The sequence below is a fragment of the Actinoplanes sp. NPDC051388 genome (assembly GCF_055586225.1).
Map to the genome: position 1 here is coordinate 396,557 of NZ_JBVJIP010000008.1, position 54,210 is coordinate 450,766.

At 71.8% G+C, this 54,210-nt stretch carries 55 protein-coding genes and 1 pseudogene (1 of these 56 running past the window's edge); 29 read left to right on the plus strand and 27 right to left on the minus strand.

The genetic code is table 11. From position 1 onward, the window contains the following. Window positions 1-64: 64 nt before the first annotated feature. From ACZ6TI_RS22510 to ACZ6TI_RS22530, 5 genes are read left to right on the plus strand one after another with little or no spacing between them, the layout of a single operon-like run. Window positions 65-1,069 (plus strand): ABC transporter substrate-binding protein, encoded by a 1,005-nt coding sequence (locus tag ACZ6TI_RS22510; RefSeq protein WP_465347056.1) that lies wholly within the window; start codon window positions 65-67, stop codon window positions 1,067-1,069. Beyond that, window positions 1,050-2,084: a FecCD family ABC transporter permease gene (locus ACZ6TI_RS22515; RefSeq protein WP_465347057.1), complete on the plus strand. Its 1,035-nt coding sequence runs from the start codon at window positions 1,050-1,052 to the stop codon at window positions 2,082-2,084. The genes ACZ6TI_RS22510 and ACZ6TI_RS22515 overlap by 20 nt, the downstream gene beginning before the upstream one ends. Before the next feature lie 4 nt (window positions 2,085-2,088). After that, window positions 2,089-3,132 carry a FecCD family ABC transporter permease gene (locus ACZ6TI_RS22520; protein WP_465347058.1) on the plus strand — a complete coding sequence of 348 codons (1,044 nt, stop codon included), beginning with the start codon at window positions 2,089-2,091 and terminating at the stop codon, window positions 3,130-3,132. Then, window positions 3,129-3,902: an ABC transporter ATP-binding protein gene (locus ACZ6TI_RS22525; RefSeq protein ID WP_465347059.1), complete on the plus strand. Its 774-nt coding sequence runs from the start codon at window positions 3,129-3,131 to the stop codon at window positions 3,900-3,902. The genes ACZ6TI_RS22520 and ACZ6TI_RS22525 overlap by 4 nt, the downstream gene beginning before the upstream one ends. Before the next feature lie 53 nt (window positions 3,903-3,955). Then, on the plus strand, window positions 3,956-6,094 hold the full coding sequence (locus ACZ6TI_RS22530; protein ID WP_465347060.1) for a glycoside hydrolase family 15 protein: 2,139 nt from the start codon (window positions 3,956-3,958) through the stop codon (window positions 6,092-6,094). On the opposite strand, the gene ACZ6TI_RS22535 is transcribed toward ACZ6TI_RS22530, so the two are convergent. Further along, window positions 6,085-7,836 carry a BTAD domain-containing putative transcriptional regulator gene (locus ACZ6TI_RS22535; protein ID WP_465347061.1) on the minus strand — a complete coding sequence of 584 codons (1,752 nt, stop codon included), beginning with the start codon at window positions 7,834-7,836 and terminating at the stop codon, window positions 6,085-6,087. The two genes, ACZ6TI_RS22530 and ACZ6TI_RS22535, sit on opposite strands and share 10 nt — an antisense overlap. A 20-nt stretch (window positions 7,837-7,856) precedes the next feature. Then, window positions 7,857-8,108, minus strand: coding sequence for a DUF4242 domain-containing protein (locus ACZ6TI_RS22540; RefSeq protein WP_465347062.1), 252 nt, complete (start codon window positions 8,106-8,108; stop codon window positions 7,857-7,859). A 208-nt stretch (window positions 8,109-8,316) separates the two neighbouring features. Between ACZ6TI_RS22540 and ACZ6TI_RS22545 the strand changes: the two genes are divergently transcribed. Further along, the gene (locus ACZ6TI_RS22545) at window positions 8,317-9,105 is read left to right on the plus strand and encodes a hypothetical protein (RefSeq protein ID WP_465347063.1); all 789 of its coding nucleotides are present in this window, start codon (window positions 8,317-8,319) and stop codon (window positions 9,103-9,105) included. On the opposite strand, the gene ACZ6TI_RS22550 is transcribed toward ACZ6TI_RS22545, so the two are convergent. Both ACZ6TI_RS22550 and ACZ6TI_RS22555 read right to left on the minus strand, forming a co-directional pair. Continuing rightward, on the minus strand, window positions 9,098-10,804 hold the full coding sequence (locus ACZ6TI_RS22550) for a peptidase M16 family protein (protein WP_465347064.1): 1,707 nt from the start codon (window positions 10,802-10,804) through the stop codon (window positions 9,098-9,100). The two genes, ACZ6TI_RS22545 and ACZ6TI_RS22550, sit on opposite strands and share 8 nt — an antisense overlap. After that, entirely contained in the window at window positions 10,801-11,739 is a 939-nt protein-coding gene (locus ACZ6TI_RS22555) for a hypothetical protein (RefSeq protein WP_465347065.1), read from the minus strand. Before ACZ6TI_RS22555 ends, ACZ6TI_RS22550 begins: the two co-directional genes overlap by 4 nt. 162 nt (window positions 11,740-11,901) lie before the next feature. On the opposite strand from ACZ6TI_RS22555, the gene ACZ6TI_RS22560 reads away from it, so the two are divergent. Genes ACZ6TI_RS22560 through ACZ6TI_RS22570 form a run of 3 tightly spaced genes read left to right on the plus strand, consistent with a single transcriptional unit; the run spans window position 11,902 to window position 14,407 of the window. Next, on the plus strand, window positions 11,902-12,870 hold the full coding sequence (locus ACZ6TI_RS22560) for an ABC transporter substrate-binding protein (protein WP_465347066.1): 969 nt from the start codon (window positions 11,902-11,904) through the stop codon (window positions 12,868-12,870). Next, complete coding sequence (locus ACZ6TI_RS22565) at window positions 12,867-13,652, plus strand: class I SAM-dependent methyltransferase (RefSeq protein ID WP_465347067.1); 786 nt, start codon at window positions 12,867-12,869, stop codon at window positions 13,650-13,652. Before ACZ6TI_RS22560 ends, ACZ6TI_RS22565 begins: the two co-directional genes overlap by 4 nt. Then, complete coding sequence (locus tag ACZ6TI_RS22570) at window positions 13,649-14,407, plus strand: ABC transporter permease (RefSeq protein WP_465347068.1); 759 nt, start codon at window positions 13,649-13,651, stop codon at window positions 14,405-14,407. The genes ACZ6TI_RS22565 and ACZ6TI_RS22570 overlap by 4 nt, the downstream gene beginning before the upstream one ends. Window positions 14,408-14,475: 68 nt before the next feature. Here the strand turns inward: ACZ6TI_RS22570 and ACZ6TI_RS22575 are convergent, their stop codons facing one another. Further along, a complete protein-coding gene (locus ACZ6TI_RS22575) occupies window positions 14,476-15,267 on the minus strand; it encodes a tyrosine-protein phosphatase (RefSeq protein WP_465347069.1) in 792 nt (263 codons plus the stop codon). A 117-nt stretch (window positions 15,268-15,384) separates the two neighbouring features. Further along, window positions 15,385-15,960, minus strand: coding sequence for an NADPH-dependent F420 reductase (locus ACZ6TI_RS22580; protein ID WP_465347070.1), 576 nt, complete (start codon window positions 15,958-15,960; stop codon window positions 15,385-15,387). A gap of 92 nt (window positions 15,961-16,052) precedes the next feature. Between ACZ6TI_RS22580 and ACZ6TI_RS22585 the strand changes: the two genes are divergently transcribed. Together ACZ6TI_RS22585 and ACZ6TI_RS22590 are read left to right on the plus strand one after the other, a co-directional pair. Next, the gene (locus ACZ6TI_RS22585; RefSeq protein ID WP_465347071.1) at window positions 16,053-16,592 is read left to right on the plus strand and encodes a MarR family winged helix-turn-helix transcriptional regulator; all 540 of its coding nucleotides are present in this window, start codon (window positions 16,053-16,055) and stop codon (window positions 16,590-16,592) included. Between the two features lie 88 nt (window positions 16,593-16,680). Continuing rightward, complete coding sequence (locus tag ACZ6TI_RS22590) at window positions 16,681-18,912, plus strand: glycoside hydrolase family 9 protein (RefSeq protein ID WP_465347072.1); 2,232 nt, start codon at window positions 16,681-16,683, stop codon at window positions 18,910-18,912. Here ACZ6TI_RS22590 and ACZ6TI_RS22595 read toward each other — a convergent pair. The 4 genes from ACZ6TI_RS22595 to ACZ6TI_RS22610 all read right to left on the minus strand — a co-directional run bounded on the left by ACZ6TI_RS22595 (window position 18,897) and on the right by ACZ6TI_RS22610 (window position 23,718). Then, window positions 18,897-19,406: a hypothetical protein gene (locus tag ACZ6TI_RS22595; RefSeq protein ID WP_465347073.1), complete on the minus strand. Its 510-nt coding sequence runs from the start codon at window positions 19,404-19,406 to the stop codon at window positions 18,897-18,899. The two genes, ACZ6TI_RS22590 and ACZ6TI_RS22595, sit on opposite strands and share 16 nt — an antisense overlap. An 18-nt stretch (window positions 19,407-19,424) precedes the next feature. After that, on the minus strand, window positions 19,425-20,156 hold the full coding sequence (locus tag ACZ6TI_RS22600) for a hypothetical protein (RefSeq protein WP_465347074.1): 732 nt from the start codon (window positions 20,154-20,156) through the stop codon (window positions 19,425-19,427). A 65-nt stretch (window positions 20,157-20,221) separates the two neighbouring features. Then, a complete protein-coding gene (locus ACZ6TI_RS22605) occupies window positions 20,222-21,550 on the minus strand; it encodes a hypothetical protein (RefSeq protein WP_465347075.1) in 1,329 nt (442 codons plus the stop codon). After that, a complete protein-coding gene (locus tag ACZ6TI_RS22610) occupies window positions 21,547-23,718 on the minus strand; it encodes an NAD(P)/FAD-dependent oxidoreductase (protein WP_465347076.1) in 2,172 nt (723 codons plus the stop codon). The genes ACZ6TI_RS22605 and ACZ6TI_RS22610 overlap by 4 nt, the downstream gene beginning before the upstream one ends. 147 nt (window positions 23,719-23,865) lie before the next feature. Between ACZ6TI_RS22610 and ACZ6TI_RS22615 the strand changes: the two genes are divergently transcribed. Next, on the plus strand, window positions 23,866-24,447 hold the full coding sequence (locus tag ACZ6TI_RS22615; protein WP_465347077.1) for a carboxymuconolactone decarboxylase family protein: 582 nt from the start codon (window positions 23,866-23,868) through the stop codon (window positions 24,445-24,447). After that, window positions 24,444-24,755 carry a thioredoxin gene (gene trxA / locus ACZ6TI_RS22620; RefSeq protein WP_465347078.1) on the plus strand — a complete coding sequence of 104 codons (312 nt, stop codon included), beginning with the start codon at window positions 24,444-24,446 and terminating at the stop codon, window positions 24,753-24,755. The genes ACZ6TI_RS22615 and trxA overlap by 4 nt, the downstream gene beginning before the upstream one ends. Here the strand turns inward: trxA and ACZ6TI_RS22625 are convergent. Together ACZ6TI_RS22625 and ACZ6TI_RS22630 are read right to left on the minus strand one after the other, a co-directional pair. Continuing rightward, window positions 24,706-25,737, minus strand: coding sequence for a LacI family DNA-binding transcriptional regulator (locus tag ACZ6TI_RS22625; protein ID WP_465347079.1), 1,032 nt, complete (start codon window positions 25,735-25,737; stop codon window positions 24,706-24,708). The genes trxA and ACZ6TI_RS22625 overlap by 50 nt on opposite strands. 40 nt (window positions 25,738-25,777) lie before the next feature. Next, the gene (locus ACZ6TI_RS22630) at window positions 25,778-27,676 is read right to left on the minus strand and encodes an MFS transporter (protein ID WP_465347080.1); all 1,899 of its coding nucleotides are present in this window, start codon (window positions 27,674-27,676) and stop codon (window positions 25,778-25,780) included. 231 nt (window positions 27,677-27,907) lie between these two features. On the opposite strand from ACZ6TI_RS22630, the gene ACZ6TI_RS22635 reads away from it, so the two are divergent. Further along, the gene (locus tag ACZ6TI_RS22635; protein WP_465347081.1) at window positions 27,908-28,339 is read left to right on the plus strand and encodes a universal stress protein; all 432 of its coding nucleotides are present in this window, start codon (window positions 27,908-27,910) and stop codon (window positions 28,337-28,339) included. A gap of 16 nt (window positions 28,340-28,355) precedes the next feature. Here the strand turns inward: ACZ6TI_RS22635 and ACZ6TI_RS22640 are convergent, their stop codons facing one another. From ACZ6TI_RS22640 to ACZ6TI_RS22655, 4 genes are all read right to left on the minus strand, one after another. Then, window positions 28,356-29,198 (minus strand): glutamate ABC transporter substrate-binding protein, encoded by an 843-nt coding sequence (locus ACZ6TI_RS22640; protein ID WP_465347082.1) that lies wholly within the window; start codon window positions 29,196-29,198, stop codon window positions 28,356-28,358. 10 nt (window positions 29,199-29,208) lie between these two features. Next, window positions 29,209-29,871, minus strand: a complete 663-nt coding sequence (locus ACZ6TI_RS22645; RefSeq protein WP_465347083.1) for a response regulator — start codon at window positions 29,869-29,871, stop codon at window positions 29,209-29,211. Beyond that, the gene (locus ACZ6TI_RS22650; protein ID WP_465347084.1) at window positions 29,868-31,949 is read right to left on the minus strand and encodes an ATP-binding protein; all 2,082 of its coding nucleotides are present in this window, start codon (window positions 31,947-31,949) and stop codon (window positions 29,868-29,870) included. The genes ACZ6TI_RS22645 and ACZ6TI_RS22650 overlap by 4 nt, the downstream gene beginning before the upstream one ends. Before the next feature lie 82 nt (window positions 31,950-32,031). Next, window positions 32,032-32,559 carry a hypothetical protein gene (locus ACZ6TI_RS22655; protein ID WP_465347085.1) on the minus strand — a complete coding sequence of 176 codons (528 nt, stop codon included), beginning with the start codon at window positions 32,557-32,559 and terminating at the stop codon, window positions 32,032-32,034. Window positions 32,560-32,761: 202 nt separating this feature from the next. On the opposite strand from ACZ6TI_RS22655, the gene ACZ6TI_RS22660 reads away from it, so the two are divergent. The 4 genes from ACZ6TI_RS22660 (at window position 32,762) to ACZ6TI_RS22675 (ending at window position 37,101) form a co-directional block, all read left to right on the plus strand. Further along, window positions 32,762-33,610: a hypothetical protein gene (locus tag ACZ6TI_RS22660; RefSeq protein ID WP_465347086.1), complete on the plus strand. Its 849-nt coding sequence runs from the start codon at window positions 32,762-32,764 to the stop codon at window positions 33,608-33,610. After that, on the plus strand, window positions 33,607-33,897 hold the full coding sequence (locus tag ACZ6TI_RS22665) for a hypothetical protein (protein ID WP_465347087.1): 291 nt from the start codon (window positions 33,607-33,609) through the stop codon (window positions 33,895-33,897). The genes ACZ6TI_RS22660 and ACZ6TI_RS22665 overlap by 4 nt, the downstream gene beginning before the upstream one ends. Before the next feature lie 84 nt (window positions 33,898-33,981). Further along, window positions 33,982-35,541, plus strand: a complete 1,560-nt coding sequence (locus tag ACZ6TI_RS22670; RefSeq protein ID WP_465347088.1) for a Na+/H+ antiporter — start codon at window positions 33,982-33,984, stop codon at window positions 35,539-35,541. Window positions 35,542-35,646: 105 nt separating this feature from the next. Continuing rightward, window positions 35,647-37,101 (plus strand): alpha/beta fold hydrolase, encoded by a 1,455-nt coding sequence (locus ACZ6TI_RS22675; RefSeq protein ID WP_465347089.1) that lies wholly within the window; start codon window positions 35,647-35,649, stop codon window positions 37,099-37,101. A 28-nt stretch (window positions 37,102-37,129) separates the two neighbouring features. Here ACZ6TI_RS22675 and ACZ6TI_RS22680 read toward each other — a convergent pair whose 3' ends face one another. Further along, window positions 37,130-38,668, minus strand: coding sequence for a M1 family metallopeptidase (locus tag ACZ6TI_RS22680; RefSeq protein WP_465347090.1), 1,539 nt, complete (start codon window positions 38,666-38,668; stop codon window positions 37,130-37,132). A gap of 119 nt (window positions 38,669-38,787) precedes the next feature. On the opposite strand from ACZ6TI_RS22680, the gene ACZ6TI_RS22685 reads away from it, so the two are divergent. Continuing rightward, window positions 38,788-40,095, plus strand: coding sequence for an AI-2E family transporter (locus ACZ6TI_RS22685; protein WP_465347091.1), 1,308 nt, complete (start codon window positions 38,788-38,790; stop codon window positions 40,093-40,095). Here the strand turns inward: ACZ6TI_RS22685 and ACZ6TI_RS22690 are convergent. After that, the gene (locus tag ACZ6TI_RS22690; protein ID WP_465347092.1) at window positions 40,092-41,357 is read right to left on the minus strand and encodes a prolyl oligopeptidase family serine peptidase; all 1,266 of its coding nucleotides are present in this window, start codon (window positions 41,355-41,357) and stop codon (window positions 40,092-40,094) included. The genes ACZ6TI_RS22685 and ACZ6TI_RS22690 overlap by 4 nt on opposite strands. Before the next feature lie 208 nt (window positions 41,358-41,565). On the opposite strand from ACZ6TI_RS22690, the gene ACZ6TI_RS22695 reads away from it, so the two are divergent. Then, window positions 41,566-41,979 carry a DUF6188 family protein gene (locus ACZ6TI_RS22695; RefSeq protein ID WP_465347093.1) on the plus strand — a complete coding sequence of 138 codons (414 nt, stop codon included), beginning with the start codon at window positions 41,566-41,568 and terminating at the stop codon, window positions 41,977-41,979. Here ACZ6TI_RS22695 and ACZ6TI_RS22700 read toward each other — a convergent pair. Beyond that, window positions 41,976-42,593 carry a pentapeptide repeat-containing protein gene (locus tag ACZ6TI_RS22700; protein WP_465347094.1) on the minus strand — a complete coding sequence of 206 codons (618 nt, stop codon included), beginning with the start codon at window positions 42,591-42,593 and terminating at the stop codon, window positions 41,976-41,978. The two genes, ACZ6TI_RS22695 and ACZ6TI_RS22700, sit on opposite strands and share 4 nt — an antisense overlap. 95 nt (window positions 42,594-42,688) lie before the next feature. After that, a complete protein-coding gene (locus tag ACZ6TI_RS22705; RefSeq protein WP_465347095.1) occupies window positions 42,689-43,270 on the minus strand; it encodes a DinB family protein in 582 nt (193 codons plus the stop codon). Window positions 43,271-43,336: 66 nt separating this feature from the next. Between ACZ6TI_RS22705 and ACZ6TI_RS22710 the strand changes: the two genes are divergently transcribed. After that, on the plus strand, window positions 43,337-44,197 hold the full coding sequence (locus tag ACZ6TI_RS22710) for a YwqG family protein (RefSeq protein WP_465347096.1): 861 nt from the start codon (window positions 43,337-43,339) through the stop codon (window positions 44,195-44,197). Between the two features lie 39 nt (window positions 44,198-44,236). Next, a pseudogene (locus ACZ6TI_RS22715) lies at window positions 44,237-44,583 on the plus strand (DoxX family protein). Here the strand turns inward: ACZ6TI_RS22715 and ACZ6TI_RS22720 are convergent. After that, complete coding sequence (locus ACZ6TI_RS22720; RefSeq protein WP_465347097.1) at window positions 44,557-45,129, minus strand: TetR/AcrR family transcriptional regulator; 573 nt, start codon at window positions 45,127-45,129, stop codon at window positions 44,557-44,559. The pseudogene ACZ6TI_RS22715 and the gene ACZ6TI_RS22720 overlap by 27 nt on opposite strands. Before the next feature lie 93 nt (window positions 45,130-45,222). On the opposite strand from ACZ6TI_RS22720, the gene ACZ6TI_RS22725 reads away from it, so the two are divergent. Next, window positions 45,223-46,077, plus strand: a complete 855-nt coding sequence (locus ACZ6TI_RS22725) for an LLM class flavin-dependent oxidoreductase (protein ID WP_465347098.1) — start codon at window positions 45,223-45,225, stop codon at window positions 46,075-46,077. Window positions 46,078-46,080: 3 nt separating this feature from the next. Here ACZ6TI_RS22725 and ACZ6TI_RS22730 read toward each other — a convergent pair whose 3' ends face one another. Continuing rightward, window positions 46,081-46,806: an SDR family oxidoreductase gene (locus ACZ6TI_RS22730; protein WP_465347099.1), complete on the minus strand. Its 726-nt coding sequence runs from the start codon at window positions 46,804-46,806 to the stop codon at window positions 46,081-46,083. A 95-nt stretch (window positions 46,807-46,901) separates the two neighbouring features. Here ACZ6TI_RS22730 and ACZ6TI_RS22735 point away from each other — a divergent pair, with 95 nt between their 5' ends. From ACZ6TI_RS22735 to ACZ6TI_RS22745, 3 genes are read left to right on the plus strand one after another with little or no spacing between them, the layout of a single operon-like run. Then, window positions 46,902-47,741, plus strand: coding sequence for a LysR family transcriptional regulator (locus ACZ6TI_RS22735; RefSeq protein WP_465347100.1), 840 nt, complete (start codon window positions 46,902-46,904; stop codon window positions 47,739-47,741). Next, window positions 47,742-48,785: an alpha/beta fold hydrolase gene (locus ACZ6TI_RS22740; RefSeq protein WP_465347101.1), complete on the plus strand. Its 1,044-nt coding sequence runs from the start codon at window positions 47,742-47,744 to the stop codon at window positions 48,783-48,785. It abuts the gene before it with no gap. Window positions 48,786-48,834: 49 nt separating this feature from the next. Then, window positions 48,835-49,524, plus strand: coding sequence for a methyltransferase family protein (locus ACZ6TI_RS22745; RefSeq protein ID WP_465347102.1), 690 nt, complete (start codon window positions 48,835-48,837; stop codon window positions 49,522-49,524). On the opposite strand, the gene ACZ6TI_RS22750 is transcribed toward ACZ6TI_RS22745, so the two are convergent. After that, entirely contained in the window at window positions 49,502-49,948 is a 447-nt protein-coding gene (locus ACZ6TI_RS22750; protein ID WP_465347103.1) for a protease inhibitor I42 family protein, read from the minus strand. The genes ACZ6TI_RS22745 and ACZ6TI_RS22750 overlap by 23 nt on opposite strands. Window positions 49,949-50,026: 78 nt before the next feature. On the opposite strand from ACZ6TI_RS22750, the gene lysS reads away from it, so the two are divergent. Further along, entirely contained in the window at window positions 50,027-51,727 is a 1,701-nt protein-coding gene (gene lysS / locus ACZ6TI_RS22755; protein WP_465347104.1) for a lysine--tRNA ligase, read from the plus strand. Here the strand turns inward: lysS and ACZ6TI_RS22760 are convergent. Beyond that, on the minus strand, window positions 51,693-52,100 hold the full coding sequence (locus tag ACZ6TI_RS22760; RefSeq protein WP_465347105.1) for an Imm1 family immunity protein: 408 nt from the start codon (window positions 52,098-52,100) through the stop codon (window positions 51,693-51,695). The two genes, lysS and ACZ6TI_RS22760, sit on opposite strands and share 35 nt — an antisense overlap. Window positions 52,101-52,134: 34 nt before the next feature. Between ACZ6TI_RS22760 and ACZ6TI_RS22765 the strand changes: the two genes are divergently transcribed. Continuing rightward, window positions 52,135-52,656 (plus strand): GNAT family N-acetyltransferase, encoded by a 522-nt coding sequence (locus ACZ6TI_RS22765; RefSeq protein ID WP_465347106.1) that lies wholly within the window; start codon window positions 52,135-52,137, stop codon window positions 52,654-52,656. Window positions 52,657-52,722: 66 nt separating this feature from the next. Here ACZ6TI_RS22765 and ACZ6TI_RS22770 read toward each other — a convergent pair whose 3' ends face one another. The 3 genes from ACZ6TI_RS22770 to ACZ6TI_RS22780 all read right to left on the minus strand — a co-directional run bounded on the left by ACZ6TI_RS22770 (window position 52,723) and on the right by ACZ6TI_RS22780 (window position 54,090). Next, window positions 52,723-52,935: a hypothetical protein gene (locus ACZ6TI_RS22770; protein ID WP_465347107.1), complete on the minus strand. Its 213-nt coding sequence runs from the start codon at window positions 52,933-52,935 to the stop codon at window positions 52,723-52,725. Between the two features lie 79 nt (window positions 52,936-53,014). Further along, entirely contained in the window at window positions 53,015-53,665 is a 651-nt protein-coding gene (locus ACZ6TI_RS22775) for a nucleoside/nucleotide kinase family protein (RefSeq protein ID WP_465347108.1), read from the minus strand. Beyond that, the gene (locus ACZ6TI_RS22780) at window positions 53,662-54,090 is read right to left on the minus strand and encodes a P-loop NTPase family protein (RefSeq protein ID WP_465347109.1); all 429 of its coding nucleotides are present in this window, start codon (window positions 54,088-54,090) and stop codon (window positions 53,662-53,664) included. The genes ACZ6TI_RS22775 and ACZ6TI_RS22780 overlap by 4 nt, the downstream gene beginning before the upstream one ends. 79 nt (window positions 54,091-54,169) lie before the next feature. On the opposite strand from ACZ6TI_RS22780, the gene ACZ6TI_RS22785 reads away from it, so the two are divergent. Next, window positions 54,170-54,210 carry the 5' portion of an LLM class flavin-dependent oxidoreductase gene (locus ACZ6TI_RS22785; RefSeq protein WP_465347110.1) on the plus strand. It continues 991 nt past the right edge of the window, so the window shows 41 of its 1,032 coding nt (coding positions 1-41); the start codon lies at window positions 54,170-54,172; its stop codon lies beyond the right edge, outside the window.

The window sequence follows — 54,210 nt, forward strand, 5'->3', positions numbered from 1 at the left end:
TTGTTTATGTAAGCCTAACCTTACTTGCGGCGGAGGGTCGCTGACCTGGAAGAGGAGTGTCCCGATGCGTGCCTTACGTCCGGCAGTAATCGCCACGGCGCTAGCCGTCGCCATCGCCGGTTGCGGATCGGGATCCGACACGCCGGCGGCAGCCGGGAAGTCCGGCCCGTGGAGTTTCACCAGCGGCTCGGGCAAGACGGTGACCGCCGAGAAGCCGCCGTCCCGGATCATCGCGCACGCCGGCGAGGCGGCCGCGCTGATGTCCTTCGGCATCAAGCCGGTCGGCATCTATGGCGACGAGTCCGTGCAGACCGACCCCAACCTCAAGGACCTGGACCTCACCGGGATCACCATCCTCGGCGAGGAGTGGGGCAAGATCGACGTCGAGAAGGCGGCCGGCCTGCGCCCCGACCTGATCGTCGCCGACTGGTGGCCGGCCGAGAAGGCGCACAGCGGCATGGAGGAGGGCGTCGACGAGAAGAGCAAGAAGCTCGCCGACCTCGCCCCGATGGTCGGCGTCTCCCAGGGCAGGTCGATCGTGGACCTGGCCTCCGGATACGAGCAGCTGGCCGCGAGCCTGGGCGCCGACGTCACCGGCGGGGGGCCGGCCGAGCAGAAGAAGGGGTTCGAGGCGGCCGTCGAGCGGTTCAAGCAGGCCGTCGCCGCCAAACCCGGGCTGACCGCCGCCGCCATGTCGCCCTCCGACGACAAGCTCTACGTCGCCAACCCGGTGTACGCGCCCGAGCTGCTGGACTTCCAGAAGTGGGGGCTGAAGGTCCTGGACCCCGCCGAGCCGGACGCCGACTTCCCCTATTGGGAGACGCTGAGCTGGGAAAACGCGGACAAGTACCAGCCCGACCTGATCCTCTGGGACGGGCGCGCGTTCAAGCCGACGAGCAACGCCGAGTGGGGCAAGAAACAGCCGACCTGGTTCACCGTGAAAGCCGCCAAGGCGGGTGCGGTGGTGTCCTGGCCGGCCTACTGGCTGCATACGTATGGGCACTTCGCGACCGAGCTGGACAAGCTGACCGAGGCGATCAAGACCGCCGATGTCAACGTCGGCTCCTGAGCTGACCCGGCGCGCCTCCTTGCTGGGGCCGGGGCTCGTCGTTATCGGCGGAGCTCTGCTGCTGGTCGCGTTTCTGAGCGTCACGCTGGGCTCGCGGGACATCGGGCTCGGCGAGGTGCTGCGGGCACTCGGTGGGCTGGGCGCCGGGGACGGGTCGATCAACGACACCGTGACGCTCGAATTGCGCGTACCCAGAACGCTTCTGGGCATTTTGGCGGGCGCCGCCCTCGGCGTGGCCGGCGCGATCCTGCAGGGCGTGACCCGCAACCCGCTCGCCGACGCCGGCATCATGGGCGTCAACCCGGGTGCGGCCGCCTTCGTGGTCGTCGCGATCACGGTGCTCGGCGTGCGCGGCATCGGCGGCTACATCTGGTTCGCGTTCGCCGGCGCGCTCGCGGCGATCGCGCTGGTCTATGCGGTCGCGTCGCTGGGCCGGGAGGGCGCCACGCCGCTCAAGCTGGCACTGTCCGGCGCCGCGGTGACGGCCGGCCTGGCATCGATCACCACCGGCGTCGTGATGACGAACATCGACGCGCTCAACGAGCTGCGCTTCTGGCAGGTCGGCTCGCTGGCCGGCCGCTACACCCCGATCCTGGCCGGAGTCGCGCCCTTCCTGCTGCTCGGCCTGGCCGCATCGCTGTTCTTCGGCCGCGCGCTCAACGGCCTCGCGCTCGGTGAGGACCTGGCCAAGGGCCTCGGGCAACGGGTACGCCTGACCCGCACCGCCGCCTTCGGGGTGGTCGCCCTGCTGGCCGGCGCGGCCACCGCCGCGTGCGGCCCGATCGTCTTCATCGGACTCGTGGTGCCGCACCTGGCCCGCTTCGTCTGTGGCCCGGACTACCGCTGGATCCTGCCCTATTCGATGCTGCTGGCGCCGGTCCTGCTGCTGCTCGCCGACGTCCTCGGCCGGGTGCTGGGCGCGCCCGGTGAGGTGCAGGTCGGCGTCGTGCTGGCGGTGCTCGGCGCGCCGGCGTTCGTGGCGATCGTGCGCTACGCCCGGATGTCGGAGGTGTGAGCCGATGACCGCCACGCTGCTCACCCGTGACGCCCTGCGGGTCACCCGGCGCCGCCGCGGCGTCCGCGCCCTGGTGGTCACCGCCGCCCTGGCCGCGCTGGTGTTCGGGCTGTTCGTGCTGACCCTGATGCTGGGCAGCTTCCGGCTCGGCGCGGGCGAGGTGATCGGCTCGCTGCTGCGCCTGCGCGACGACCCGAGCGTCGACTTCGTGGTGCACGGGCTGCGGTTGCCGACCGCGCTGACCGGGCTGGCCGTCGGCCTCGCGCTGGGCGCCGCGGGCACGGTCTTCCAGCAACTGCTGCGCAATCCGCTGGCCTCCCCCGACTTCGTCGGCGTCTCGTCCGGCGCCGGCCTCGCGGCGGTCGGCGGCATCGTGGTGTTCCAGGCCGGCGGGCTGGTGGTCAGCGGCCTGGCGCTCGGCGGCGCGGCCGCCGGAACCCTGCTGATGTACGTGCTCGCCTGGCGCGGCGGCGTGGCCGGCTACCGCTTCATCCTGATCGGGATCGGCGTCGCCGCGTTCTTCGACGGGCTCATCGGTTATCTGCTCAGCAAGGCGCAGCTCTTCGAGGCCCGGCAGGCGATGCACTGGCTGACCGGGTCGGTCGGGCAGGCGTCCGAGGCCGAGCTGCGGGTGCTGCTGGTCGCGCTGCCGTTCCTGCTGCCGACGGCGATCCTGCTGCAGCGGCAGCTGCGCATGCTCGAGCTCGGCGACGACACCGCCCGCGGGCTCGGCGCGCGCACCGAGCTGAGCCGGGCCGCCCTGCTCGCCACCGCGGTGGTCCTGGTCGGGCTGGCCGTCGCGGTGGCCGGGCCGATCGTCTTCGTCGCGCTGGTCGCGGGCCCGATCGCCAACCGGCTGCTCGGCCCGGCCACCGGCGGCGTGCTGGCCGCCGCGCTGGTCGGCGCCGCGCTGCTGCTCGCCTCCGACATCGTCGCGAGCCAGGTGCTGCCGACCCCGCTGCCGACCGGCGTGGTCACCGGCGCGGTCGGCGCGCCGTATCTGCTGTGGCTGCTGGTCACCACGAATCGACAGGGAGAGGGCGGATGACCCGACTGCGCGCCGAGGCGCTGACGCTGGGCTACGACGGGCCGCCGATCGTCGAGAATCTCGACGTGGCGCTCCTGGACGGCCGGGTGACCGCGATCGTCGGCGCCAACGCGTGCGGCAAGTCGACCCTGCTGCGCGGCCTGGCCCGGCTGCTCGAGCCGCGATCCGGCACGGTCCGGCTGGACGACAATGTGATGTCCGACCTGAGCACGCTGGAGGTCGCCAAGGTGCTCGGGCTGCTGCCGCAGGCGCCGCTCGCGCCGGACGGCATCACCGTCGCCGACCTGGTGTCCCGCGGCCGCTACCCGCATCAGGGCTGGTTCCGCCGCTGGACCGAGGACGACCACGCCGCCACGGTGCGCGCGCTGGAGGCGACCGGCACCGCCGAGCTGGTGGACCGCCAGGTGCGGCAGCTCTCCGGCGGGCAGCGGCAGCGCGTCTGGGTGGCCATGGCGCTGGCCCAGGAGACCGACCTGCTGCTGCTCGACGAACCGACCACGCATCTGGACATCAACCATCAGGTCGAGTTGCTGCGGTTGCTGCGCAAGCTGAACGCCGACGCCGGCAAGACCATCGTGGTGGTGCTGCACGACCTCAACCTGGCCTGCCGGTTCTGCGACCACGTGATCGCGATGGCGGACGGCCGGATCGTCGCCGAGGGCCCGCCGGGCGACGTGATCACGGCCGAGCTGGTCGAGAAGGTCTTCGGCCTGAGCTGCGTCATCGTCCCGGACCCGGTGGCCGGCACCCCGATGATCGTGCCCTCCTGAGTGGCGCGTCCCGGGCACCCGGCGTATACCGAGGGGGTCGGAAGGGGCGCATCGTGGCGCACAGGCGGATCGGCATTGTTCTTTTGGCGGGGATGCTCGGGCTGGTGCCCGCCCTGCCCGCGGCGGCTGCGGACGGTGCGGCGCCGGGCGCGCCAGGCATCGACGAGCAATATCTGCCGGCGAGCAAGTCCGGCGTCGGCAGCTCCCGGTCGGTGGCCAGCACGGTGTGGTTCACCGTGCAGAAGACCGGCGGGCTGGGCGAGATCTACTACCCGACGATCGGCTCGCCGAGCGCCCGCGCGCTGGAGTTCGTGGTCGCCGATCGGCACGGTCACGCGGTGCGCGCCAACGACGCTGCCGTCGTCCGGACCGACCTGACCGACCCGCACAGCCTGAGCTTCAAGCAGACGTTCACCGAGAAGTCCGGGCGCTGGCGGCTCACCGCGGCGTACACGTCGGATCCGGCGCGCGCGACCGTCCTGATCGACCTGTCGTTCAGTGCGTCGAAGACCTTCGACCTGTACGCGGTCTACGATCCGGCGCTCGGCAACACCCGTGGCGGCGACAGCGGCCGCACCGATCACGGCGGGCTGGTCGCGACGGACGGCGGCACCGCGAGCGCGCTGCTCGGCTCGCCGGGCTTCATCGCCACGTCCAGTGGCTTCCGGGGCGTGAGCGACGGGTGGACCGATCTGCTCGCGGACGGCCGGATGGACTGGCGCTACTCATCGGCGGCGGCCGGCAACCTGGTGCAGACCGCGGCGACCGGGCTCACCGGGCAGGGCGGACACCGGCACGGCACCCTGGCGCTGGGGTTCGGCGGCGGCGCCGAGGCCGCCCGGACCACCGCGCGCGCGTCCCTGCATCGGGGCTTCGGCCCGGCCGCGCGGGCTTATGCGGACGGATGGCGTACGTATCTGAAGGGTTTGAAGGGGGTGCCCTCGTCCCTGCGGAGCCCGTCCGAGCGGCGGCTCTATCAGGTGTCCGCGATGGTGCTGGCGGCCGCCGAGGACAAGACCCACCGCGGCGCCTATGTGGCGGCGCCGGCCATGCCGTGGGCGTTCGGCCGCGACGATCCGTCCGGGCCCTACCACCTGGTCTGGTCCCGTGACCTCTATCAGATCGCCACCGCGCTGATCGCGGCCGGCGACTTCGGCGGGGCGAGCCGGGCGCTGAACTTCCTCTTCGACGTGCAGCAGAGGCCGGACGGCTCGTTCCCGCAGAACTCGCAGGTGGACGGCACGCCGGTGTGGGAGGGGCTGCAGCTCGACGAGGTGGCGCTGCCGATCGTGCTCGCGCACCAGCTGCGGCGCACCGACGCGGACACCTGGGGACACGTCAAGCGGGCGGCGGACTTCCTGCTCGCCTATCCGGAGGCGCCGTTCACGCCGCAGGAGCGGTGGGAGAACCAGTCCGGCTACTCCCCCGCGACCATCGCCGCGGAGATCGCCGGGCTGGTCTGCGCGGCGCACATCGCACGGGCGAACGGCGACACCGCCTCGGCCGGGCGTTACCTGGCGACCGCCGACGAGTGGCAGGCGCGGGTCAAGGACTGGACGGTCACCACGAACGGGCCGTACTCGTCCGGGCCGTACTTCCTGCGGCTGACCAAGGACGGGAACCCGAACGCCGGCACCACGTACACGATCGGCGACAGCGGGCCGTCCAACGTCGACCAGCGCCGGGTGGTCGACCCGAGCTTCCTCGAGCTGGTGCGCCTCGGCGTGCTGCCGGCCGACGACCCGGCGGTGGTCAACACGCTCGGCGTGATCGACGAACAGCTCGGCGTGCCGACCCCGCGCGGGCTCTACTGGCACCGGGCGTCCTTCGACGGTTTCGGCGAGAAGCTCGACGGCAGCCAGTGGGACTACGGCCTGCCGGACGACTCGCTGATCACCCGCGGCCGAGCGTGGCCGCTGCTGAACGGCGAACGCGGTGAATACGACATCGCGAACGGGCGGGTGGCCGCCGGGCGGGCCCAGCTGGGCATGATCGCGCGGGCCGCCGGGCCCGGGCTGATGCTGCCCGAGCAGGTGTGGGACCTGCAGCCGCCGGGCTTCACGCCGGGCACCCCGACGAACTCGGCGACCCCGCTGGCCTGGACGCACGCCCAGTACATCCGGCTGGCCCAGGACGTGGCCGCGGGACGGGTGGTGGAGCAACCGGCGATCGTGGCGCGGCGCTATGGCTGATGGAGCAGCGGGTTCCGGATGTCGGCGGCGAGCAGGGTCGCGGCCTCGCCGTCGCCGGCGTTGCCGAGGGCCGCGCTGTGCCGCATCGCGCGGACCGTCAGCTCGCGCATTCCGGTGCGTGAGGCCAGTCGCCGCAGGGCGTCGATCCAGGTCGCGGTGTCCGGGTGGCCGTGCCGGCGGCCCAGCTCGCACTGCGCGTCGAGGATGTGCGCGTCCAGCCAGACATAGGGATCGGCCAGCCGGTTGGAGCGGGTGCGGGCGTCGGCGAGCAGGGTGAAGGCCCGGCCGGTGTCGCCCGTCGCCTCGGCGACCAGGGCCAGCGACCGGCCGGACATGCCCTCCCAGCACGGGTCGCCGATCTGGCAGGCCCGGGCGAACGCCTGCCGCAGGATGTCGGCGGCCGCGGCCGGGTCGCCCTGGGCCAGGTGCACCTCGCCGAGCATGGCCTGCGGCCAGGGCAGGAACGCCAGCCAGTGATCGCGCTCGGCGAGATGGACCGACCGCTCGAGATGAGCCTGCGCGGCGGCGAGGTCGCCGGTCAGCAGATGCGCGCGGCCGAGCATGGACAGCGCGTAGGCGCCGGTGGCCGCCCGTTCCAGCAGTTCGATGGCCCGCGGGTAGTTGGCGCGGTCGCTCTCCACCGCGCCCAGGTAGGTGGTGACGCGGGCGACCGTCGCCGGTGAGCCGTCCGCGACGTCGAGGGCCTCGGTCAGCCACCGCTCGGCGCGGTCGTAGCGAGCGCGCAGGAAGTCCACGTACCCGATCTCGGCGCGGGCCCGGGCGCTTGCCTCCCGATCGCTGGTCTCGGCCGCGATCCGATCGGCCTCGTGCAGCGTGGCCAGCCCCTCCTCGTCCATCCCGCGAAGCGAGTGAATCAGGGTCTCGGCCAGCCGCAGCCGCGAGGTCAGCCGAAGACGGCCGGCCTTGGCCCGGTCGGCGAGCCGCACCGCCGTGCGCAGCGAGCGCACCCCGGCGTCGATCGCGCCGGCCGCCACCGCCGCGGCGCCGGACTCCACGATCGCCTCGATCGACGCGTCGTCCGCGCCGAGGTCCTGCTCCTGGCGCACCTCGCGGAGGGCCTGCTGCACCGCGATGCCCGGCGTCACGCCCAGCTCCCGCTCGAACAGGTCGGTGACCGCGGCGTGCTGTTTCTCCGCCGCCCGGTCCTCGCCGGCCAGCCGGTAGAGCCGGATCAGCAGGGCCTGATGGTTCTCGTCGAGCGGGCTCATCGCGGCCGCGCGCAACGCCAGATCACGCGCGCCTTCGAGGTCGCCGTCGGCCATCCGGCCGAGCGCCGCCTCGTGCAGGATCGCCTCGGACGCGGCGGCGATCCGACGCCGCTCGGAGAGCAGCCACGACTCGAAGGCCGGCGCGCCGCGGACGGTGACGCCCTCGAGCAGTTCGGCGCCCAGGCCGGGCAGCCGTTCGGCGGCGGACCACGAGCCGTGGCTGAGCACGCCGACGTCGACCACCGCGCCGGGCGGCAGCCGGAGCACCACCGGGTCGCCGTCCACCTCGACGCCGAGCGCGCGGCGGATCTCGGCGAGGCCCCAGCGCAGCGCCCGCGCCGGATCGTCGGCCTCCGGATAGAGCAGACCGGCGAGCCGGGTGCGCGTCAGCGGGCGCTCGCTGAGGATCAGGCAGGTCAGCAGCGCCCAGCTCTTGCGGCTGCGGACCTGGTAGGTGGTCGTGTCGGGCCGCTCCACGTGCGGAGAACCGAGCAGATGCACCATCAAGCCCATGACTGCTCGGTCCTCCGTTCTCAGCCCTGCGAGCTGATCGGGTAGATCTCGTCGGCCACCAGGCCGTGCGCCTCGCGGTGCACGGTGTTGGCGGCCTCCGCCTCGGGCGCCTCGACCAGGCAGAAGATCTTCCCGGCCTCCTCGTCCACCCAGTACTTCAGATAGTTGACCCCATGCGGGCCCTGGGTGGCCAGATCGGCCTCGTGTGCCGCCGCGACGTCCTTCGCCGTCACGCCGCCCTCGACGTTGTGCACATCCATGAACAAAGGCATGAGCCCACTCCTGACACGATGGCTCCGGGCGTCTCCCGGCTCCTGGCGACGATCAGACAGCGGCCCTGTTTGACGCGGTGTTTGACGCCTGTTTGAAGTAGTGCCGGCCGCCACCGGCCGGGCGTCGGACTCAAAGCGCCGGCCATGCTGAGCGAAGGCGGCGACGACCAGGTCGCGCATGCCCGCGATCTCTGGGTATGGTCCGCGGATGCGACGCAGCGCAGCGCGGGTGGCCGCGGCGACCGTCATGATCCTGGTGATCGTGGCGGTCGTCGCGAACCTGCTGCGCGACGACGAGAAACCGGCCGTCCCGGCGGCGGCCTGCCGGCTGGCGGGGCCGGCCGCCGAGGACAGCGCCGGCGGCGTGGTCATCGCCGAGCGCGGCCACACCCGGGTCGCGTCCCGGGCGACCACGGTCAGCATGGGTGTGCTGCTGCGGAACACCACCGCCAAGGTCGCGTACCGCACGCGGGTGAAGTTCGTGGTCCTGAACCGGGCCGGGGAGAACGTGGTCTGGGAGACGCAGAAGAGCTTCCAGGTGCAGGAGGTGCCGCTCATCCAGCCGGGTGCGACGGTGGCCGTCGGCAACGCACTGGCACTGAGCCCGGCCGCCCGCACCGACCCGGCCGCGGTCGCCAAGGTGGAGATCACCGTGCGAGTGGGTCAGTGGCTGGCGACGAGCGGCGTGGTCACCAGCACGGTCAGCGCCGGCCAGGGCGACGTCGTCTCCTTCACGACCGACAACGCCGCCTGCGCGCCGATGACCGGCCGCGGCGTCACGATGGTCTTCCGCGACGCGGCCGGCCGGATCGTCGGGGGCAGCCTCGACACGGTCCCGGCGGCGCACGCGTGCGCTCCCGGCCGCAGCACCGACCGGGCCACCGCCACCCCATGGAGCATTCCGCCCACGGCCGATCCCACCCGCACCGAGATCACCGCTTATTGCGATCCGGCGCCGGCCGGCCCGCCGTCCGGTGTGGACGCACCGGTCAACTAGCGCGCAGGCCTTTCACGCCCCAGCGGATCACGAAGGCGCCGCCGACCGTGGCGGCCAGGCTGACGATCAGGAACACGGTCAGCGCCGCGACCTCCTCGCCGTCGGCCAGCGCCACCACCACGATCAGATCCAGCAGCAGCATCAGCAGCGTGAACGGGATGGCGAGCACCAGCGCGACGATGCGACCCGCCCGCGAGCGTGGCGGCCCCGGGTGCGAGGCGGCCGGCGCCGGGCCGCGGGACGGCGCCTCGGGTTGCGGGATCTGGTCCGCGTCGCGGGGCGGCTGATCCACCCGGGCGGCGGGCGGCACCCGCGAGTCGAGCGTCGGGATCGCCGCCGCCGCGCCGTGGAACAGGGTCGGCTCGACCCGCACCGAGATGCCGTCCGCGCCGATGAACAGGCGGCCGCCGTCCGGCCAGGCGAGCATCACGGCCACCTCGTCGAATCGCACCGTGGCGGCGTCGCCGTCCTCGTCCACGACGCTCACCCCCTCGTGGCCGACCAGCAGGCGGGCCGCGGGCTCCTCCAGGCTGGGGTGCACCACGCCCTGCACGGCGGCCGGCGAGCTCACCGGGGCGGAGGTCAGGCCGGCCCAGTCGGCGGACCGGCCGCCCGGGGTCATCAGCAGGCCGTTCGCCCAGGCGGCCTCGGCGATCCGCGTCATCAGGGCGGGGGTGGCCGTCCGGATGTTCGCCACGACCTCCTCGACGGTCTCCAGCGGCCGCCCGGCGAGCAGGTTGAACGCCTGCCCGGGCAGCCGCCCGCCCATCTCCTCGGCGCGGGTGAGCTCGTCGCAGCGGTGCCCCACCACCGTGCTGACGTCCTTTTCCGGCACCTCGCCGAAGCGAAGCGCGGCCAGCACGTCGATGAAGCCGCCGAGCACGGCGCCGCGCTTCTCCGGCAGGGCGTCGGCCGCGGCGGTGATCAGCGCGGTGCCGTCCATGCGCGGGTCGTAGTCGGTGTGCACCGAATAGGACAGTCCCTGCTCCTGGCGCAGCGAGCGCATCAGGGTGCGCTCCAGCACGCTGGTGAACACCCCGGTGACGGCGTCGCGCGACACCATCGAGTCCCAGACCACCGCGCCGGCCGAGCCGCGGAAATAGGCCGGCGTGCGGGGCAGCGCCGACGACGGCTTCGGTGGTGTGCGGCGCGGGCCGTCCGGCAGATCCAGCCGCAGACCGGCGGGCACCTCGTCGGCGGCGATCCAGAGCGCCGCGTTGCCTCGGGTGAAGTACTGCGCGACCCAGGCGCGCAGTTCGTCCGGCCCGATCGCGGGCAGCCCCCACTCCGGGAAACCGGTCAGGCCGTAGTCCCGCGCGCCGTGCCGCCACAACGGCATCGGCTCGGTCAGCGAGCCCTGCCGGCCGCCCTGCTCGGTGCGCAGGATCTCCTTCTCGGTGCTCAGCCGCTGCATCGGCAGATCCCGCAGCGACGTGCACACCCCGGTCAGGAACGCGACCACGTCCTCGGCCGAGCCCTGGGTGTGGAAATAGGTGAACTCGGGCGTCGTGGTGCCGTTGTAGTGGTAGTCCGCCACGCCGATGGAGTGCAGTGCCAGATGCTCGACCAGGTGCGTGATGCCGCGCCGGGACAGCGTCTCGTCCGCCTGCCCGACCCGGAAGACCAGCCCGGCGTGCATCGGCCCGGTGGTCGGCCCGAGCACCGCCGGCACGCCGTCGATCTCGATCTGCCGGATCATCTCGCCCCCTGGAACGCCCACTCGCGGGCGGCCAGCAGCTGCTGCTCCGACCCGCCGACGAAACTGGACCACGGCCCGATCGCCGCGCGCTGCCCCATCAGCTGGAAGATCCGCGCCGCCGCCGACCGGTCCTCGAACAGCCGGAAGGCCACCGCGAACTCGCCGAGCGCGTAGTCCGACTCATAGGTGCCGGTGCGGAACGCCGGATGCCACACCGACCTGTTCGCCGCCTCGTGCAGCTCGGGCAGTGCCTGGCGCTGGTATTGCTGCTGCTCCTTGCCGTCGAGCTCGATCAGGTGCTCGACGGCGGCCGCGGCGACCAGCTGCGGGATGGCCGAGCCGGGCGGCGCGGCGAGCATCCGCTCCCGGACGAAGCCGTGCGCCTTGTCCCAGCTGCCACTCCACTTCGGCAGCAGCTGCTGCAGGTGGTCGGCCTGGCCGGGCAGGTGGTGCTCGTCGATCGCGGCGAGCCGCGCGTAGCGCCGGGCGCCCTCGTCCTGCCCCAGCGAGATGCCGCGGGCCGAGGTCAGCCGGGCGGTCCAGATCGCCAGGTCACGCGGGTGCCGCGCGGCGCCCTCGATGGACACCTGCTCGGCCAGCTGCACCCAGTGATAGAAGCCGCGCCACTGCTCTCGGCTCACCTTGTTCGCCCGCTCGCTGCTGCGGATCTCCCAGCCGGTCACGGTCAGATGGTGGGCGAGCAGCGCGAACGCGGCGCCGTCGCCCGGATCGGCACGCACCAGCCCGCGCAGGAAGTCCTCCAGGTGCTTCTCCTCGGCGCCCTTGAGGATCAGGCCGGTGCGCTCGTTCTGCGTGACCGTGTCGAGCACGGCCCGGCAGGCGGTCCAGTCGAACCGGTTGAGCGCGGCCCGGAACACGGCGTAGGGCGGCCACAGCACGGCCAGGTCCGTCTCGAAGGCGGGGAAGCGGGGCACCCGGGCATCCTAAACGTCGATGATCATTCCGGCTGCCCCGGACGCGCCGACGTCTGACCAATATGGACTTCCGCAGCGCACCGGGAATCGGTAATCTTGAATGCCTGACGACTTCACGGGGAGGCCCTCATGGGCCAGGTGCGAGCGTTCACAGCCTTATTCATGATCATTCTGCTGGGCGGCGGCGCCTGTTCCGGCGGCGGCGATTCCGGCACCGGCGAGCCGGCCCTGAGAAAGGTCACCTATCTCACCGCATTCGGCGCGGCCGGGCGTGACGCCTTCGCCTGGATCGCCGTGGAAAAGGGCTATTTCCGGGAGGCCGGGCTCGACGTCGAAATTCAGCTCGGCGCCGCCACGTCGGAAAATCTGAAGGCTCTCGCCGCGGGCCGGGTGGATTTCGCCAACAACGACCTGACCGGCGCGTTCATCCTGGCCGGAAAGGGCACCTATCCCGATTTCCGGGCGGTCGCGGTGATCCATCAGCAGACGCTGGTCTCGATCGTCGCGCCGGCCGATGGGCCGGTGCGAAAACCCGCCGACCTCGCCGGGCGCAAGGTGGGTGCGGCCACCGGCTCGGTGAACCAACTCCTCTTCCCGGCGTACGCGAAAAAGGCCGGTTTCGACGGCGCGTCGGTGCACTGGGTGAACGCCGCACCGGCCCAGGTGCCCGCCCTCCTCGCCGCCGGGCGGGTCGATGCGCTCAGCACCTTCCTGATCGGCCGGCCCGGCATCGAGAAGGCGGTCGGCAAGCCGATGACCGTGCTGCCCTACAGCGAGCTGCTGCCGGACCTCTTCGGCAACGGCCTGGTGGCCGGCACGGCGACCATCGCCAAGGATCCCGATCTGGTCCGGCGCTTCCGGGGCGCCATCCTCAGGGGCCTCGAATACACCCTGGCCCACCCGGACGAGGCCGCCGAGTTGCTGCACCGCGAGCAGCCGGCCACCACGGTCGCGGCGGCGAAGGGCGAGATCACGCTGATGACGCCGGCCACCCGGCCGCCGGACGGCAAGCCCCTGGGCAGCATGGACGAGGCTCGGCTGACCAAGTCGATCGGCGTGCTCACCGACACCGGCCTGATCCCGCCCGGCCTGACCGCCGGCCAGGTGGTCGCCTTCGAGTTCGACCGATGACGAGCGTGACGCGCTACGCGTTCGACAACGACGACGCGGCGGCCGCCGACCGGCACCGTCACCTGGCCGCGATGTTCGACGACTTCACCGCCGCGCGCATCGCGGCGCTCGGCGACCTGGCCGGGCGGCGCTGCCTCGAGCTGGGCGCGGGCGGCGGCAGCATCGCCGGCTGGCTGGCCGCACAGGGCGGGCAGGTGCTGGCCACCGACCTCAACGTGCGGCACCTGCCGGCCGGGGCGCCCTATGCCACGCTGCGGCACGACCTGGAACGCGAGCCGGTGCCGGACGGCCCGTGGGACCTGATCCACGCCCGTCTGCTGCTGCTGCACCTGGTGTCCCGGGAGGACGTGCTGCGCCGGCTGGCGGCCGCGCTGGCGCCGGGTGGCGCGCTGGTGATCGAGGACTTCGAGACGACGTTCCGCAAGGGTGTGCTGCGGGCGCCGTCGCCGGCCGACGCGGCGGTCTACGAGGCCTATCACGAGGCGCTGGCCGAGCGGGTGATGCCGAGCCACGGCAACGACCCCACCTGGGCCGGCCGGGTGCACGCGGCGATGCTCGACGCCGGGCTCAACCCGGTCGACACCGAGGTGCACGCCCGGTCCTGGCCCGGCGGCACGGCCGGGGCGCTGCTGATGGCGGCGAACGTGGCCCAGCAGCGGGCCGGGCTGCGCCGCGCCGGGCTGTCCGAGGAGCAGCTCGACCGGGTGGTGGCGCTGATGTCCGATCCCGGCATGGTGGTCCGTGGCCACCTGCTCTATTCGACGGTCGGCCGCCGCGGGTGAGCCGCTGGGCGCACCGCCTGACGCCCGTCGTCTCCGCGGCCGGCGTGGTGCTGCTCTGGTGGTGGCTGACCCGGGCGATGGACATCAAGCCGTTCTTCCTGCCGTCCCCGGCGGACATCGTCGAGGCGTTCCGCCGCGAGCCGGCCTACCTGCTGCGCGAGCTGGGCAGCACGGTGACCGAGACGCTGCTCGGGTTCGGCCTCGCCGCGGCGGCCGGCATCCTGATCGCGGTCGCGCTGACCGCGTCGCGCATCGTCGAGCGGGCCACGCTGCCGCTGCTGGTGGCCCTCAACGCGGTGCCCAAGGTGGCGATCGCTCCGCTGCTGGTGGTCTGGCTGGGGTTCGGCACCGAGCCGAAGATCGTGCTGGTGGTGCTGATCTCGTTCTTCCCGATCGTGCTGTCCTCCGCCGCCGGGCTGACCTCGGTGCCGGTCGAGCTCACTGAGCTGTCCCACTCGATGCGGGCGTCCCGGTGGCAGATGTACCTGCGGATCCGGCTGCCCTGGGCGATGCCGCAGATCTTCGTCGGCCTGAAGGTGGCGGCCAGCCTCGCCGTGATCGGCGCGGTGGTGGCCGAGATCAGCAACCCGAACGCGGGCCTGGGCGCGGTGATCGTGCTGTCCAGCACCTCGGCCGACACTCCCCTGGCGTTCGCCGCGGTGGTGCTGCTGGCCCTGCTCAGCACGACGCTGTTCTATGGCATCGCGGCCGTCGAGCGGCTGGCCCTGCCCTGGGCCCGGGCCATCGCCGGCTGAGCAACGAACGACGGCCCCGGCCATCGCCGGCTGAGCAACGAACGACGGCCCGGGCCATCGCCGGCTGATCAGCGGTCGACGATCATCGTCTTCGCCAGGCGGTCCAGGCTCGAGGTGGTGACGCCGGCGTCGGCCGCCCACTCGCGGAAGCCGCCGAAGGTGACCCGGACGAGCCGGAGAAACTCCTCCATCGCGTGCGGGTCGACCAGATTGAAGTCCTTCGAAAAGGTCGCCCGGTCGGCGCGGTAGAGCGGATTGCCCGCCAATCTCTCGGACACTTCGCGGGCGTGGATGTTGCTCGCCGTGTAGTCCCGCACGATCTCGTCGTCGGGCACGTCGAGCAGGCCCAGAATCACCGCGGCGAACGCGCCGGTGCGGTCGCGGCCGGCGGCACAGTGGAACAGCACCGGAATGTCGGCGCTGATCGATTCGATGATGACTTCGACGGCGTTCGCGGCGATCTCGGACCGCTCCGAGATGTACTTCAGATAGAGCCCGGCGACGGCCGCCGGATCGCCCACCGGGAACGGCTCGATGCCGAGGCGCCCGTCCGGGATCAGCGGAAAGAGTTGGGTGCGCAGCTGCGGAAAGTGTTTGCCGTCGCGCCGCACCCGCCGACCGGCCTCCTCGGAGGTGCGCAGATCGAGAATGGCGCCGATGGCGAGGTCGTCGAAGAGGACTTTCTCATCGGCGGCGGTGAGCAGATCGAGCGAGTCGGCGCGATAGATGAGGCCCGGGGCGGTCATCGCTTTCGCATCCGGGCCGACCGGCAGACAGCCCAGATCCCGCACGTTGAATGCGGCCTCGAGCCGAATCTCACGACCACCGGCCGCCTCGGGTCCGACATTTCCACGCTCCACCGAAAGAATGGTAGCGGGCGGATCTTGACGCCAGGTGCTTTCGATGTTTCCGGGAGGTTCCAAGGGCGTGTGAAAACCCGGAGCCGACCGCCTCCGGGTTTCCCAGCCGAAAAGGGGTCACTCGGCGACGGCGAACCCGCCGGTCCAGGAGATCTTTTCGCCGGCCGCGAGGGTGATCTGCAGGAAGCCGATCGCCTCGAGCTCGCGCGCCCGCTTGAGGCCGCCGGCGTCGGTCGCCCGCAGGCCGGCCGCGCTGACCACACCGGCCAGCAGCGACTTGGCGTCGGCGTCGTCACCGGCGAGCAGCACGGTGGTGGTCTGGCCGCCGACGGCGCCGGACACCAGGGTGCCGGCGAAGTTGGTGTTGAACGCCTTCACGACCCGCGACTCGGGCAGCGCGGCGGCGATCACGGCGGCGGCCGAACCGTCGGCCGGGACGGTCAGCCCGTCGAAGGTCTCGAAGTTGAGCGGGTTGGTGATGTCGACGACGACCTTGCCGGCCAGCTGTGCGCCGCGCTCGGCGATCACCGCGGCGACCGACGGGTAGGGCACCGCGAGCACCACGATCTCGCCGGTGAGCTCCTTGCCGGTGTCGGAGCTGTTCACCAGCTCGACGGTGTTGCCGCCCTTGGCCGCCAGGCCGGAGATGGCCTGACCCATGTTTCCGCTGCCGATGATGCTGATGTGCGCCATGGTGACCTCCGAGAAACCGCTTTGGTTGTTGGTACAACTATCGCATGGCAGAGCAGTTGTAGCAACAACCATTCTCATGAGATGCTGTGAGCGTGGACACTGAGCTGAGCCGCGGCGGGAAACCCCCGACAACTTCGGGATGGCTCGACCGCGAGCAGAAGGCGGCATGGGTGCGGCTCGCCGCGGTGCTGGAGCTGCTGCCGGCCGCGCTGGACAGCCAGCTCCGCCGCGACTCCCAGCTGACCCACTTCGACTACTTCGTGCTGGCCATGCTCTCCGAAGCGCCGGAGAAGACCCTGCGGATGACGGCGCTCGCCGACCTCACCGCCGCCACGCTGGCCCGGCTCTCGCACGTGGTGCAGCGCCTGGAGAACCGCGGCCTGGTCGAGCGCTTTCCCTGCCCGCAGGACCGCCGGGCGACCAACGCGCGGCTCACCGAGGCCGGCTGGCAGAAGGTGCGGGAGAGCGCGCCGGGGCATGCCGCGACGGTCCGCGAGAAGGTGATCGACGCGCTCACCGCGGAGCAGGTCGCCCAGCTGACCGCGATCGGCGACGCGATCCTGCACCGGCTCGACCCCGACGGCGCCCAGGCGGCGATCTACCAGCGCTACGACACGCCGCCTGGAGCGTGACACCGATGTTGACAGCGTGTTACGCAGGCATCAACATGTTTCCATAGATCTTTGGGAGCGCTCCCAGAGACATGCCTGAGGAGCACCCATGCTGCGTCGTCCGCTGGCTCTGATCAGCGCCTCCCTCGTCCTCGGCGCCGGACTGGTGTCGATCGGCACCCCGGCCCTCGCGGACGAAGTCGAGCAGGTGGCCAACGGCGGCTTCGACGACACCACCGATCCGTGGTGGTCCACCGCCGGCATGCCGATGGCCCTGGAGAACGGCCGCGCCTGTGCGACCGTGCCCGGCGGCACCACGAACCGCTGGGACCTGGCGATCGGGCAGAACGACATCGACCTGGTCGGCGGCGAGTCGTACCGGTTCTCGTTCTTCGCGGCCGGCGACCCCGAGGGGCACATCGTGCGCGCCGTGGTCGGGCTGGGCGTCGCGCCCTACGACACCTACTTCGAGGCATCGCCCCCGCTGAGCGTGTCGGGCAACGCGTACTCGTACACGTTCACCGCGTCGACCACCACCGCGCAGGGGCAGGTGTCGTTCCAGGTCGGTGGCGGCGCCGAGCCGTTCCGGTTCTGCCTGGACGACGTGTCGCTGCTGGGCGGTGTGCCGCCGGAGGTCTACGAGCCGGACACCGGGCCACGCGTGCGGGTCAACCAGGTCGGCTATCTGCCGGACGGGCCCAAGAACGCCACCCTGGTCACCGACTCGACCACGCCGCTGCCCTGGGAGCTGCGGCACCGCTCCGGCCGCACGGTGGCCCGCGGCCAGACCGTCCCGCGGGGCGTGGACGCATCCTCCGGGCAGAACGTGCAGACCATCGACTTCGGCCGCTACACCCAGCGCGGGGCCGGCTTCACGCTGGTCGCCGACGGGGAGACGAGCCGGCCGTTCGACATCGCCGCCGCACCCTACGAGCAGCTGCGGGCCGACGCCCTGAAGATGTACTACACCCAGCGCAGCGGCATCGAGATCCGCGACGACCTGCGCCCCGGCTATGCCCGCCCGGCCGGCCACCTGCAGGTCCCGCCGAACCAGGGTGACCTGGACGTGCCGTGTCAGCCCGGGGTCTGCGACTATCGGCTGGACGTCTCCGGCGGCTGGTACGACGCCGGCGACCACGGTAAATACGTGGTGAACGGCGGCATCTCGGTCTGGCAGCTGCTCAACCAGTACGAGCGCATCGACAAGCGCGGCAAGCTGCGGGACGGGACGCTGGCCATCCCGGAGAGCGGCAACGGCGTGCCGGACCTGCTCGACGAGGTGCGCTGGGAGCTCGAGTTCCTGCTCAAGATGCAGGTGCCGGCCGGGCAGGCGTACGCCGGAATGGTCCACCACAAGATCCACGACGCGAACTGGACCGGCCTCCCCCTGCTGCCGCACCTGGATGGGCAGCTCCGTGAGCTGCACCCGGTCTCGACCGCGGCGACGCTCAACCTGGCCGCGGCGACCGCGCAGGCGAGCCGTCTCTACCGCAGGTTCGACGCGGCCTTCGCGGATCGCGCGCTGAGCGCCGCGCGGACCGCCTTCACCGCCGCCCAGGCCAACCCCGAGATGTACGCCTCGGAGTCCGACGGCATCGGCGGCGGCACCTACTCCGACCGCGTGGTCACCGACGAGTTCTACTGGGCGGCCGCCGAGCTCTACCTGACCACCGGCGAGAAGAAGTACGCCGACGTGCTGCTCGCCTCGCCGGTGCACACCGCCGACGTCTTCGGCCCCTATGCCTTCGACTGGGCGGCCACCGCGGCGGCCGGCCGGCTCGACCTCGCGCTGCTGCCCAGCAAGCTGCCCGGCCTGGCCGGCGTGCGCAAGTCCATCGTGGCCGGCGCCGACCGATACCTCGCCAACCAGGAGTCGCACCCCTACGCGGTGGCCTACGCGCCGCCCGGCAACGTCTGGGACTGGGGCTCCAACAGCATGGTGCTCAACAACCTGGTGGTGATCGCGGGCGCGTACGAGATCACCGGCAAGGCCAAGTATCGCGACGCGGTGATCGAGGGCATGGACTACGTGCTCGGCCGCAACGCTCTCAACCACTCCTACGTCACGGGCTACGGCGAGGTCAGCTCCCAGAACCAGCACAGCCGCTGGTATGCGCACCAGCTCGAGCCGGCCCTGCCGAACCCGCCGCGGGGCACGCTCGCCGGCGGCCCGAACTCGTCCCTGCAGGACCCGCTGGCGCAGTCCCTGCTGGCCGGCTGCGTGGGTCAGTTCTGCTACATCGACGACATCCAGTCCTGGTCGACGAACGAGCTGACCATCAACTGGAACGCGCCGCTGGCCTGGGTGGCGTCCTTCGTGGCCGATCAGGACCGGGGCTGATCCAGGCGCATGCCGTCCGTCACCGTCCACCGCAGAAACTCCTGGAGGTCGGTGCCCCGCTCGATCGGGTCGTCGTAGGTGGTCGCGGATCCGGGTTCCTCCCGGATCCGCAACGCCTCCCGGCCGAGGCGGTGCCACCGCTCGTCGAGCTCGCTGAGGATGTAACGGCCGGCGCCGCTCTTGGAGGTGAGCGCGCCGGTCGCCAGCAGGTGGTGCAACCGGGCCACGCCCAGGGTCACCCACGCGATCGAGGGGTCGTGGGCGCCGGCCGCGGCGATCCCCGCGCGGTCGATCTCGCCGATCACCGGCCGCCAGTAGCTGTCCAGTTTGTTCCTGGCCCAGACGCCGACGAAATCGGCGTCGCTGTCCGGGAAGAACTCGCCCCAGCAGAGCGATCCGTGCAGCAGCAGGGCGGTGAGCCGGCCGGGAAGGCGGCGCTCGACCTCGGCGAGAAAGGTCGACGTCACGGCCGCGACGGGGGTGGGAAGATCCACACCGCGCACCGTACCAACTCAGTTGAACGGTGGGCGGTGGACGCCGTAGCGCTCGTAGATCTGCGAGGCCCTCAGCTCGGTGCGGGCCACCACCAGGGCGACCGTGCCCAGCATGACGACCACCCCGGCGCCGCCCCAGAACGTCTCGGCTCCCAGGTGGTGCGCGCACAGCGCGAAGAGGAGCACCAGCAGTCCCCCGGCGGCCGCGACCACCTGCAACTCGTGCAGCAGACGGTGCAGCAGGCGGTGAGCCTTGCGATCCGCGCCGAAGTGCGACGCCGGGGACCACTTGATGGTGATCATCAGTCCGGCCGAGGTGAGGATCCAGAACGCGCCGAGCCAGGCGTTCCACGCCATCGTGTGGCCCAGGAAGAACGCGGGCGGGATCTCCAGGCCGGCGATGCCGAACGGCAGGAAGAAGTCCAGGAAGGACGGCGCCCAGCGCAGGAAGATGCTCATCGTCACGTAGAAGTAGAAGACCGCCACGAACACCATGAGCAGGCTGACGCTCTGCGCGTAGACCAGCGGCGACGGGCTCGCGAAGGTGTTCTGAGCGAGCAGGGCCAGCGCGACGCCCTGGGTGATGCTGATGATCGTGATGAAGCCCGCGGACGACGTCTGCAGCGACCGGGCGATCAGCACCTCGCGGCTCAGCGCCTGGAGGCCGTCGCCACGCACCGGCTCGTCGACGGCGGGGGCGACCACTCGGAACGGACGGCGGACGGCGGTGTGGCTGTGCAGGGCGGTCACGGGGAAGCACGTTAGGGTTCCGCGTCCGCGCGCGGTCGGATGAGGTTTCCTCGCGTTGCGAAACGTCAACCGAGCAGCACGGTCACGGTCACCGCGATCAGCGCGTTGAGCGACCAGACCGCGGGCGCGGTGGCCGCCAGCCGCCGGCTCTGGCGCAGCACCCGCGCCTGCGCCGAGGTCGGCGTGGTGCTGCGCATCCACCACGGATCGTGGCGCGCCTCGAGGACGTGGAAGACCGCGCCGAGGGCGGCGCCGAAACCGAAGTGCCCGATCAGACTCGGGAAGGCGGCCGCCGCGTCCGCCGCGGTCCATTGCGGTGTGCCGCCCAGCCAGGTCGGCAGCAGGGTCAGCGCGCCGAGGACCCACCACAGCAGACCCCAGGACATGCCCCAGCCGATGCCGGCGGTCAGGTCGTCGCTCTGCCGCCGGAAGAACAGCCCGTAGGTGGCGCCGAGGATGATCGAGATGGCCAGGTGGACGGTCAGCCCGACGCCGGCCGAGGTGGAGCCGACGAGCCGGGCGACCGTGCCCAGATAGCCGATCTGCGCCATGATCACCGTGAAGACCAGGCCCCCGGCGATGCCGCCGGCCGCACCGCGCAGGACGGCGCTCAGCGTGCGGGAGCCGAGGCTCTCCTGGTCGGCGCGCTCCGCCGGATCGGCGAACAGCAGCCGGGCCAGCCCGGAGATCCACGCCGAGATCGCGCCGATGGCGATGCCGAGCAGCAGGGCGGCAACCAGCGCCGGGAACTGATCGCGCACCTGCTCTACCGACCAGGCCAGCCGCCCGTCGCGCAGCAGCGGGACGGCGGTGACCGGGATGGCGAGCCAGAAGAGGAACCCGAAGCCCATCCCGCGGGCCATCGCGGGGCCGGTCGACGTGCCGGCCGCCGGATGCAGCAGCACGAAGACCACGCCGGCCCCGGCGCCGAGCAGCACCGGCCAGTGGGCGCCGGTCACGGCCGAGGCGATCAGGCCGGCTGCGCCGCCCTGGGAGACAAGCCTCCAGACCGGTACGCCGCCGGCCGCCGGACGCCGCAGCAGGATCAGGATCACGGCCGTGACGGCGCCGTAGAGCAGCAGCCCGATCAGGTAGGGGAAGTCCGACCGGGCCGCGGCGATGTCCCACCCGGACGACACGAGCACGCCGAGATACCACCAGAACATCCCGTATGTGAGACCCCAGAACAGCAGTTCGCCCGGCTCGGTCCGGCGGGCCCGCAGGAGCATTCCGAAGCCGGCCCCCAGCAGCACCGCGACGACCAGATGCGCGGCGTATCCGGCCATCCCGTCGCCGCTGCCGACCATCCGCGCCGAGGCATAGGCGAAACCGCCGACCAGCCCGGCCACCGCACCGTGCACCGCCGCGACCCGGATCGGCGTGGACTCGCTCATCGTGCCGCCTCCTGCTCGACGGAAGCGGACGCGGGCGACGCGGACGCGGACGCGGGCGACGCGGTCAGCACCACGTCGCGCGGGAAGACCAGGTCGAGCGACCAGTCGATGGCGACCTGCGCCTTCTTCTCGGCGCCGGGCAGCTTGGCCAGATAGACGCCACGCCACAACGCCCACGCCAACCGGCCGGAGAGCAACCGGCCGCCGATCTGCGCGGCGCCGTCCTGGTGGCCGAGCGCGACCAGTTGGGCGATCGTCCGGAAGCGGAAGGGCCGGGGCGGGTGGCCGTCCAGCACCGCCACTATGTTGTCCGCCAGGGCCTTGCCCTCGCGGAGGGCGTGCTGCGCGGTGGGCGGTTGCCGGGTGCCCGGCGCCTCCGGATCGGGGATCGCGGCGCAGTCCCCCAGCGCCCACACGCGGTCCTGGCCACGAACCCGCATGGTCGGCTCGCAGGCGAGTCCGCCCTGCTCGAGGTCGAGGCCGAACCGGCGCACGATCGGGTTGGGCGCGTTGCCCGCGGTCCACACCACCGTCGCGGCCTCGATGACGTCCCCGTCGTCCAGCGTCACCCCGGTTTCGGTGACCTCGGCGACCCGGGCGGACAGCCGGAACTCGATCTGCTTGGCGCGCAGCCGGCGCAGCGCGTGACCGGCCAGCCGCGGCGCCAGCTCGGGCAGGATCCGGTCCTGGGAGTGGACCAGGACGAAGCGGAACTCGGCCGGGTCGAGCTGCGGGAAGTACCGGCGCATCGCGTGCATCATGTCGCGCAGCTCGGCGATCAGCTCCACGCCGGCGAACCCGCCACCGGCCACCACGACGGTGAGCCGGCGCCGCCGATCGCCGGCCTCGGGCGCCCCGTCGGCCAGCTCCAGCTGGCGGATGATGTGGTCGCGCAGCCCGGCCGCCTGCGACAGCGTCTTGAGCGGGAACGCGTGCCGCTCGACGCCCGGCAGGTCGCGGAAGTCCGGGACCGACCCGACCGCGAGGACCAGATGGTCGTAGTCCAGGGACGTCACCACGCCGCCCTCGGTGCGGATCTCCACCCGGCGTGCCGCGGTGTCGATCGACTGCAGGGCGGCGTGCCGGCAGACCGTCCGGCGCAGCGCGGCCCGGATCGGGGCGCCGATGTGCCGCTCCTGCAGGGTGCCGCCGGCCACCCCGGCGAGCATCGGCGTGAAGAGCTGGTAGTTGCTGTCGCTGACCAGCACGATCTCGACGTCGTGCCGCCCGGACAGGCGGCGCTCGAGCCGCTGCGCCACGCTCACCCCGGCGAAGCCGCCGCCGACGACGACCACTCTCCGGCGCGTACCGCCGGAGGGGTTTGCCTCGGCCGTGGGAGGCCGCGTGGCCGAAGCGGCCGACGCGAGATGGACCACCACGGCCGTCACCGCGCCCTGGAGCATGTTGCCGGTGAGGAAGCCGAACGCGGCCTGCGCGTCGGCCAGCGACCAGGTGACCGGGTGACCGGCGAGCAGTGGCAGCACGGTGAGCCATTCGACCGCCCACCACAGCAGGCCGGCCAGCACACCTGTGGTGACGAGCGCGGGCAGGCGGTGCGGGCGGTAGCGCAGGAACGAGCCGATCACCGCACTGCCGATCACCGTGACGACGACCGCGACCCCGACGCCCGGCGAGAGCCCGGTGGCGTCGATCGCCATCATCCCCTGCCCGGCCTGCAGGAACGCGACGACCAGGCCGGTGCCGAGGCCGGCGATCAGGCCGAGCCGGCGCTGTGGGCCACCGGCGCGGGCGAAGCGGAACCCGATCGACGCCAGCCAGACCAGGGCGAGGATGCCGGCCAGCGCCGGGCCGTAGTCGCCGGGCAGCAGCGAGGGATTGTCGGCGGCCCGGCCGACGCCGGCCACCAGCGGCACCGCGACCACGATCGTCGCGAGGCTGATCACCCCGGCCGCCCGGACGACGCCGTGGTAGCGGCCCGGGACCAGGCGGCCGAGGAGCGCGCCGGACCCGAGCACCAGCGGCAGGAACAGCACGTCGTGCAGGACCAGGACGGCGGCCAGGAAGAGCAGGACACCGACCAGGTTGACGTCACCGTCGGAGATCGCGCCCCAGGCCGCGAAACCCATCAGGAGCACGCCGGCGGCGACCAGCACGCGCCGCATGCCAGTGGCCGCCCTGGGCCGTTCCGTGCCACGGGTGTAAGGCATTTGTCCCCCATCGGTCGTCCGGCAAAGCCTATGGCGGCCGGGCACTTCCGGGCCTTACCAAGTGCTTACGCCCGAGTCGGCCCTTGACCGTCGCATGCGGCGGGCGGACGATATGGCAATCGATTGCCAACCGAGCCGGAGGCCGTGATGCCACGCATCAGCTATGTCGATCCCGCCACCATCACCGACCCCGAACTGGCCGGATATCTCGACGACTCGCGTCGCTTCGGGACGCCGCGGCTGGAGAGCCAGGCCATCCGCGCGCACGTGCCGGCGGTGTTGCGCACGTTCAACCGGTCGTGGCAGGAGGTCTTCCGCGAGGGCGTGCTGGATCACGACATCAAGGAACTGGCCCGGCTCTTCGTGGCCAAGTCGCTCGACTGCGGTTACTGCGCCGGGCAGCGCTCGCACCTGGCCGGCCTGACCGAGCGCGAGGTCGACGACCTGATCGAGTTCCGCGACTCCGACCGGTTCTCCGCGCGGGAGAAGGCGGCGCTGCTGCTCGCCGAGGCGATCGCCTGGGATCCGCTGATGGCCGACGACGAGGTGTGGGCGCAGCTGCACGAGCACTTCACCGAGCCGCAGATCGTCGAGCTCGGCTACTTCATCGGGCTGACCATGGGCCAGCAGAAGTTCCTCAAGACGCTCGGCATCAAGCACGGCGAGCTCGATCGGGACGGCACCGCGGGGCTGGCGCCGGACGTCGCGGCCGCGATGGGCGCGCGATGAAGGACGCGACCGACGACGACTTCGACGCCCTGGTCGGCACCGGCGCGGTGCTGGTCGACTTCTGGGCCGACTGGTGCGGGCCGTGCCGCCAGCAGGCCCCGGTGCTCGAGGCGCTGCAGACCGAGCTGGGCGGCCGCCTCGACGTGGTCAAGCTCGACGTCGATCACAACCCCAAGACCGCTCTCCGGTACGGCGTCAGCGGCCTGCCCACGCTGATCCTGTTCCGGGACGGTGAGCCGGTGCACCGGGTGGTCGGCCTCAAGCCGAAGGGAGCGCTGCGCGCCGCGCTCGACCCGTGGATTCCCTGACGATCAACTCGGTCGGCAGCACCACGCTCGCGACCACCGCGTCCGGGTCGTCGATCCGCGCCGCGATCAGCCGGGCCGCCTGCGCGCCCAGCTCCTCCTGCGGGATGGCGACCGTGGTCAGGGCCGGCCGCAGCCACTCGACCAGCGGCATGTTGTTGATGCCGACCAGCGACACGTCCCGCGGGCACCGCAGGCCGCGCGCCGCGATCGCGGCATAGCAGCCGACCGCGAGCAGGTCGTTGCCGGCCAGGATCGCGGTCACCTCGCCGCGGTCCAGCAGCGTGCCGCAGGCCTGCTCGCCGGCCGCGGCGGTGTACTGCCCGGCCCGCACCACCCAGGATCGTTCCGGGGTGACCCCGGCGTCCCGCAGCGCCGCGCGATATGCCCGCTCCCGGGAGCCGGTCACCGAGATGCCGGCCGGCCCGGTCAGATGCCCGATCGCGGTGTGCCCGAGCGCCCGCAGGTGCGCGACGGCCTGCCCGATGCCCTGCGCGTCGTCGCTGGTCACGCTCGGCGCGGCGACCTCGGGCAACCGGTTCACCAGCACCACCGGCGCGCCCTCGCGGATCAGCGCCGCGACCGGGGCGTCCCGCCGGGTGGCCGACGCGACGATGTAGCCCTCGCACCGCCGCCCGCGGAACACGTCGAGTAGCCGCGCCTCCCGCCCGGCGTCGTTGTCGGTGCTCGCGATCAGCCCCTCGAACCCGTTGTCCCGCAGCACACTCTGCACGCCGCGCAGCACCGGCGGATAGAACGGGTTGAGCAGATCCGGGACGAGCACGCCGACGGTCCCGGAGCGCTGGGTGCGCAGGGATCGGCCGACCGGGTCCACCACGTAGCCGAGCTCGGCCGCGGCCCGCATCACCCGCTCGGTGGTGGCCGCGCTGATCCGTCCGCGCAGCCGCGGGTTGAGGGCGCGCGACGCGGTTGCCGGATGCACCCCGGCAACGCGCGCGACGTCCTTCATGGTGAACCTGTCCACGCCGCCACGATAAGCGCCGCCCGGCCCATCGCCTCTCTCGCTACGCGGAATCCGCGGCGCTGTCCCGGTCGGTCTGGGCCGGCACCGCCTTGAAGATGCGCTCCTCGTCCAGTGCCGAGGTCTGCACCACGAGCACGTCGCAGACCGCGTTCTTGACCACGTTCGCGGGCACCGAGCCGAGCAGCTCTCCGCCGCTCGCGCCCAGACCGCGGTTGCCGACCACGATCAGGTTCGCCGGGTTCGCACCGACCACGTCGAGCAGGGCCTGGGCCGGATCGCCGTCGACCAGCCGCTGCTCGATGTAGCGGGCCCGCTCCCGGGTCAGGCCGGTGACCGACTTCTCCAGGGCCTCGCGGGCGACCTCCTTGCCGTACAGGTCGCGGTGCACCCCCTCGGCCGTGGTCACCGTCGCCCGCGAGCCCTCGCGGTACGCCGTGACGACGATCAGCCGCGCCTGGGCGGCCTGGGCCACCTCGGCCGCGCGGTCCACGGCGTACAGGCTGGTGGGCGTGCCGTCGGAGCCCACCACGACCCGATCGTAGACGGTGATGCTGCGCTTGCCGCCGAGCGGCATGATCGGCGACTCGTCCGCCTCGTCCGGCGGGTCCACCCAGAGCATCGCGATCGCGCCGATGCCGAGCAGCACGCCGGCCAGCAGGATCGCGTTGCTGCCCCGGCCGTCGAGCAGGTGCTCGAAGATCCAGCCGAAGGTGACCGTCTGGATCAGCATCGGGACCACGATCATCATGTTCAGGATGCCCATGTAGACGCCGGTGCGCTTGGCCGGGACCATGCTGGCGACCATCAGATAGGGCACGCCGACCGCGCTGGCCCAGAAGATGCCGACGCCGATCATCGGGATCAGGGCCACGTACTGGTTGTCGATCTGGGCCAGCCAGACCAGCGACAGGGCGGCCAGGCCGAGCGCGACCGCGTGCACCCGCTTGGCGCCGATCCGCCGGGCGAAGCCGACCAGGAACAGCGCCGACACCATGGTGACGAAGTTGTAGCCGGCATTCTCCAGGCCGCTCCACGCGATCGCCTGGTCCCAGCCCTGGCCGCCGTCCTCCGGGTTGGCGTTGAAGATCGTCTCGCCGAGGCTCACCGCCAGGAACTGCCAGTAGATGAACATCGCGTACCACTGGAACAGGAACACCACGCCGATCTTGTGCATCGCGACCGGCATCGTGCGGACGGCGTCGCCGATCTCGCGTACCGCGTGGTGCAGGCCCTTGGGCGCGTTGCGCATCTCCTCGATGTCGTCGTCCGAGGGGGTGATCTCCTTGGTGCGCGCCATCGCCGTGAGCACGGTCAGCAGGATGCACACCGTGCCGATCATGAAGCAGACGTACATCCAGTAGGGCACGCCGTTGCCGGCCTCGGTATCCAACGCGGACACCTTCTGCAGCAGGAACAGCGACAGGTTGGCCAGCACCGCGCCGGCGCCGGTGAACATGCTCTGGGTCAGGAAGCCGCGGGCCAGCTGGGATTTCGGCAATCGGTCCGAGATGAACGCCCGGTACGGCTCCATCGAGGTGTTGTTGCCGATGTCCAGCAGCCAGAAGCAGATGACGGCCAGCCACAGGATGCCGACGAACGGGAACAGGAACAGGATCAACGCGCAGAGAATCGCGCCGGCCGTGATGAACGGCCGTCGTCGCCCCCAGCGCGGATGCCACGTGCGGTCGCTGATCGCGCCGATCAGCGGCTGGATGATCAGGCCGGTGACCGGGCCCGCGAGGTTCAGGATCGGCAGTTCGTCGGGGGACGCGCCGATCAGCAGGAACAGCGGGTTCACGGCGGACTGGGTGAGCCCGAAGCTGAACTGCACCCCGAAGAATCCGAGGTTCATCATCAGCAGCGCGCGGCTCGTCATGAGCGGCTTGCGGTCGGCCTGGTCGTCGGCCGTGGAGACGGTTTCGGATGTCGTGGTGGTCATTGGCGGACCCCTTCGGCCGACGCGTTCCTCTTTGCGACGCTAAACCTGCCGCCCAGCTCCCGCAACATGGCGTTAACAAAAATACGCAGGCCTTCCAACGCTGCAAAATCGCGTGAGCAAACGGACTCTGCGCCATTTGTATCGATTGAAGGCCCTCGACGGACCGATCCGCATGTAATAGCGTGCGGTTACGGGCGCCGGGCGGCCGACACCCTGGGAGAGGGGACGACGATGAGCGGATGGAAGACCATCGTGGTCGGTGTCGACGGATCACCCGGCAGTCGCAAGGCGCTGACCTGGGCCGCGGCCGAAGCCGCCGATCACGGCGCCGACCTGGTCGTGGTGAACGTCTGGGAGCACACGCTGCTGCCACCGGCCGGCAGCGTCAGCGTGTCCGAGCACTATGTGCCCGACCAGAGCCAGCGCACCGCCGACGACCTGGTCCAGGTGATCAAGGACGAGCTCGGCGACGACCCCCCGGTGCGGGTCCAGCCGCAGGTCAAGGAGGGCCGGCCGGCCAAGGTGCTGATCGACGAGTCGGCCGGCGCCGACCTGCTGGTGGTCGGCAACCGCGGCCACGGCGGCTTCGCGGGCCTGGTCATCGGTTCGGTGAGCCAGCACGTCGCGGCGTACGCGAAATGCCCGGTGACCGTGGTCCACTGAGCCGTGGTCCGTTGAGTCAGGCGCGGCAGGGTTGCGGCACCGGCTTGGCCGGGGCACGCACTCCGGCCCGGCCGAGGGTCGCCTCGAACGCCTCTTCCCACCGGCCGTCGTGCTCGATCCCGGCGATGGTGCGGGTGAGGAACTCGCAGAACGCGAGGTCGCCCTTCGGATAGCCGATTCCGTATTCGTCCACGCTGAACGGATCACCCACGACGGCGAGCTTGGTCGGCAGTTGCGCGGCGTATCCGAGCAGGACCGCGCCGTCGGTGGTCACCCCGTCCACCCGGCGCGACAGCAGCATGCGCACGCATTCCGTGTAGGTCTTCGCCGCGATCGGCCGGCCGTGGAACAGCCGCTCCCAGTTGTCGATCGACGTGGACCCCTCGGCCGAGCAGACCCGGGCCGCCGGCAGCGTCCCGGGCGCGGTGATTGCGTCCCGGTCCGCACGGCGGACGAGCAGTTGTTGACCGGTCACGAAGTACGGCCCGGCCTGACCCACGATCTCCCGGCGCCGCTCGTTCATCGAATAGGAGGCGACCACGATGTCGACGCGGTCCCCGACCAGATAAGTCTCGCGGACCGCCGAGGTGGTGGTGACGAAGTCGATCTGGTCGCGGTCCAGCCCGAGCTCGCCGGCGATCAACGTGGCCAGCTCGACGTCGAAGCCCTCGTAACCCCCGGTCGCCGGATGCCGGAAGCCGAGGCTGGGCTGGTCCGACTTCACGCCGATCCGGATCCGGCCGGCCTGCTGCAGCCGGGCCATCGTGGTGCCCGGTTCGAAGGACGCGGGCTCGCCACCGTCACAGGCGACCGGGCTCAGCGCCAGAACCGCCAGGAACACGACCAACGACCGACGCACGGCTGCCCCCTCAACCGCCGCCGACACGATGCCCGAGGCCCGCGTCGCGCGCCTTGGCCACCACCGCGGCACGGTCGTTGACCTGGAGCTTGAGATAGATCGACGAGACGTGGTTGCGGACCGTCTTCTCGGACAGCGTGAGCCGGCGGGCGATCTCGTGGTTGCCGCGACCTTCCGCCACGTACCCCAGGATCTGCCTTTCCCGGTCGGTCAGCTCCGGGAAGGCGGTGCTGGCGCGGTCGTGCGACCGCCCGCTGAAGAAGTTGCTGACCCGGGTGCCGACGGTGCGCTCATAGACGAGCTCACCGGCCGCCACCGCGAGGATCGCCCGGACGATCTGGGTGCCGTCCGCACCCTTGAGCAGATAGCCGCGCGCCCCGGCGAGCAGCGCGCCGATCACCGCCGGATCGTCCTCGTGCATGGTCAGGACGAGAACGCCGACCTCCGGATGCTCGGCGAGGATGGCCGAGGTGGCGGTGGCGCCGTCCAGCCCCGGCATGGTCAGGTCAGTGACCACGACGTCCGGGCGCAGCTCGTCGACGACGGCGATCAGCTCGCGGCCGTCCGCCGCCTCGCCCACGATGTCGATCTCGTCGGCGCCGGTGATCGCCGCCCGCAGGCCCAGGCGGAACATCGGGTGGTCGTCGGCGAGCACTACCCGGACAGCGTTCACGGGTCCTCCTGGTTGAGCGGGAGCACGGCGATGATGGTGGTGCCGGTCGCCGCCGACTCGAGGTCCAGGCGGCCGTGCAGGCGTTCCGCGCGCCGGCGCATCGAGGTCAGCCCGACCCCCGCCACGGCACTCCCCGCGCCTCGCCCGTCGTCGGCGACCTCGATCAGCAGCGCCTGCGCGGACGCCGACAGGGTGATCCGCACCTGGTCGGCCTGCGCGTGCCGGACCGCGTTGGTCAGCGCCTCGGTGGTGATCCGGAAGGCCGCCGTTTCGACCCGGATGGGCAGCGCCGGCAGGTCTTCGGAGATCACTTCGATCGGTACGGCGCAGGACATCGCGACCGCGCGCCGGCGGATCGCCTCGGCCAGCGTCTCGGTGTCGAGTGCCGTCGGCCGCAGCTCGTCGATGATCCGCCGCAGCCCGATCACGGACCGGCCGATCTCGTCGCGCATCAGCCTCAGCAACGTCTTGTCCGGCCCGCCGGCCAGGTTTTCCAACCCCAGCTTGATGCCGTGCAGCGACGGACCGAGATCGTCGTGCAGGTCCTCGCGGATGCGCTCCCGCTCCGCGGCGGCCACCGTGACGGCCCGGTCGCGGGCGGCCTCGAGCTGCTCGGTCAGCTGGTAGGCCTGCAGCACGATCGCGATCTGGAAGGCCAGCGCGGCCAGCAGCCGGGTGTCCGCGGCGGTGTACGGCTCGTTCGGGCGCCGGTCCAGCACCCGCATCTCGCCGAGCAGGGTGCCGCCGAACCGCAGCGGCAGGTCGGTGGTGTGCTCGCCGGGCGCCTGCCGGGCCCCGGCCTCGGCCAGGGTGCGGCCGTCCGGGGCGATCAGCGCCGCACCCGGTGCGTGCACGGCGGCGGTCACGCTGGCGATGGCGCCGGCCAGCAGGTCGCCGTTCGCGGTGACGGCCACCCGTTCGCCAAGCTGGGTGAGCGCCTCCAGCGGATTGCGGCGCTGCCCGTAGACCAGCCGGTCGGCGGCCCGCTGGAGGCGATCCCGGGCCGGGGCCAGCGCGATCGCCACCGCGGCGGCGGCCACGATGCCGAGCAGGGGTCCACTGTCCAGGGCCGCGCCGACCATCGCGCCGACGGTCGCCGTGACGCCGAGATAGGCCGCCACCACGACGCAGGTGTAGAAGCCGTAGACCAGGCCGCGGCGCAGCACGGTCTCGATGCCGAGCAGGCGATAGCGCAGCACGCCGACCGCCACCGCGACCGGAACCAGCAGCAGGGACAGCAGGATCAGCACGTTGGCGAAGGTCACCGAGACGAAGAGGGACGCCGCCAGGAATGGCATGACGACGCAGACCAGCAGGGCGAGTTGCTGCCGCCGGGGCGCGCGGGCGCCGATCATCCGGACCACCGTGCTCGCCCAGATGGTCAGCATGGCGAGGATCAGCAGCGGCTTGAAGACCCACGCGGCGACGGTGCTCCACCGGGCCCAGGCGGAGGGCAGCACCGGCATCGCGGCATTCGGGTCGGCCAGCACGTAGGCCTTGGTCTCGTAGACCGACGGGCCGGGCTTGAGGACGTCGGCCAGCCGCTGCGGGAAGGTCGGGTTCAGGCCCCAGCCGTTCACCTCCTCGGGCGGGACGACCGGGAACGGGATGCACAGGGTCAACACCACGATCGACACCATCGCGATCCCGACCGGCCAGCGCCACCAGCGCCCCGGCAGGCGTCCGTCCGGATAGAACGCGAGCAGCAGGGTCGGCGGGATGAGCCAGCCCGGCAGATAGAGCGCCGGACCGAAGAACGTGCCCCAGGACGGTGGCTGGTCGGCCAGCCCATAGCCGGTGTAGACGGTGAGGCTCACGGCCCACGCCTGCGAGGCGCCCACCCCGAGCACGATCCAGCCGATCACGTTGCGCGGCCGGAAGTTGATCAGCACGGCGCCGGTCAGCGCCCAGGCCAGCCCGAGCACGCCGCAGCCGACCACGAACGCCGACTGATTGAACGGCGACGGCACGAAGAACCAGGCCTCACCGCTGGGTTGCGCCATCGTCCACCAGGCGTAGGCGACGGCCGCGATGGCCGAGGCGACCGTCGCGGCCGCGCCTATCCGGGCCGCCGCCATGCGCTCATTCTCAGGCCCCCGGTGTCCCCGAAGCCATCGGCGGATGTCCCGATGACCCGGCCGATCATCCCGGCCGTCTGGGTCACAGGTCATGGCAGACGCGCAGGCCGTAGGCGCGCGCCTTGCTGCGGTATTCGGTCCGCGCCTCGTTGACCTTGACGATGGCGGCGTTGGCGTCCTCCAGATATCCCCGCTCCAAAGCCTGGGCGACGGAGGCCATCTGGAACACCTGCTGCTCGAGCGGATCCAGAATCGCCCGCACAGGTTCTTCGTCGCCGTCCGGGTAGCCGAGGTTCGCCCAGGCCGTGAGCAGTTCCTGATGCAGCTGGGCTTGTGCGGCGAACCAGGTCATGGCGGCCGCCGGGTCGGTCGGGACCGGACCGAGCCCGACATACCTCGTGGCGAACCGCCCGCAGATCCCGTCGACCTGCGCGACATAAGGCGCGCGATCCGGCGGCGGCGGGAGGGGAGGCGGTTGTTTCGGAGCCTGCCACGCGAACAGGGCGAGGATCGCTGCGATGACGGTGAACACGACGCCGATCACCGCGATCGCCGTGCCCTTGGAGTCGTGCCGCGGGGGCGGTGTGGTGGTCGTTGGGGGTGGATACATCGGCTTCTCCTTTCAGATGGCATCGAAAGGATGTGCCGCCCGAGGTCCGGGCCGCCTGAGCCCGCGGTCCCGCATCCGCCGGGCATTCCGCCCGCGCGGATCACGACCGGCACCTCAGGCGCGCATCGGGGCCGCCGCCGCACGATCGGGTTGCCATCGCCACCCGGCGCCGGCAGCCATCTTGATCGTGGGGAGAGAGACCGTGCCTGTGCTGAAGCAGTACTACGAGCCCCGTCGTGGGGACAACTTCCTGACCGCCACCGCCGAGGGCGATCGGGGCGCCGCCGAGTCCGGCTACTCGTTCGTCCGTGCGGAGGGGTTCACGTTCCCCAGCGGGGAGCCGAACACCGTGCCGCTCCGGTCGTACTTCAACAACTTCCGCGGCGACAACTTCACGACCGCCACCGCGGATGGCCATCGCGACGCGGTCGAGGCCGGCTACATGTACGTCCGGGACGAGGGTTACGTGCTGCGGACCGAGGAGCCCGGCACCGTCCCGCTGAAGCTGTTCTGGAACCCCGACCGGGCCGACAACTTCACCACGTCCACGCCGGAGGGTGAGCGCAGCGCTCTGGAGGCCGGCTATCGGTTCGTGCGCGTCGAGGGCTACGTGTCACCGCGGCCGACCGACGTCACGATCGACCTGGACAGCGACATGGAACACACCCACCGCATGATCACGCACGGCGTGATGCTGCGGAACGGCCACGTCGACGCGACCACCCGCACCCTGACCCGGACCTGGTTCGGCGGCTTCGACGGTGCGGTCCAGATCCTGTTCGAGGACGCCAACGGCTTCACCATCGGCGCGACGGATTCGCGCGTGTTCGGAGTGGACGGCACCGCCATCGGTCGCAGCGACCGCACCGATTACTGGAGCCATGAGGCGGGCGCCGACACGGCCGGACGCACGGTCGCCATCCACGTGGCGCACTTCTGGGAGCCGCAGTGGCGGTTCTTCCGGAAGGTCGTCCCGGAGGCGATCGCCATCGCCATGCCGATCGCCGAGCTGATCGCAAAGATCAATGGTGCGGGCGGTAGGAGCGCATGAACGCCCAGGGGTCGGCAACGCAACCGATCGCGAGCGCCTTCGTGGCCCTCGGCTTCCTGACGCTCGTGGCCATCATGTTCTGGCGGGCGACGGAGCCCGGCCGGGACTTCGCGGAGATCTGGGCGGCCTGCGGCACGATCGTCGGCGTCGCCGCCGGTGGCATTCCCGCCTTTTTCTTCAACCGCGAACGGGCCCGCTCCGACAAGAAATCCACGGTGCTCGCCGGCCTGGTCGACAAGGACGACGTCCAACGGCTCCTGGCACAGAACCCCGACGCACTTTCCTGAGCACGGCGGCGACGGCCGGCGAAGCGGCCGGTCGTCGCCCGCTCGACGTGTACTCCGTGATGGGTTCGGGTACGCAGGCCGTTCGTGCTCAGTCTCCTGCTGGTCGTGACGATCGGCGCGGCCGTGCTGTTCTGCACGAGCCTGGCCCGCCGCTTCGGGGTCGCGCCGCCGGCATTGCTGCTCATCGCCGGGGTGCTGCTCGGCTTCGTGCCGGTGCTGCGCTCGGTGCACCTGCCACCCGAAGCGGTGCTGCTCCTCTTCCTGCCGGTGCTGCTCTATTGGGAGAGCTTCACCTCGTCGCTGCGCGAGATCCGCGTCAACCTCCGCGTGATCGTCATGCTCAGCACCCTGCTGGTCGCGGCGACGGCCGCCACCGCCGCGGTGGCCGCGCACCTGCTCGGGCTCCCCTGGGGCCCGGCCTGGGTGCTCGGCGCCGCGCTGGCACCCACCGACGCCACCGCCGTCGCGGTGCTGGGCCGGGCCCTCCCCCGCCGGATCGCCACCACACTGAAGGCCGAGAGCCTGGTCAACGACGGCACCGCCCTGGTGATCTACGCGCTCGCGGTCGGCGTCACGATCGGCGAGGAGCACGTCGGCGTCCTGCGGATCTCCGGCCTGTTCGTCCTCGCCTATCTGGGCGGCATCGCGATCGGCCTGGCCACCACCTGGCTCAGCGTGCAGCTGCGCAAGCGGCTGGAGGATCCGTTCCAGCACAACGTCCTGGCCCTGCTGACACCGCTGGCCGCCTATCTGATCGCGGAGACCGTGGAGGCCTCCGGCGTGCTGGCCGTCGTGGTCAGCGGGCTGTGGGTCAGCCGGGCGTCGCCGCGGCTGTTCTCCGCCTCCGCCCGGCAATACGTGCAGACCGTCATGGGCTTCCTGACCACCCTGGCCAACGCCGCCCTGTTCGTGCTCGTCGGCCTCGAGGTGCAGGCGGCCGTCCGCGGGCTCGACACGGTCGGCCTGATCAACGCGCTCGCCGCCGTCGCCGCCGTGTCCGCGGCGGTGATCGGGATCCGGTTCGCCTGGCTGTTCACCAGCCCCTATCTGATCCGGGTGATCGACCGGCGGCCGCGACAGCGGGAGATGCGGCTGGGCGGACGGCCGCGCACGGTGATGGCGGCGGCCGGCTTCCGCGGCGCGGTCTCGCTGGCCGCGGCGCTGGCCGTGCCGCACACCGTGGAATCGCGCGATGTGATCATCTTCGTCACGGCCGGGGTGATCGCGGTGACGTTGCTGGTGCAGGCGCCGCTGCTGCCCCGGATCGTGCGCTGGGCCCGGCTCGAGTCCGGCGGCGAGGCCGAGCGGGAGCGCCGGCTCGCCGAGACCACCGCGCTCGAACACGCGATGGAAGCCCTGCCCGGGCTGGCCGGCGATGTCGGCGCCGGCCAGGACGTGGCCGGCCGGCTCCATGACGAGTACGACCGCCGCCTGCGGATCCTGCGCACCGAATCCCCCGGCGACGCGCAGCAGTGGGAGGAGCAGTACCGGGCGCTGCGGCTGGCCGCCCTGGCACACAAGCACGACACGGTGGTGCGCCTGCGCGACGACGGCACCATCGACGACGACGTGCTGCGCCACATCCAGACCGGCCTCGACCTCGAGGAGGTCCAGATCCGCAACCACGGCTTCGGAAGAAGCTGATCAGCTTGAGTAACAGGCGTTACAGCCGTAGGGACGGTTTTCTGGTGTACGGCCGACCGGTCCACCGGCTTACCCGTCACCGCGGCCGGTGGCAGCGTCGGGCACATGCCACTCCTGCAGCGCTTTCTCGTCTCCGGATCACTCGCCGTCACCCTTACCCTCGGCTTCAGCCCACCGGTGTCCGGGCAACCGCCGAGCATCACCTGGGCGCCCTGCCCGACCGCTCCCAGCAAGCAGTGCGGCACCATGCGCGTGCCGATCGACTGGGCGAAACCGCGCGGTGAGCAGCTCACCGTCGCGGTGGCGCGGCGACCGGCGGACGACCCGGCCCGGCGGATCGGCACCCTCTTCTTCAACGCCGGCGGACCCGGCGACGGCGAGGTGAAGTACGTCGTGGACAACGACGATTGGTACTTCTCCCCCGCCCTGCGCGAGCGCTTCGACATCGTCGGGGTGGACCCGCGCGCGACCGGCGGCAGCGGCCAGATCCGGTGCGACGTCCCGATCCTGACGCCGTCCTACACGATGTTCCCGCGCACCGAGCAGCAGTTCGACGCGATGCTCCGGCACAACCGCGCGGTCGGGCGCAGCTGCCTCGAGCAGACCGGGGCACTGCTGGCGCACACCGACACGGTCAGCGTGGCCCGCGACCACGAGGCCGCGCGCGCCGCCCTCGGCGTCGACCGGGTGAGCTGGCTGGGCGTCTCGTACGGCACCCAGCTCGCCGCCAACTATGCGGAGCTGTTCCCGCGGCGCACCCGGGCGATGGTGCTCGACTCCGCGCTGGAACACAGCCTGCCGGAGAACCAGCAGGTCGCCGACGAGGCGATGGCCGTCGAGGACTCGTTCAACCGGTTCGCCGCGTGGTGCGGCACCACACCGGACTGCGCCCTGCACGGCCGGGACGCCGCCGCCGTCTACGACCGGCTGGTGGCCGGCGCCGAGCGGCAGCCGATCCCGGTCGACGGCGCGTTGCGCCCGGTCACCAGCGAGGACATCCGGATGCGGACGATCAACCTGTTGACCTTCAAGGAACCGGGCTTCGCCGGGCCCGACTACTCCTGGGCCGGCCTGGCGCGGGTGATCGCCGCCGCGGTCGCGGGCGACGCCTCCGGATTCGCTCTGCCACCGGCCGAGTTCCTGCAGCAGGAACTCGCCTCGCGGCTGGCCATCGGCTGCATGGAGTACGCACCTCAGGTGCACACCTGGGCCGAGATGCAGCAACGCCTCCAGCTGGGCCGGCAACTCGCGCCGCACCTGCAGGGCGCCGCCGAGACCTGGCAGGTCACCCGGTGCATCGGCTGGCCGGTCCGGCCGGCGAACCCACCCCGGACGCTGGCCGTGCGCGGTGTGTCCACGATGATCGTGCACCCGGTGCACGACCCGTCCGACGCCTACAAGTGGGCGCACGGGCTGGCCGCCCAGATCGAGGGCAGCACCCTGCTGACCCGCACCGGCGACGGACACACGTCCTATCACTCCTCCGAGTGCGCCCGGGTCGCGACCGATCAGTATCTGATCCGGCCGCAGGCGCCCGCCGACCGAGTCTGCGAAGACTGACGCAGAGCCGGCCGGCGAGCGCCGCCGGTCACCGCCGGCGTGCCAGGGCTGGAGTGAGCGCCCTGGTCGTCGGCGCGGGCGGGTTCACCGTCCAGTCCGGGTGGCCGGGCATCGGCGGGGTCGCGGTGCCGTAGAGCCAGTCGTTCAGGAAGTGGTTCAGGTTCTTGCCGGAGATGCGCGACGCCAGGGCGATGAAGTCCTGGGTGGACTTCGACTCACCGCGGTTGCGGGCCACCCAGGCACGCTCGAGGCGCTGGAAGTCGCGGGCGCCGATCTTCTGCCGCAGGGCATAGAGGACGAGCGCGCCGCCGTCGTACACGTTCGGGTTGAACACGTCCCAGATCGAGTCGGCGCCGAGCGGGTGGGCCACGGGGCCGTACTCCTTGCGATATTCGTCGCCGCGGGCATAGACCGCCTTGAAGTAGTCCTCCACGGTGGCCTCGCCGGTGAACTCCTCGAGCACCCCGGTCTCGTCGGCGTAGGCCACCTCGTACCAGGTGGCGTGGCCCTCGTTCTGCCACACGTCACTCCAGTTGGCCGGGGCCACGCTGTCGCCGAACCACATGTGCGCCAGCTCGTGCGCCATGATCGGGTCCAGCACGAACTTCGGCGCGCCGAACAGCAGGGTGTCGTAGAGCGACAGGGTCTGGGTCTCCAGCGCGAAGCCCAGGTCGGTGTCCACCACCAGCGAGCCGTAGTTCTCGAACGGGTACGGCCCGACCTTGCCGACCATCCACTCCATCTGCGCGCGCTCGACCTCGGCCTTCGGCAGCAGGTCGTCGGCCAGCCGGCGCGGCACCACGTCGCGGATCGGCACGCCGGCCGCGCGCGGCCGGTCGTGCACCACGAAGTCGCCGACCGCGGCCTGGATCAGCTCACTGGCCATCGGCCGGGACTCGCGGAAGATCGACGAGACGTAGCCACCCTCGTGGCGGTCGCCGATGTGCCGGCCATTGGCGACCCCGGTCCAGCCCTCGGGCGCGGTCAGCACGATGGTGTAGGTCGCCATGTCGCGCGGGTGGTCGTTGCTGGGGAAGTACTGATGCGACTGGTCCGGCTGGCCGGCCATGAAGGTGCCGTCCACGGTGGTCACGAAGCCCGCCGGGGACTCGGCGTTGGCCTCGATCGGGGTCGCGGTGAAGTCGCTGACCACGACCCGGAAGATCTTGCCCTTGGCGAGGTAGTGACGCGGGGTGACGACCAGCTCGTCGCCGTCGCGGGTGAAGGTGGCGGATCGGCCGTTCACACTCACCGCGCCGACCGCGTCACCGCCGAAGTCCAGGTTGAACCGGGAGAGATTCTGGGTGGCGACCGCGGTGATCGTCACCTGGCCGGTGACGGTCTGCTTCGGATCCTTCTGCGGATAACGCACCCGCAGGTCGTAGTCCTGAACGTCGTAGCCGCCGTTGCCGAGCAGCGGATAGAGCCGATCACCGAGGCCGGCCGAGCCGGGCGCCGGAGCGCCACCACCCGCCTGGGCGGGCGTCGCCAGGCCGACCGTTCCGACCAGCGCCGCCACCGCACCGGCGAGTAATACAGAGAGACGATTGCCGATTGACGTCTTCATGCCCGGCGACGCTACGCCCCTCGCCGATCCCCGCAATCGATTTGTCGATCGCCCAGGTGCGGAAACGATCCTCGCGCAGGCGCTGTTTCCCGGGGGGCCGGGCAGGGAACGCAGCTGCCATGGAATGGGTCTCGACCGTACGGCAGCGCGCGCAGGAACGGCTCGACGCCGCCCGTCAGCGCACCGCACCTCCGCCGTTCGTGGCCGGCGACGAGTTCGCGGCCACCCCACAGCCGGTCGTGGTGGTGGACGCGAAACCGACGGCCGACGACGGGCTGCCGTCCGGCGTGCGCACGGCCGGCGCCTGGGCGCTGCGCTTCATCCTCTTCGTGGCTTCGGCCTACCTGCTGATCCGGCTGATCGCCCTGCTGCGCGTGGTGATCATCCCGGTCGCGGTCGCGGTGCTGCTCGCGGCACTCTTCCAGCCGGTCTCCACCTGGCTGCGCAGGCGCGGCATGAACCGGTCGCTGGCGGCCGGCCTGGTGCTGATCACCGCGCTGGTGGTGGTCTTCGGCGGGCTGGGCCTGATCGTGCAGACCTTCATCTCCCAGCTCGACAACCTCACCAGCCAGGTCAGCCAGGGCATCGGCGAGGTGCAGGCCTGGCTCGCCCAGGGCCCGCTGCACATCTCCGAGGACCAGATCAACGACGTCATCGCGGACGCCCAGAAGGCGCTCACCGACAACCGCAGCGCACTGACCTCGGGCGCCCTCGGCGCGGCCACCACCATCGGCGAGGTCGTGGCGGGCTTCTTCCTGGTGCTCTTCTCGCTGTTCTTCTTCCTGCGCGACGGCGGCCAGATCTGGACGTTCCTGTGCCGACTGCTGCCCCGCCCGGCCCGGGTCCCGACCGCCCGCGCCGGCCACTACTCCTGGCACACCCTGGTCTCATATGTGCACGCCACCGTGCTGGTCGCCTTCGTGGACGCCGTCGGCATCGGCATCGGGCTGGCCCTGATGCACATTCCGCTGGCCCTGCCGCTGGCCGCGCTGGTCTTCCTCGGCGCCTTCATCCCGGTGATCGGCGCGACCATCACCGGCGTGGTCGCGGTGCTGGTCGCACTGGTCACCCAGGGCCCGGTCAGCGCGCTGGTGATCCTGTGCGTGGTGATCGGGGTGCAGCAGCTCGAGGGTCACGTGCTGCAGCCGCTGATCATGGGCCGGGCGGTGGCCCTGCACCCGCTGGCGGTGATCCTGGCGATCGCGGCCGGCGTGGTGGTGGCCGGCATCGTCGGCGGCCTGGTCGCGGTGCCGCTGCTGGCGGTGCTCAACACCGCGGTGCGCTATCTGGCGAACCACCCCGAGGGGCAGCCGACACCGGACCGCGAGCCGCCTGGCACGCGGCCCGCCGACGACGACGATGCCGACGCCGCGCCGGACCCGCACGAGCCGCCGCCGGCCGCGACCTCCCTGGGCGTCCCCGCCTAGCGCCGTTGCTGGGCCATCCACTGCCAGATGTGGGTGCCGTCGATGCTCGGGTCGTTGCGGGCGACGTAGATCCACGACCAGTGGCCGGGGAACTGGTGGCCGTTCCAGACGACGTGGTCGTAGAGCGTCATCAGTGAGCCGGGGATCAGCTCGTGCGCGTGCACGGTGTTGGGCGCCGGCGGCACGGTGGTGTCGTCCAGCGACGTGACCAGCCAGGTCGGGGTGCTGATCCGGGCCAGTTCGGCGTCGGTGATCTGGGTCGGGCCGCCCGGCTGCAGGGACGTGACGACGCCGCAGATCGGCACCGACGCGGCATAGGTGTCGGGGTAGATGGTGGTCATCTTCAGGCTCATGTAGCCGCCGTTGCTGCAGCCGGCCACATAGATCCGGTCCGGGTTGATGTCGTACCTGCGCACCAGGTCGCGGACGATCTCCTGGATCAGCGGGGCGAAGCGCGGGCCGTCCTCGAGCCAGAAGGACGTGCTCTGCGGCGCCACCACGTAGGCGCCGTCGAAGATCTGCTGCGCCTCCCGGGTGGCGAAGCCCAGCGCGCCGCGGTTGGCCCGCAGCGTGGTCTCGTTGTCGTAGTAGCCGTCCGGCAGCGAGGCGCCCTCACCGCCGCCGTGCAGCCAGACGACCAGCGGGCGCCGGCCCCGGCCGTGCCGCGGCGAGTAGAGCCGGTACTTCATGCCCGAGCCGGAGATGCGGTAGCCGAACGCGTCCACCTCGGGGTTCGCGATCCGGCCCTGGACGAACGCGTCGATGGTGACCGGGCGGGCGTGCCGGCGGGCCAGCGGGGCGTTCTGGGTGATCGTGTAGACGAGGTCGAGGCGCACGTTGCGGCCCTTGCTCACGATGTAGCCCAGCGTGCCCCCGCCCAGCTGGCCCTCGGCGTGGCTGAGTTCGAGCACGATGTCGCCGCGGACCAGCCGGGCGGCGGTCACCGTGCGGTCCAGGTCGTACTCGCTGAAGATCTGGTCGCCGGGCGCGAGCGGAATCGGGCTGGTCGCCTTTGCGTGCACGCTGAAGGTGCCGGCGGTCAGGCTCGCCGGGTCGATCGGACCGAGCTTGGCGGTGTCCAGGGTGAGCGAGACGACCTGCTCACCGCCGTCCAGCACCTCGGCGTTGAGCCGGAATCGCACGCTCGTCTCATGACCGGCGGCGTGGGCCGACGTCGGGAGGGCCGCGGCGGGAAGGGCCAGGCCGGCGGCGGCGCCCGCGCCGGCGGCCAGAACGGAACGACGGCTGACGGGCATGACCATGCGGGCTCCTCGGTTTCGGCACCGTTTCGAAGTTCATCGCAGTGACATCGGTCTATCACAATGCATCACCGCGGGGGAAGGGAACCGAGGGCGGCTGTGCCGGTTCACGAATCTCTCCGGAACCTTTAAGGCTCTCTTATGGAAGGCCGGGCTACGTTCCTGCGTACCCACTCCTACGAGCCGATCGAGGTCCTCCATGTTGCCAGTCATGGTCGCCGACATGGGCGCCGGCGGGCGTCCGCGACAGGCCCGGACGATCACCCAGCTGGTCGGGCGCAAGCTGGAGTACGTGCGGCTCGGCCACGCCATCGTGCTGAGCTTCACCGGCGGCCGGCAGGTGCTGATCGAGACCGTCGCCCACCTGAACTCCCCCAGCGGCCGGGTCGACGTCGAGCCCGGCGAGAACCCCTCGGACATCCTCGCCACGCTGCTCGGCGACGTCGTCCGCACGGCACGCACCCGCGACACCGGCGAGCTGGAGATCTGCTTCGCCGGCGGGGCGGAGTTGCTGGTCGGCGTCGACGACGACGTCGAGTCGTGGGCGGTGGCCGGCCCGGACGGCTTCCTGATCGTCTGCCTGGCCCGCGGCGAGCTGGCGGTCTGGGGCGACCCGGGCCGTTAGCGGCGTGCGGGCTTGAGCACGGCGACGTCCGCGCCGCGCGCCCGCAGCCACCCGGCCAGCTCGTCCCCGTCCAGCTCCGGCGGCTCACCGACGTGCAGCGGCCCGAACACGGATCCGCGCGCGCCGGTCAGGATCGCGCCGGCCAGCCGGCTGCCGCCCAGCGAGGTCTGGTCGAACTCCGCCCCGGCCAGGTCGGCGCCCTGCAGATCGCAGCTCAGCCCGGCTCCGGCCCACTGCGTGCGGCGCAGGGCCGCACCACGAAAATCAGTCTGGTACGCCTCGGCGCGGACGAGTTTCGCGTCGTCCAGCACCGCGCCCTGGGCATCGGCGTAGTCCAGCACGGCCTTGCTCAGCAGCGCGCCGGTGAGGTCGGCGTCCCGCAGCGAGGCGCCCGGCAGTTGCGCGCCGAACAGATCCGTCCCGCGCAGACCGACCCCGTCGAGGCGGGCGCCGTTGAGCCAGGCGCCGTCCAGGGCCATCCCGTCGAGGACGGCGCCGCGGAGGTCCAGCTCGAAACCGGCGAAGGGCTCCCCGGTCCGGTCCCGCAGGAACTCCTCCAGCGCCGTGCGGGCCCGCGGGTCGTCCGGCCACCGCTCGGGCGTACCAGAAGTCATCGTTCTTCCTCCCCGGCTGTCCCGACCATCAAAGCGCGCCGGATCGCGCCCCGCCGACCCGGAGGCCGGTTGCTGCCTGCGGTGCGGGATGGCCGTCACTGGCCCAGGCGGCCGTCGATCCGCTCGCGGAGCAGGTCGACGTGGCCCATGTGGCGGGCGTACTCCTCGATCGTGCCGAGCAGGACCTCGCGCAGTGACAGCGCGCCCCCGCCGCTGCCGTGCTCGTTGGCCGAGTCGTCGGCGGTGATGTCGAGACTCGGCGCCTCGGCGACGAAGCGGGTCGAGAACTCCACCTCCGCGCGCCAGACCGCCCAGGCCTCCTCGACCATCTTGGGGTCGGCCACGGCGCCGTCGAAGTCGCCGTCCCGGTCGGTCTCGGAGGTGTAGAGCTTGGGCACCTGCTGCCCGGCCATCAGCACCCGGAACGTCGCCCGCTCGACCTCGGCGAGGTGTCGCACCATGCCGAGCAGCGACATCGTCGACGGCTCGACCGAGCGCCGCGCCATCTGCTCGGCGTCGAGGCCCGCGCACTTCATCTCGAGCGTGAGGCGCTGGCAGCGCAGCGCCTCGGCCAGCGTGCCGCGCTCGTCGGTCAGGTGCGGACCGTGCTCCCGCGGATCGTCGTCGGAGGGTCTGCCGTCGGCGGTGAACATGTCGGCGCGTCTGCTGGTGCCCATGCCGCCATCCTCGGCGGGCCGGGACGGGGCAGCAAACGGATTAACGGGGCGCTAACGTCTGCGGCCGTGAACCTCACCACCCCCGCCGCACCGGCCGATGTAGAGGCTGCCTTCCCCGAGTTCGCCGGGCAGGCACGCGCCACCGTGCGCCTGCACCCGCGCGCCGGGCAGCCGACGCTGCGGGACAGCTCGCTCGGCGGGCCGCTGCTCTGGCCGGCCGACGAGCCGTGGCCGTTGTGCGAGTCGCCGGACCACGAGGACGAGCCGCCGCCGATGGTCGCGGTGCTGCAGATCTTCGCCCGCGACGTGCCGGAGCTGCCGTTCCCCGCGAGCGCCGACGTGCTGCAGGTGCTGTGGTGCCCGGCCCTGCACGAGCCGGGTTGCTGGCCATTGCGGACCGAGCGCTGGCGCACCGCCGCCGACGTCGCGGACGTGCTGGCCGAGGAGCCGGAGGTGGACCACGATGAGGTGGAAGGCGGATACCTGCCGGAGCCCTGCCTGCTGCACCCCGAGTGGGTGACCGAATACCCGGACGCCTGGGATCTCGACGGCGACCTGCGCGACCGCGTCGAGGCGTGGAGCGGCGAGCAGGGCTGGAGCTACTTCTCCCACCTGGGCGTGGCCCCCGGCACCAAGGCGGGCGGCTGGCCGGACTGGATACAGGACCCGGAGTGGCCGGACTGCGACTGCGGCAAGCCGATGACGCACCTGCTCACGATCGCGAGCGACGAGGCCGACGGCCACTCCTGGCGACGCTGGGTGCCGGCCGAGGAGTTCCCGCTGGACCGGCGCCGGGAGGCCCCAGCCGCCGAGATGTTCCAGCACACCCGCGATTCGGGACTATCGCTGGGCGACCTCGGCAGCATGTACCTGTTCGTCTGCGAGTCCTGCGACCACCGCCCGGTCGCCGACGTCAGCCAACACTGAGCCCCGTCACAATCCGCGGGGCCGGCTCGTCCCTGGGGCATGTTCGCCACCTACGTCACGGTCACCGTCCTCGCCGCGGTCTTCAACGGAATCGCGGCCGTCACCTATCTGATCGGCCACGACTATCCGAAGGCCCAGGCCGACCTGAAACGGGTGCCGCACTCCTGGCTGCCCCGGCTGGGTTCGGCGCTGGCGGCGGGCTCGCTCGGGCTGCTGGCCGGCTTCGTCGTCCCGTTGGTGGGCACGCTGGCCGCGGCGGGCCTGGTGCTCTATTTCATCGGCGCGCTCATCGCCCACCTGCGGGTCGGTTCCCGAAAGCTGACCGGCTGGGCGTCTTCTTCGTGACCGCCGCCGCCGCGCTAGCCGTGCAGGTGATCCACGCGTAGCCCGGCCAGGAGCAATCCCACCACGCGCCGGGCATCGTAGCGCGCGTCTTTGTTCGCGCCGATGCAGAGGTTGCCGACGGCGAACATCAGCTCGAACGCGTCCAGGCCCGGGCGGGTCTCCCCGGCCCGCTCGGCGGCGGCCAGCAGGTCGGCGCAGACCGGCACCAGCCGTTCGAGGAAGGACGCGTGCAGCGTCACGAAGGTCGCGTTGTCGGACTGCAGCGCCTCGGCCAGCCCGTGCTTGGTGACCAGGAAGTCGACGAACAGGTCGATCCACCGGGTCAGCGCGGCGTGCGCCGACTCGCTGTTCGCCAGCAGCGCTGGGCCGGCCTCGGCACAGGCCTCGACCTGGTGCTGATAGACGGCGACGACGAGATCGGCCCGGGTCGGGAAGTGCCGATAGATCGTGCCCACCCCGACCCCGGCCTTGGCCGCGATGTCCCGCACAGGCGCGTCGACGCCGGCCGCCACGAAGGTCGCCGCGGCCGCCTCCAGCAGCGTCTTCTCGTTGCGCCGGGCGTCCGCCCGCTTCCCCGGTGGCGCCACGGGAACACCCCTCCTTGCAAACCGGAACACGGTTCCGTATGTTGGTTACCGGAACCCGGATCCGGTTAACCATGATGCCTCAGGAGGGAACCGATGCCAAGCTTCGGGATCATGACCGCGCCGATGCAGGTCGGCTATGACGACATCCTCCGAGTCTGGCGCGAGGCGGACGAGGTCGCCGAGATCGAGCACGCCTGGCTGTTCGACCACTTGATGCCGATCGGCGGCGATCCGGACGGGCCGGCCTTCGAGGGCTGGACGCTGCTGTCGGCGCTGGCCGCGCAGACCCGGCGCCTGCGGGTCGGCCTGCTGGTGACCAGCAACCGGTTCCGCCCGCCGGCGATGCTGGCCAAGATCGCCACGACCGTCGACATCGTCTCCGGCGGGCGGCTCGACTTCGGCATCGGGGCGGGCTCCCGGCCCGGCCACCCGATCGCCCGGCGCGAATACGAGGCGCACGGCCTGCCGTATCACGACTTCGCCCACTCGGTCGGCGACCTGGCCGAGGCGTGCACGGTCATTCGGCGCCTGTGGACGGCGTCCGAGCCGTTCGACTTCGACGGCGAATACGTGCGGCTCAAGGGTGCTTTCGGCAATCCCAAGCCGGTCCAGCGCCCGCACCCGCCGATCGTCATCGGCGGGCGCGCCGCGGCCACCCTGCGCGTCGTCGCCGAGCACGCCGACGTCTGGAACATCCCCGGCGGCGACCTGGCCGACGCCGTCGAGCGCAGTGCCCTGCTGGACCGCTACTGCACCGAGATCGGCCGCGACCCGGCGACGGTCACCCGATCGATGTTCCTGCCGGTCTCCGATGACCAGCCGAAGACCACCCGGGCCGCGATCGACGAGGCGGCCGCCGCCGGCTTCCAGCACTTCGTCCTCGGCCTGAACCCGCCCTATCCGGCTGGGGTCGCGCGCTGGGTCGCCGACGAGGTCATCGCCGGTTGACGGTCACCAGGGAACGACGCCGGCGTCCTCGAAGAAGCCGCCGGTCGGGCCGTTGTCGGGCAGGGTGGCCAGCGTGATGGCGATCGCGGCGCCCTGTTCCGGGGTGCGCACGCCGCGGAAGCCGTTGAGGTCGGTCGCGGTGTAGCCCGGGCAGCCCGCGTTGATCAGGATGTTCGTGTCCGCCAGCTCCTTCGCATATTGGATGGTGAGGGCGTTGAGGAAGGACTTCGACGGTGAATATGCGGCGGACAGCGGACCGGTCTCCCCCGCGGGATCGCTCTGCCGGGTCAGCGAGCCGACGCTGCTGGACATGTTCACGATGCGCGGCGCGGACGAGCGGCGCAGCAGCGGCAGCATCGCGTTGGTGACCCGGATGACGCCGACCGCATTGGTCTCGAACGCGGCCCGCACCGCCCCGAGGTCGGCGATCGTGGGTTGCTGCGGCATGCCGCCGGTCACGCCGGCGTTGTTGACCAGCACGTCCAGCCGGCCGGCCCGCTCCTGGAGCAGCCGGGCCGCGGCGGCCACGCTCGCGTCGTCGGTCACGTCCAGCGGCACGCCGAACGCGTCCGCTCCGGCCGCACGCAGTTTGTCCACCGCCGCGTCTCGGCGCTGCTCGTCGCGGGCGCCGACGCCGACACTCCAGCCGAGGGCGCCCAGGCCCGCCGCGATCTCGTACCCGATGCCCTTGTTCGCGCCGGTGACCAGCACGATCTTCGATTCGCTCATGTCACCGATGCTTTCCTCGCGCGAGGTGGCCCGCCAACACCGTCTGGGTAGCCGTCGATACCTCCCGGGTATCGATCGGGCGTAGGGTGGCCGGCATGGAGACTCGGGAGCTGCGATATTTCGTGGCGGTCGCCGAGGAGCTGCACTTCGGCAAGGCCGCGCAACGGCTGCGGATCGCGCAGCCGCCGCTGTCCCGGGCGATCCAGCAGCTCGAGCGGCGGCTCGGCGTGGCCTTGCTGGAGCGCACCAGTCGCGCGGTGCGGCTGACCGAGGCCGGGTCGGTGCTGCTTCGCGAGGGCAGGGCGGCCCTCGACGCGGTCGACGCCGCCGACCGCCGCACCCGCCGGGCCGCGTCCGGCGAGGCCGGCCTCGTCCTGGTGGCGAAGGCCGGGGCCTCCACCGAACTGCTTTCCAAGATCCTTGACGGGTACGCCGCGGAGCCCGGCGCGGTGCCGGTGGACGTGGTCCTGTGCGGCGTCGGCGAGCAGGAGCGCCGCCTGCGCGACGGCCGGGCCGACGTGGCGCTGCTGCACCTGCCCTACGACTCGACGGCCGGCTTCGACACCGAGGAGCTGTGCCCGGAGAGTCAGATCCTGGTGCTGCCCGCCGGAAGCCCCCATGCGAGCCGGCCGCACCTGCTGATGGCCGAGGCGAGTGCCCTGCCCGGCCTGCCGCTCCCCCGCTGGCCGCACCCCGACGGCAGCTATCCGGACGGCCCCGGCCCGGAGGTGCACGAGCACGCCCAGCTGTTCCAGCTCGTCGCGCTCGGCCGGACCGCCGTGATCCTGCCGGAGTCGGTGCGCAGCCACCTCGGGCCGGACCTCGCGGCCGTGCCGGTGCCGGACGCCCCGGCCGTGACCCCGGTGATCGCCTGGCCGCCGCACAGCCGATCGCCGCACCTGGCCGGCCTCATCCGGGCCGCGAGGCGGGCCTGAATGGGCCAGCGGATCGCGTTCACCACGTCGCCCGCCGGCCGCCGCATCGGATACTCGGTGACCGGCAGCGGGCCACCACTGGTCTATGTGAACGGCTGGCTCAGCCACCTCGAGCTGAGCTGGGCGATGCCGGCCGAACGCGCCTACTACGAGGCGCTGGCCGACGGCCGCCGGCTGATCCGCTACGACAAGCCGGGCTGTGGCCTGTCCAAGGGCGAGTCCGAGTCCGAGTGCGAGTGCGAGAAGGCGCGGCACGCGATGGCGGACGAGCTGGACGCCCTGCGGGCGGTGATCACCGCGACCGGGGTGCGCCGGTACGACCTGATGGGCGCGTCCACCGGCGCTGCGGTCGCGGCGGCGTGGGCGGCCGGGCAGCCGGAGTCGGTGACGCGACTGGTGCTCTACGGCGGCTGGCCACACGGTCCGGACGTGACCTCGCCGGCGATCCAGCAGCACGTGCTCGGCCTGGTGCGGCAGCACTGGGGGCTGGCCGCCGACCTGCTCGTCGACATCTTCGCGCCGGACGCGGACGCCGCGACCCGGGCGGCGGTCACCCGCTACCAGCGGGAGTCGGCCACCGCTGGGACGGCGTGCGCGATGCTCGCCATGGCGTACCGGATGAATGTCCTTGATCTGCTGCCCTCGATCGTCGCGCCGACGCTGGTGGTGCACCGCGAGCGCGATCGAGCCGCACCGATCGCGCAGGGCCGGCGGCTGGCCGACGGCATCCCGGGGGCGCGGTTCGAGGTGCTGCCGGGGCGGTCGCACCTGCCCTACATCGGGGACGCGGCCGCGCTGACCTCGATGATCCGGCGCTTCCTGGGGCTGCCGGGCCGGCATCGGGGCGCCGCGCCGACGCTGACCGCCCGGCAGCGCGAGGTGGCGGCGCTGATCGCCGAGGGCTGCACGAACCGCGAGATCGGCGAGCGGCTCGGCATCGCGGAACGGTCCGCCGAGGCGCACGTCGAGCGGATCCGCTACCGGATGGACTTCCGGTCACGGTCCCAGATCGCCGCCTGGTACGTGGCCACCACCGCGAACTGAGGTATTTCCCGGCCTGCCTCGGGTGGGCCCGCGTGCCGACGATGGACGGATGCGCCTCTACGCCCTCATCGCCTACGTCTCCTTCCTGCTCAGCAGCGCCTGGGCGATCGCCTTCCTGGCCGGCCGCGGCATCGACGGACCCGCCACCAGCCCGGCCTGGGCGGCGGTGGCGATCGACTCCGCGCTGCTGCTGATCTTCGCCGTGCACCACTCGGTGCTGGCCCGCGCGGGCGTCAAGCGACGCCTGGCCCGGTTCCTCCCACCGGCCGCCGAGCGCAGCACTTTCGTGCTGGTCGCGAGCCTGCTGCTCGCCGCCCTGCTGGGCCTCTGGCAACCGATCCCGGCGGTGCTCTGGCAGGTCGGCCCGCCGTGGTCGGTGGCGATCTGGGTGGTCTACGCGCTCGGCTGGGTGATCGTGGTCTGGTCGACGTTCATGGTCGATCACGCCGATTTCCTCGGCCTCAAGCACGCCCCGCCGGTCTTCACCGAGCGCTGGCTCTACACCTGGTGCCGGCACCCGATGATGCTGGGCCTGGTGATCGCGTTCTGGGCCACCCCTCGGATGACCGCCGGGCACCTGCTCTTCGCGGTGTCCTCGACCGCCTACATCGCGGTCGGCATCCGCTTCGAGGAGCGCGACCTGCGGGCCCGTTTCGGCGCCGAATACGAGGAGTACGCGAGCCGCGTCCCGGCGGTCGTGCCGGTCCGGCGCCCGGTCAGCCGGCCACGGTCACTTTGATCGTCACCGGGTCGACCGGTCCGCGGTCCGGCATCGGCTCGCAGGCGGCCGGCCGCGAGCGATAGCAGTAGCGCAGCGTCAGTTCGGTGGCGCCGGCCCCGGCCGTGCCGAAGTGCCAGCTCAACTTGCCGCCGCAGCCGGGCTGGTCGCATTCGGGATCGTGCTCGTCGCCCTCGTCGGTCAGCACGGCCGGGTCCGGCGGCGTGACCAGGAACCAGCCGTCGCCGATCGAGCTGTTCCACTCGCCGAGGTCGACCACCAGCTTGTCGCCCAGCGGGACGGTGGCGGTGCCCGACTCGGTGCCGTCGACATGCGTGCCCACTTCGCCCTTTTTGTCGACCGAGACGACGGTCTCCTCGTCGCCGCAGCCGGCCATCGTCACCAACAGGCAGGCCGCGAGGGCGGCGGTCGCGATCTTTCGCATACCAGCAACGTAGGGGCCGCTCCCCCGCGCTACCTCACCCGAAAGCGCCAACGAACCGGCGGCTGAAAGGATGGAGGCATGTCCAAGACTGCCGAGACGGAATGGGTCAACCGCTTCGCGGACGAGGTGATCGCGGAGTCCGAGCGCCGGGCGCCCGGCAAGCCCGTCGTGTGCGCTTCCGGGCTGAGCCCGTCCGGGCCGATCCACCTCGGCAACCTGCGCGAGGTGATGACGCCGCACCTGGTCGCGGACGAGATCCGGCGGCGGGGCTTCGAGTGCGACCACCTGATCTCGTGGGACGACTTCGACCGGTTCCGCAAGGTGCCGGCCGGGATCGACGAGAGCTGGGCCGAGCACATCGGCAAGCCGCTGTCCTCGGTGCCGGCGCCGGCGGGCAGCGCGCACCCCAACTGGGCCGAGCACTTCAAGGCCGCGATGATCGACGCCCTGGCCGACCTCGGCGTGGTCTTCCGCGGCATCAGCCAGACCGAGCAATACCGGGCCGGCGCCTATCGCGAACAGATCCTGCTGGCGATGCGGGAGCGGGCCGGGATCGACGCGATCCTGGCGCGTTATCGCACCAAGGCCGCGCCCGCCGTCGAGGAGGGCGCCGAGGGTTCCGGGGCGGCGACCGAGGACGACGGCAGCGCCGGGGGGCAATATTTCCCCTACAAGCCGTACTGCACGGTCTGCGAGCGGGACTCGACGACCGTCACGGCCTATGACGACGCCACCACCGAGCTGACCTACACCTGCTCGTTCGGGCACGGCGAGACCGTCAAGCTCACCGAGTTCACGCACGGCAAGCTGGTCTGGAAGGTGGACTGGCCGATGCGCTGGGCCTATGAGGGCGTGATCTTCGAACCCTCCGGCGTCGACCACAACTCGCCGGGCTCGTCCTTCGTGGTGGGCACCCAGATCGTCCGGGAGATCTTCGGCGGCGAGGCGCCGATCGGCCCGATGTACGCGTTCGTCGGCATCACCGGCATGGCCAAGATGAGCAGCTCCAAGGGCGGCGTGCCGACCCCCGGCGACGCGTTGCAGATCATGGAGACCCCGCTGCTGCGCTGGCTCTATGCCCGCCGCCGCCCCAACCAGAGCTTCAAGGTCGCCTTCGACCAGGAGATCCACCGCCTGTACGACGAGTGGGACGCGCTCGGCGCCAAGGTGTCGGCCGGCACCGCCCCCGCGAACGACGCGATCGCCTATGACCGGGCCCGCCGCACCGCCGGGGCGGAGCTGCCGGTGACGCCGCGGCCGCTGCCCTACCGGATGCTGGCCTCGGTCGCCGACATCACCACCGGGGAAGAGCAGCAGATGCATCGCATCCTGCACGACCTCGATCCGGAACGGCCGATCGACAGCCTGGACGAGGTGCGGCCCCGGCTCGACCGCGCGGTGCGCTGGGCCGCCGAGCAGATGCCGGCCGATCAGCGTACGCAGGTCGCCACCGCACCCGACGCCGAGCTGCTGGACAGCCTCGACTCCGACGAGCGGCGGTCTCTTCAGCTGCTGGTCGAGGGGCTGGACGAGCACTGGTCGCTGGCCGGCCTGACGACGCTGGTCTATGGCGTGCCGAAGAAGATGCTCGGCCTGCCACCGGACGTGGCGCCGACCGCCGAGCTCAAGGCCGTCCAGCGCCGCTTCTTCATCCTGCTCTACCGCCTGCTGACCGGCCGCGAGACCGGCCCCCGCCTGCCCACCTTGCTGCTGGCGATCGGCGCCGACCGGGTCCGCGGCCTGGTCACGGCGCCTCCTGGATCTCCCACCGGTCACTGAAGCCGTTCGGAAAGCCGGCCGTGAACTCGTCGAGCGCGGCCAGCGCCTTGTCCCGGTCGACCAGTTCGGAGCGCTTGAACACGCCCTTCTGGCCGCCGCACACCAGGGCGACCTCGGCCGAGCCGGCGTCCCGGTCCAGCAGTTGCAGGATCCGCTCGTCGGCGGTCTCGCCGGTCACCAGATAGAGCTCCGGGCCGCCGGACACCGACAGGTAGCGCCAGGGATCGTCCGCCGAGAGGGAGACCTCGGTGTGCTTGTCACCGTCGAGCCGGTCGACGGCCTCGGTGATCTGCTCCGGCGAGGGGCCAGGGGTCTCCCACGAGCGGTTTCTGTTCCCCTGTCGCTCGTCGCCGCCCAGCTTCATGCGCGTCATGGCGTCGATAATGGACCGATGAGGGGTGAGTTGCATGGCTGAGCTGATTCTGCCGACCGTGCGCCTGCACGCGGCCTTTCTGGACTGCCGCGACGACTGGGGGCCAGGGCTGCACGAGGACGGCTTCGGGCTGGGCGACGACGATGACATCGACTCGCCGGAGGGCTTCGCCGCGTGGGTGGGCGAACGGCTCCGGCGCACGCACCCGAACGGCGTGCCGTGCCCGGCCGAGAGGCACGGCTCACCGCGCTGGATCGTCGAGGACGGCCGTGTTCTCGGCGGGATCGTGCTGCGGCACATCTTCGACGACGAGGTCGGCCACATCGGTTACGGCGTGCGCCCGTCCGCGCGCCGCCGCGGCCTGGCCACCTGGGCGCTCGGCGAGATGCTCGGCGAGGCCCGCGCCGCCCTGGGCCTCGACCGCGTGCTGGTCCCGTGCCTCGCGGACAACGTCGCCTCCGCCCGCACGATCGAGCGCAACGGCGGTGTCCTCGAAGGGATCCGCGAGACCCCGCACGGGCCGGTCCGGCGTTACTGGATCGCCCTGGACCGGTGACCTCGGCTCGCCTCGCGGTCCCCCGCGGTGGCGCCGGTCGCCGGTTCCGGTCACCGGACCCGCTGGTCAGGCCAGGCCCTCGAGCCAGCGATCGATCGGATTGGCCACCTCGGCGACCGCGCGGCGCACCCAGGAGAAGTGGTCCACCCGCACGCCGTCGGGGGCGCGCGCCTGCCTGCGGTCGGCGCCCGCGGCGCGCCGGGCCAGCAGGGCTGGCGGCCGCCGAACCCGAGCCGGTGCCTGGGGGCTCGGCGGCCCGGTCCGGCTCCCGCACCTCATATCCGACGCGGTGCCCGTCGTCGGCGATGGCGGTGGACGTCGTGGTGACAGGCATGCCGGCGGAACGGGTCGAGGACACTCATGCGGGCTCCTTCTCGTTGCTCAGCTGGAGGATGCGATCGGCGCGGGGCCGGGTCGACGCGATCAGGTCGGCGTTGCGCTGATCCGAGCCGTAGGAACGGTCGTGCGCCTCATCCGGGCTGCGGCCGAAGCGCATGTGCCGGGCGACCAGCCGCTCCAGCCGGACGTCCTCGCCCGGGTCCACATACCAGATCTGGTCGATCAGGGCGGCTGTGCCACGCCACCGGTCGTCGTCGACGAGCAGGTAGTTGCCCTCGGTGACGACCAGCGGCGTGTCCCGATGCACCGGCACGACACAGGCGATCGACTCCTCGATGGCGCGGTCGAACTCGGCCGCGTACACGATCTCGTCGGTCTGCGGCCGCAAGCGGCCCAGCAGAGCCTGATAACCGGCCGCGTCGAAGGTGTCCGCGGCGCCCTTGCGGTCGTGCCGGTCGAGCCGGCGCAGCTCCAGGTTGGACAGGTGGAAGCTGTCCAGGCCGACCAGCACCGCCCGGTCGCCGAGCGCCTCGGTCAGGTCCCGGGCCAGGGTGGACTTGCCGGCCCCGGGCGCGCCGGTGATGCCGAGGATCCGCCGCTGACCGTCGGCGACGAGCCGGCGGGCCGACGCCACCAGTTCGGCGAGGCCGACCCGCTCCGGCGCGGTCACGCGGCGCCGCCGTCGAGCCGCAGGGACTGGGGTGACTTGGCGCCGGTCATCACCGCCACCGCCTCCTCCATGCTGGTCCTGCCGGGTTCGACCAGGGCGATGCGCCGCCCCAGCCGATGGATGTGGATGCGGTCCGCGACCTGGAACACGTTCGGCATGTTGTGGCTGATCAGCACGACGGGCAGTCCGTTCTCCCGGACCCGTTCGGTCAGTCCGAGGACCTGGTTGGTCTCGCGGACGCCGAGCGCCGCGGTGGGCTCGTCCATGATGACCACACTGGTCGCGCAGGCCGCGACCCGGGCGACCGCGACGGCCTCGGCCTGCTGCACGCCGATCTGATGCCCGCGCTCGACGAGTTCGGGGCACGCGGCCTGCGGGCGCTTCCGGACGGCCCGCGACCAGGTGGACCGGCGGCGGGCGGGCATAAGCACACCCCCGGCCGGTGTTTGACGCGTCAAATACTTCAGGTCATAGTTGACGAGTCAACCAACGGAAGGCAGGACGATGAGCAACCTCGTGATGGGTCTCGACACCTTCGGCGATGT

What these genes read in the sequence shown, in the direction of transcription:
- ACZ6TI_RS22730 (WP_465347099.1), bottom strand. Translation starts at nt 46,806, where the DNA reads ATGAGCGAATCGAAGATCGTGCTGGTCACCGGCGCGAACAAGGGCATC.
- ACZ6TI_RS22735 (WP_465347100.1), top strand. Translation starts at nt 46,902, where the DNA reads ATGGAGACTCGGGAGCTGCGATATTTCGTGGCGGTCGCCGAGGAGCTG.
- ACZ6TI_RS22780 (WP_465347109.1), bottom strand. Translation starts at nt 54,090, where the DNA reads ATGCCCGCCCGCCGCCGGTCCACCTGGTCGCGGGCCGTCCGGAAGCGC.
- ACZ6TI_RS22740 (WP_465347101.1), top strand. Translation starts at nt 47,742, where the DNA reads ATGGGCCAGCGGATCGCGTTCACCACGTCGCCCGCCGGCCGCCGCATC.
- ACZ6TI_RS22680 (WP_465347090.1), bottom strand. Translation starts at nt 38,668, where the DNA reads ATGAAGACGTCAATCGGCAATCGTCTCTCTGTATTACTCGCCGGTGCG.
- ACZ6TI_RS22750 (WP_465347103.1), bottom strand. Translation starts at nt 49,948, where the DNA reads ATGCGAAAGATCGCGACCGCCGCCCTCGCGGCCTGCCTGTTGGTGACG.
- lysS (WP_465347104.1), top strand. Translation starts at nt 50,027, where the DNA reads ATGTCCAAGACTGCCGAGACGGAATGGGTCAACCGCTTCGCGGACGAG.
- ACZ6TI_RS22615 (WP_465347077.1), top strand. Translation starts at nt 23,866, where the DNA reads ATGCCACGCATCAGCTATGTCGATCCCGCCACCATCACCGACCCCGAA.
- ACZ6TI_RS22655 (WP_465347085.1), bottom strand. Translation starts at nt 32,559, where the DNA reads ATGTATCCACCCCCAACGACCACCACACCGCCCCCGCGGCACGACTCC.
- ACZ6TI_RS22515 (WP_465347057.1), top strand. Translation starts at nt 1,050, where the DNA reads ATGTCAACGTCGGCTCCTGAGCTGACCCGGCGCGCCTCCTTGCTGGGG.
- ACZ6TI_RS22540 (WP_465347062.1), bottom strand. Translation starts at nt 8,108, where the DNA reads ATGCCTTTGTTCATGGATGTGCACAACGTCGAGGGCGGCGTGACGGCG.
- ACZ6TI_RS22545 (WP_465347063.1), top strand. Translation starts at nt 8,317, where the DNA reads ATGCGACGCAGCGCAGCGCGGGTGGCCGCGGCGACCGTCATGATCCTG.
- ACZ6TI_RS22550 (WP_465347064.1), bottom strand. Translation starts at nt 10,804, where the DNA reads ATGATCCGGCAGATCGAGATCGACGGCGTGCCGGCGGTGCTCGGGCCG.
- ACZ6TI_RS22665 (WP_465347087.1), top strand. Translation starts at nt 33,607, where the DNA reads ATGAACGCCCAGGGGTCGGCAACGCAACCGATCGCGAGCGCCTTCGTG.
- ACZ6TI_RS22705 (WP_465347095.1), bottom strand. Translation starts at nt 43,270, where the DNA reads ATGGGCACCAGCAGACGCGCCGACATGTTCACCGCCGACGGCAGACCC.
- ACZ6TI_RS22535 (WP_465347061.1), bottom strand. Translation starts at nt 7,836, where the DNA reads ATGGGCTTGATGGTGCATCTGCTCGGTTCTCCGCACGTGGAGCGGCCC.
- ACZ6TI_RS22560 (WP_465347066.1), top strand. Translation starts at nt 11,902, where the DNA reads ATGATCATTCTGCTGGGCGGCGGCGCCTGTTCCGGCGGCGGCGATTCC.
- ACZ6TI_RS22700 (WP_465347094.1), bottom strand. Translation starts at nt 42,593, where the DNA reads ATGACTTCTGGTACGCCCGAGCGGTGGCCGGACGACCCGCGGGCCCGC.
- ACZ6TI_RS22765 (WP_465347106.1), top strand. Translation starts at nt 52,135, where the DNA reads ATGGCTGAGCTGATTCTGCCGACCGTGCGCCTGCACGCGGCCTTTCTG.
- ACZ6TI_RS22690 (WP_465347092.1), bottom strand. Translation starts at nt 41,357, where the DNA reads ATGGTCATGCCCGTCAGCCGTCGTTCCGTTCTGGCCGCCGGCGCGGGC.
- ACZ6TI_RS22695 (WP_465347093.1), top strand. Translation starts at nt 41,566, where the DNA reads ATGGTCGCCGACATGGGCGCCGGCGGGCGTCCGCGACAGGCCCGGACG.
- ACZ6TI_RS22605 (WP_465347075.1), bottom strand. Translation starts at nt 21,550, where the DNA reads ATGAGCGAGTCCACGCCGATCCGGGTCGCGGCGGTGCACGGTGCGGTG.
- ACZ6TI_RS22520 (WP_465347058.1), top strand. Translation starts at nt 2,089, where the DNA reads ATGACCGCCACGCTGCTCACCCGTGACGCCCTGCGGGTCACCCGGCGC.
- ACZ6TI_RS22760 (WP_465347105.1), bottom strand. Translation starts at nt 52,100, where the DNA reads ATGACGCGCATGAAGCTGGGCGGCGACGAGCGACAGGGGAACAGAAAC.
- ACZ6TI_RS22590 (WP_465347072.1), top strand. Translation starts at nt 16,681, where the DNA reads ATGCTGCGTCGTCCGCTGGCTCTGATCAGCGCCTCCCTCGTCCTCGGC.
- trxA (WP_465347078.1), top strand. Translation starts at nt 24,444, where the DNA reads ATGAAGGACGCGACCGACGACGACTTCGACGCCCTGGTCGGCACCGGC.
- ACZ6TI_RS22650 (WP_465347084.1), bottom strand. Translation starts at nt 31,949, where the DNA reads ATGGCGGCGGCCCGGATAGGCGCGGCCGCGACGGTCGCCTCGGCCATC.
- ACZ6TI_RS22630 (WP_465347080.1), bottom strand. Translation starts at nt 27,676, where the DNA reads ATGACCACCACGACATCCGAAACCGTCTCCACGGCCGACGACCAGGCC.
- ACZ6TI_RS22725 (WP_465347098.1), top strand. Translation starts at nt 45,223, where the DNA reads ATGCCAAGCTTCGGGATCATGACCGCGCCGATGCAGGTCGGCTATGAC.
- ACZ6TI_RS22770 (WP_465347107.1), bottom strand. Translation starts at nt 52,935, where the DNA reads ATGAGGTGCGGGAGCCGGACCGGGCCGCCGAGCCCCCAGGCACCGGCT.
- ACZ6TI_RS22510 (WP_465347056.1), top strand. Translation starts at nt 65, where the DNA reads ATGCGTGCCTTACGTCCGGCAGTAATCGCCACGGCGCTAGCCGTCGCC.
- ACZ6TI_RS22610 (WP_465347076.1), bottom strand. Translation starts at nt 23,718, where the DNA reads ATGCCTTACACCCGTGGCACGGAACGGCCCAGGGCGGCCACTGGCATG.
- ACZ6TI_RS22745 (WP_465347102.1), top strand. Translation starts at nt 48,835, where the DNA reads ATGCGCCTCTACGCCCTCATCGCCTACGTCTCCTTCCTGCTCAGCAGC.
- ACZ6TI_RS22580 (WP_465347070.1), bottom strand. Translation starts at nt 15,960, where the DNA reads ATGGCGCACATCAGCATCATCGGCAGCGGAAACATGGGTCAGGCCATC.
- ACZ6TI_RS22685 (WP_465347091.1), top strand. Translation starts at nt 38,788, where the DNA reads ATGGAATGGGTCTCGACCGTACGGCAGCGCGCGCAGGAACGGCTCGAC.
- ACZ6TI_RS22635 (WP_465347081.1), top strand. Translation starts at nt 27,908, where the DNA reads ATGAGCGGATGGAAGACCATCGTGGTCGGTGTCGACGGATCACCCGGC.
- ACZ6TI_RS22525 (WP_465347059.1), top strand. Translation starts at nt 3,129, where the DNA reads ATGACCCGACTGCGCGCCGAGGCGCTGACGCTGGGCTACGACGGGCCG.
- ACZ6TI_RS22565 (WP_465347067.1), top strand. Translation starts at nt 12,867, where the DNA reads ATGACGAGCGTGACGCGCTACGCGTTCGACAACGACGACGCGGCGGCC.
- ACZ6TI_RS22675 (WP_465347089.1), top strand. Translation starts at nt 35,647, where the DNA reads ATGCCACTCCTGCAGCGCTTTCTCGTCTCCGGATCACTCGCCGTCACC.